The sequence below is a fragment of the Tractidigestivibacter sp. genome, from assembly GCF_050946515.1.
Lineage (GTDB): Bacteria > Actinomycetota > Coriobacteriia > Coriobacteriales > Atopobiaceae > Tractidigestivibacter.
This window is the reverse complement of record NZ_JBMNUX010000006.1, coordinates 1-57,671: the sequence shown is the minus strand read 5'-3', so window position 1 is coordinate 57,671 and position 57,671 is coordinate 1. Positions and strand designations below refer to the sequence as shown.

Here is a 57,671-nt window from a genome sequence, read left to right as displayed (position 1 = left end):
CGGCCACGCCTCGCTTCCCGAGGGCACCGTCAACGCCATTGGCCTTCTGGCGCGCTATCTTCTTGATGCGGGCGTCTGCGGCGAGGGCGAGCGTCAGTTCCTAGAGCTCGAGCGCACGCTCACCGAGGACTATGACGGCACCACGCTTGGCGTCGCGAGCTCGGATGATAAGTTCGGACCGCTCACGCTGATTGCAGGGACGGTGCGCACCACAGGCAATCGCTTTGTTCAAACCATCGACTCGCGCTATCCCACCTCCACGACGGGCGACGCCATAGCGGACAAGCTCTCGAAGGTCGCCGAGTTGTACGGCGCCACGTTTGGCGACGTCAGCGACTCGGTGCCGTTCTACATCAGCCCCGACTCCCCCGAGATCTCGACGCTGCTCTCCACCTACAGCGAGTACACCGGCCGCCAGGCCAAGGCCATGTGCATCGGCGGCGGCACCTATGCGCGCCACTTCAAGCGCGCCTGCGCATTCGGCCCGCACGAGCCCGCCAATCCCGTTCCCTCCTGGGTTGGCATGGAGCACGGTCCCGACGAGGGCGTTGCCGAAGCAGACCTCAAGGTTGCCCTCAAGATCTACATCGTCTCAATTGCGCGCTTGATGCGCCTGAGCTTGGGAGAGTAGCGCCCAAAGGAGGCTCCATAGCACGCTTGCCGAAAAAGGCGCCTGCCCATGCCGTCGAGCAAGGGCAGGCGCCTGATTCGTGTCGAGCCATGTTGGAGGGTTACCCCGCTCATCGCTATTCGCCAGCAGCGCCAAGACCCTCCTCGGCCTCATCCTTGACGGGCTGCTTTCGAATCTTGAGCGACAGGTACAGGCACGCCCCATAGAACAAAAGGTCGGTGAGCGCGCTCGTCTTCAGGCTGCCAAAGCCGCCCACCGCGGCCACGTTGCCCAGAAGCTGCGCCACGCCCGAAGCAAGGCCAATCACCGAGGCAACAAGGAAGGGGCCGATCTTCTTGGGCTGGTTTGCTCCGCGCACGCCCAAAAGCCCCACGACTAGGTTGACGGCAGCAGACACAAGGCCGTTTGCAAGCGTGGGCACCGTAAGCTCGCCAGCCGTGCTCGTGACGTCAGCCATGGCAACCGAGGACGACGGGTCAAGCTGCGAAAGCGCATACCAAATGACAAGCGCCACCACGGCGTTAAGTGTTGCCGAGACGACAAGCACCTCAGAGAGGAGCTTCAGCGCGCGCTGCGCGCCAGTAAGCGTGTAGGAGAGGCCACGCATCCCCTCGTCGTGCTCCTTCTTCACGAGGTCGCCGAGCGAAGAGCAGACGACGACGTAGGTGACCGTGCTCAAAAGCACGATTGGGTTGAAAATCAGAATCGTTCCCGCGCCCCAGCTCCACACGATAACAACGAGCAGAACGAGGCCCACGAAATAGCAGAGAAACCGGTACGCCTCCACGCGACTCGCGTCTCTAGACGCGGCAAGACCCAGGCGCGCGGTGATTAAAAGAAGCACCGCCGACGAAAGCGTCACAAGGGAAAGGTCCAGGGGAGACCAGCCAGAAAGCTCGACCCCCGCAATGGCAAGGCGCTCCTCGGTGCCCGAGACGCCAAGCGTGACCACAGCAAAGAGCAGCAGGACGCCTGCGAGAAGAACCAGACCGCCGAGAATCGCCATCACGACTGAAACGTACTTCAAGGCCTCCTGCGCGGGCGTACGAGGGATAGACTGCGTGAGGTCCCCATCACTTGGGGTAACCTCGCGCTCGCCTTCTCGATTGTTGACCTCCGTTGTGTCTGCCTGAGCCATTCGACGAGCCTTACGCCAGCACGACGCCGCCCAGCCAGCCCCACCTTGGGGTGGAGGTGACGCCAAATTCGCTGATCCAAGAGCTGAGGCTCTGCGACTTGACGACGCCGCTCGCGCTGTGGCGCACGGTGCCGTTGCCCACGTAGATGCCAATGTGACCATAAAGAATGGCCGCGGCGCTATAGGGCTCAGTCGGCACGGCAACAATCATGCCCGTCTGGATTGCAGACTGGTCGGAGCTCGTGCAATATGCCCAATACATGTCGCACGCATTGCCCGAAAAGCTGCCGATGCCAGCATTTCTAAAGACGTTGGAAACCCATGCAGCGCAGTAGCCAGCCCCTACGGAAGGCGTGCTGTATGCAGCGCTCACCACGGCCGCCTGCGAGCCCGACGCGCCAGACTCAATAGACGGCGAAGAGGTGGTACCGCCGGACGACGTTGTCTCACGAACTTGGCGCGCGGCCTCCTGAGCGGCGAGAAGCTCGGCATTGCGCTGGGAGATGAGGTCTTGAACCTCGGAATTCAGCTGCTCGACCAGCTGCTCGGCCTCTGCCTGCTTTGACTGAACGTCGGCAAGCTGGCTTTGCTGGTCGGCCTTCAGGTTTTCAAGCTCAGTCTGCTGCGACTCGAGATCGCTCTTCTGGGTCTCGAGCTCCTGCTTTTCGTTCTCAAGCTCCTCCTGCTGAGCCTTCAGCTCTTCCTGCAATCCCTTGACGGTTTGAATCATCTCGTTGTCAGACTCCGTCAGGCGATCGAGGAAGGCGACGTTCGAGGTGAACTCCTCAAAGGTCGTGGACGACAGCAAGATGTCGATGACCCCAGCGTTGCCCGCCTTGAAGGCGGAGGACATGCGCTTGGCGAGCACCTCTTGATCCGCCTCGATCTCTTGCTGCTTCTCGTCGATCTGATCTTGCATGTCTTCGATGTCGGCCTGCTTCTGGTCGATGTCGGCCTGCAGCGAAGAGATCTGCGACGATACGGAGTCAATTTGGTCAGTGGTGTCAGAAAGCTGAGAAGAAATTGACTCTACCTCGCTTGTAATGCTGTCGAGCTCGGACTGAGCCGCATCCGCCTCAGCCTGGGCGGAGTCGATGTCGCTCTGTGAGGTTGCAAAGGCAGTCAGCGGCGTGGCCAAAGCGAAAAGCCCAGCTCCTGCGCCGCCCGCTATGAACCTGAACGCATCCCTACGAGTGATGGAACGACCGCTACCTGCGGCTTCGTATTCCTCCTCACCCTGATTTCTAGAACTGTTCTGCATCAGGCCTCCAGTGCGGTTAAGCTTCGATTCGTAGAGCTATGGTAACTGATTACGAGAAAAGGGCAACAAAATCCATTGGTCTGCCGCAACCTCTCTGAGAGGCGCTAGCGATTCTCGATTCTTGCAACGTTCTTTATGGTAATTGAAATGCTGCCATCGGTCTCGCGCGAAAACTCGATGTAGCCCGGACGGTCGGTAAGCTCTGACGGGAACGAGATCTCGACGCCCGTGTCGGTCTTGATGCGATGCATCTTTGTCAGCCGATTGGCCACCCCGCGCCGCATGGGCACCTCTTCGGGAAGCTGGCGCTGGCGGGCGCGCTCCTCGTAGCGCTCGGCCAGCTCGGGTCGGTCCTCAAAGACCTCACGCCCAACCTCCGCGGGGACGATGGCCTCGTCGGTATCCGCGCGCTTCGCGAGCGCCGCCTTTGCGCGCGAAATCTCTACAGCCGGAGTCAGCCCCGCCTCTTCCGCCACGTCCGCCACGATGTCAGTCACCTCGTTGACAACCTCGTGGCTCGAGGCGGTTTGGGTGCACTGCAAGAAGAGCTCGGGAATGATGAGCTTGCCCTCCCCTGCTACGCTGCGCTCCTTGTCGTGGAAGTCGATGACCATGGTCTCGGCGTCGATCACCACGTACGAGTCGACCTTCTGCGTGGGGCTTGGGAGCGTGGAGTCAACGCGCACGATCTCGTTTCCGTCCGCGTCTACCTCGTGGATGAAGGTCTGCTTGCGCGGCAGAAGCACCACGGCAAACTTGCGCGACCCCTCCCCCTCGAACGCTGCGTCAACGTCCTCGTCGCTCGTGTCCTTGCTGGCGCGCATGTCGCCCGTGTCGACAAAGTCGGCAACAAGGAGGTCGCACTGCTCAAGGTCCTCGGCACGGCGCAGCTCCTCCCAGAACCACTGCGCAATCTGCGTCGAGAAGTCAACGAAGGGGACCTGCCCCAACAGGTACTCCTTAAGCCCGCCCATAAAGTCGCTGTCGGGCGAGAACTCTCCGTGCTTGCTCTCGGCGTTGTTCAGCACGCGGCGCAGGCGCCGGGTGACATAGGAGTGGGCCTGGCGATTGTCCAGGTCGAGCTCGCGCTCCGAGAAGTACGTGGATCCGCTCTCGAAGTCAAACACGTGAAGAATCGCGTTGCTGATGCGAAGCATTGCTCACCGTCGCTTTCTCTTAGTTGCTGCGACGGAATGATAGCGCACGAGACCAAGAATGCGAGGCTGGCAACCAAAGACGAGAAGGGCGTCCCGGCAGGATGCCGGGACGCCCGCAGGCTTCGCTTGATTGTTATTGCTGACGCTTACTCGCCAAGCGCCTCGTGTCCGAAGGCATCCGCCGCAAGCATCGCATTGGCGAGCTTCTCGGGCGTGACCTCGAAGGGCATGTTGCCCATGGAGTCGTTGGGCGCGCAGGCGAGCTTGGCCACCTCGAGCACGCGGTCGTAGCTCTTGTCCTTGACGCCCAGCTGCTCGAACGTCACGGGAAGACCGACCTCCAGGCAGAAGTTGAGGACGTCGTTGAACTCGTCGGCATCCTCGAGCACGAGCTGTGTAAGGGTTCCGAACGCGACCTTCTCGCCGTGGTAGAACGCGTGGGTCTCGGGCATGGCGGTCATACCATTGTGAATGGCGTGGGCGCCAGCAAGACCGGCGGACTCAAAGCCCAGGCCGGAGAGCAGCGTGTTGGCCTCGATGATCTTCTCGACGGATTCGGTGCAAACGCCGGCCTCGAGGGCAATCTTGGCCTCCACTCCGTCAGTCATCAGCGTCTCGTAGCACAGGCGGGCCAGCGCCATGGCGGCACCCGTAACCTTGTCGCCAGCGCATGTGGTGGCGTCGGAGCGCTTGCATGCGCGGGCCTCGAAGTAAGTGGCAAGAGCGTCGCCCATGCCTGATACGGTCAGGCGCACCGGGCTCTTGCAGATAACCTCAGTGTCCATGAGCACGAGGTTCGGGTTCTGCTTGAAGTACTGATACTCCTTGAACTGACCTTCTGGGGTATAGACCACAGAAAGGGCGGAGCAGGGTGCATCCGTTGCGGCGATGGTGGGCACGATCAGAACGGGAGCGTCAACACTAGCTGCCACGGCCTTGGCAGTATCAAAGATCTTGCCGCCGCCAACGCCGATCACGACGTCAGTGCCAGCGTCCTTGTAGACGCCAACAAGGCGGTCAATCTCATCCTGCGAGCACTCGCCGTTGAACTTGTCATAGACTTTCTCGACTCCCGCGTCGGCAAAGCTGGCGTCGATGGTGTCGCCTGAGCGCTTGAGACCGCCGGCGGAGATGATGACCAGGGCCTTCTTGCCGTAATTCTTTGCATAGCCGCCAAGCTTGTGGAGCTCGCCGGGGCCCTGAACGTACTTGGACGGAGAGATGAAAATGCGCGCCACTGTTAGTCCTTTCATCGATGGAAATTGCCAAGCCTTAAAGTTTTTTCCCATCTCTATGACGTTTTATTAATGCCAATCAAGAATAATTACGTTCAAATAGGATTAACTTGACAGTCGCCGAACAAAAAAGCGGCGCCGACAAGAGTCGCTCTCTTGCCGGCGCAAACGAAGTGGCGCTGCACTAGTACGAAAGGTTATTTGCGCGTGACCCCCAAAAGCGGGTCGCCAATCTTGACAAGAGGAAGGCCCCCGACGGTGGTCCCGGAATTTGCGACAACGTCCACGCCGTCAAAGGCATCGTCATTGGAAACGACAACGACCACAATGTCATCGTAGCCAGCGGCCTTGATGGCCTCGGGGTCAAAGTGAACCAACGGATCGCCGGCCTTGACCTCGTCATTCTCCTCGACAAAGCGCGTGAAGCCTCGACCGTTCATGTTTACGGTGTCGATGCCAATATGGATCAAAACCTCGATGTCATCCGGAGTCGTAATGCCAATCGCATGGTTGGAGACCGAGGTGGAAGAAACCCTGCCAGAGACAGGAGAGTAAACCGTGGTTGAGCCGCCAGGCACAATGCCACAGCCAGAGCCGAGAAGACCGCTCGAGACAGCTTCGTCACGAACGTCAGCGAGCTTAACGAGAAGACCTGACACAGGTGCGTAGACGGTGTCTGCCGAAGTCTTGAAGCTTGCCTTCTTGGGCACGGGCGTGCCCTCATCCGAGTAGAACGTAGCGCGTATCCTGTCAATCAGTCCCATGAGCAATCCTCCGTAGAACAACTGCTGGACGATCATTGCCGCTATCGTCCATCCCCTATCCCCTAGGGCCGCCTAGCTGCAGCCCGCTCCCCCATCATACAGAAGACGGTGCGCAAATATTTGATGGATTGAATCGACATAGAACGGGCGGGCGACTGAAAACGGCAGACGTAAGCTGGGAGGAAAGCAAATGAATCCCCTTTGAGGGCCTTCAAGCAACGGAAACAAAAAAGGCGGGCGCCCGCTCGGGCGCCCGCCACTACTTAGAACTTTGGACTCTCCCCCTTAGAGGAGGTCGCTCCCTCGTGGGATGCGACGTAGGTTACAGGTCTGTCGCACGTCTGCGACGCTTCAAACGGAAGCTCGAACTCCGTTCTGTTGAGGTGTCCTTATCGTCCAACGTTTGAAGCAAACGGTGCCGGTTCATCGCCGACCATAAAACCGCCTGCCCGATTATTGCTAGCTGCCACGTGCAGCAAATACGCGGTGCCACCTGCTCGACCTTAGACTTGCGAGGGATGAGCTACCGCCTCCAGAGCGCCTTATGCATCCTCGGGCAGGCGCCGGGTAAAGCAATCGTCTATGCCCATCGGAATGCACCTCCTTGGTAGGTCGCCGGGTTTCTGGCGACGTTTTGTGTTGCTTTGTTTATAGCCGTTTTCGGGCGATTCAATCGCGCGATTTTTCCCAATACCGCGGATGGTAGGAAGTGGGCTGCAGGAGGGCGAAGTCGGTCAAGGAGTTCGTTTTGTGGGATAATTAGAAATTGGTGTGTTGTATCATTTCTGACCGATTTGCCACTCCTGCAGCCATCTACCCTATGCCGACTGGTTTGTTGTGCCAGTGGAGGTAGTGGATGAAGTGGACCCCATGGTGCTGGAGCCGCGGCCGCCCATGCCAGTTGGCGCGCTTCCCGTACCCTGACCTTGCGCGCCCATGCCTTGGCTCTGACCGCCCATGGTGCCGCTCACGTCGCTGTAAGACGTTCCGTCCAGGGTGACGGTTGTCTCCTCGGAGCCGTAGCGAATCGTGTAGGTGCCTCCAGAGACGATGTCCGGGCTGCTCAGCGTGATGCACTCGTACTGCTTTGCTACGGTCGCCGAGGCGATGACGTTGCCATCAGAGTCGAGCACCTCAATGGTATCGCCCGCGTTTCCGCTGGCAGAGATGGAGATAACGCCCTGCTCGCCTGTCGAGGTAACCGTTTCGAACATGCCCGAAGAGCCAGCTGCAATCAGGGTTCCGCCGGAAATGGTGGCCGATCCGCCATAGTCGATCGAGCCGTTGCCTGAATTGGTCGGCCCAGAGACAACTGTCGTGCCGCCAGAAATCTCGATGTCGCCATTGGAATCAAGGCCGTCGCCCGAGGCGTCAAGCGTCAGGGTGCCGCCCGAGATGGTGAGCTTGGCGGTTGAGTCATACTCCATTGCAGCGCCCATGCCGCCGGAGCTCGATGAGGTCGTGGTGTCAGGGTCGCCAGAAGCGTTGACGCCATCGTCGGAGGCTGTCGCGTCGATGGTTCCGCCGGTAATAGTGACATAGGAGCCTTCGAGCGCCTCGTTGCTCTGGGTCACGTCGATGGTGCCGCCATTGATTACGAGGCCGTACTCAGCATGCAGACCGTCGTCGGTCGCGGAGACGTTGATGGTTCCGCCATCGACTTCAAGGAACAGGCCCGCGTCAAAGCCATCGGAGGCCGCGGTCACGTTGATGGTTCCATCCGAGACATAGATGTAGCCGAGGCTGGTGTCCTCGTCGTTTGCGCAGTGGATGCCATCGGTGCCAGCGGTCAGGTTGAGCGTGCCGCCGCCGATTGCGACGGAGTCCTTCCCCTGGATTGCATGTCCGGCTGCGTCCACGTTGATCGTGCCGCCAACGATTACGAGCTCGTCCTTGCAGACGATGCCGTGTCCCGAGGCGCTTGTGACGTTGAGAGTGCCATCGCCGTTGATCGTAAGGTCGGATTTCGAGAAGACCGTTCCGTCGATGTTGTCGTCGTTAGTCGAGACAAACTCGCCTGTGGTGGAGAGGCTGTTCTCGGTGCCGTCGGCAAGCGTCAGGAAGACCTTGTCTGCAGTGGAGACGTAGATTGCCGCGGAGTCGCTGCTGGTAATAGACGCTCCCGCAAGGACGATCTGGACCTTCGCGTCATCTGCCGCAGCCACAACGATCTGCCCGTCAGAAAGCGAGCCCGTGATGACGTAGGTGCCCTCCTCGGTGATCGTGATAGTCGAGCCGTCAATGGTGACGCCCGAGCCAGACGCGCTTGATCCAGAGTCGGAAAGCGTAATCGTGGTCGCCGAGGACTCGTCGTAGCTTGCGTCAAGATCACGGTCAGAGTAGACGCTCGATGTGTCGAGCAAGCTGACGGCGTCGCCAGAGTCGCTTGTCGCCTGAGAGACGGACGTGTCGGAGCTTGTGGTGCTTGACGTGGTCGAGGTCGTAGCGGATGTGGTCGAGCCAGTGGTGGACGTGCATCCGATGAGAGGGGCTGTTATCACCGCCACTGCAAGGCCTGCGGCCACGCAGGCACGGGCGCGCCAGCCAACCGGTCTGGTGGAGAAGTGCTTGGGTGTTCTAGAGCTCATCGGTGACAACCTCCTGGTGGGTAAGGGCAACTTCAAGATTTCCGTTGCGAGCGCGAAGCTCGTCGATCATTGCTCGCTCGTCTGCGTCAGGCGCCATCCCAACGTTGTAGACAAGCCTGAAGAGGCTGCCCATGTTGACCGTCTTGACCGAGACAAGCTCGTAGTAGGTGGTGTAGCGTGCAAGGACTTCGTCAAAGGCTCCGTTGTAGTCGAGGTCCTCGGGAACGGTAATGCGGATAGAGCGGTCGGAAGGGCCGGATCGCCTTGCCGAAAGTCCAACCGACTGGAAGAGCAGGCAGGCTCCGCCGATGATGAGGGTCACGAGCACCGCCAGCCCCACATATCCCATTCCGGCAACAAGGCCGATGGCCATGGCGAGAAACACGTAGGCGATGTCACGGCCAGAGCCAGGGGCGCTCCTAAAGCGCACGAGGCTAAAGGCTCCTGCAACCGCGACGCCAGCGCCTAGGTTGCCGTTGACCATCGCAATTACGACGCACACGATTGCAGGGAGAACCGATAGCGCCAACGTGAAGGAGCGCGTATGGCGTGCCTTGTACGAATAGACCACCGCAAGCGCCAGGCCGAGCACAAGCGAGACGAGGATGCTTATGATGAGCGGAACGACCTCCACGCTGCCCGTGGTAGCGGTCGTCGAGAAGATTGAGGTGAGCATTGGGGTTCTTGTCCTTTCAGAGGTTGTGGCGCGCTGCTAGAAGTGGTGCCGACAGGCGCTATGGGGTGCAAGGGAATCGGCGCTAGGCGTTTCTCAGCGCATGGGCCGGAACATGGCGAGCGCGCAGAGAGACCGCGGGAGCGGAAGGGACGGTTTTGGTTCTTGCGGTCGGAACCGCTCCGCTTGCCGCTTCCGGGGCAAATCGAATTCCAAAGACCGTCTGAGTTTCTAGTCCGCGGAAGCCGCGTGGATAGCGACGCCTAAACGCAGTTCCGTACTTCGAGAAGGTCGTCTTGAAGAGGCGCTCATCAGTGAGAAACGTCACGAGCCAGAGAGGCATGGCCTTGCTCGTCTTGACCTCGAGGATGCTAAGGCCGTCAGGCAGGATGCGCTCTCCCTCGTCGGACGCCAGGCTCAGATGGTCCCAGCGGACGCGCACCGCTCGGTCAAAGGTCATGCGAAGGTCTCGATCGTTGGCGTCGTAGAAGGCCTCGCGGTCGTACGCCACGTACGCAGCAGGAGAAAGGCCTCCCAAGCGCTGGGCCGTCGCATAGATTTCCCGCTCGATCTGCGTCTTGGGCTCAAGCTCGCCCTGAACCAGAGCGATTGCAGAGTCCTGAGAGAGCGTGCAACGGCGCTTATAGACGATGCCGTTGCACTTCTTCTTCAGCTCCACGAATACGGGCATCTTCAAGGTCACAGGACGGTAGCTGCGCAAACGGGCCTTTTCCTTGTAGTAGGGATGCTCTTCGGAACGACGGGCAAGCTCGTAGGTGGGCGTGTCAAGATAGATGTTGCGGACTGTGGAAGGACCGTACGAGTCTCCTACCATGTGGCCTTGACATTCCATGAGGCTTTCCAGGCGCGCTCGCTGGTCGTCGTTTAGAAGGTATTTGCACTCTGTACGCTTAAAGACCATCTGGACCTGCGGCGTCTTCGTTGCGTCATTCTGCTCGGCCTTCATCATGAGAGCTCCTTTCAAGTGACTGATGGCACTCTACGGGAGCTCCCTAAATATTATCGAAAGGTAAGGCGACGGTAATTTTGCAAAGGCTGGCGGACGGCAGCAGCAACGACCCGTCAGCCAGAAAGGCGCTACGCCTGAGGCGCCTCGCCCGTCTCCAAAATGTGGTCGAGCGCCGCCTCATCCAATACTGGCACGCCGAGCTGCTGCGCCTTCGTGAGCTTTGACCCAGCTGCGGAGCCGGCCACGACGAAGCTCGTCTTTTTCGAAACGGATCCCGAGACCTTCGCGCCGAGCGCGCGGAGCGCGGCTCCAGCCTCGTCGCGCGTATGATTCTCGAGCGCTCCGGTCAAGACGAACGTGAGCCCAGCGAGCGTCTGCGGGCGCTCCTGCATGGCGCCTTGCTCTTCCATCACGACGCCCGCCTTGCGCAGGCGCTCCAGCACGGCGACGTTCTCGGGCACCGAGAAGAACTCCACAATTGAAGCGGCAATCTTTGGTCCCACGCCATCAACCTGTGCGATGTCCTCCTCGCTTGCGAGCATCAGGCGCTCCATCGAGCCGAACTGGGCAGCCAGGGCGCGCGCGACAGACTCGCCCACATGGCGGATTCCCAGGCCAAAGAGGACGCGGGCTAAGCCGCGCGAGCGCGACTCGTCTACCTGGTCCATAATCTTCTTCGCGATAGTGCGGCCAACCTTGATCGAATCGCCCTCTAGGTGGTCTTTCGTGCTCGTCTCGTAGGTGCGGCCTGTATCCACAGAGGCCAATGTGTCGACGTCCAGGCGGTCGTAGTAGTCGGCGACGTCACGGAGAAGCCCCTGCTCGACCATCCGGCTTACGATTTCGTCGCCCAAGCCATCAATGTCCATGGCCTTGCGGGTTCCCCAGTGGATTAGGCGCTCAGCAGCCTGTGCGGGGCAGTCAATCGAAACGCAGCGGTAGGCGACCTCGCCCTCCTCGCGCACGACGGGACTTCCGCAGCTAGGGCATTTTGTCGGCATCTCCCAAACGGGGCGCGCCTCGTGCTCTGCCTTCATTTCCCCCTCGGTGACGGGACCGACGACCTCGGGTATTACGTCTCCGGCCTTATGGACCACGATAGTGTCGCCCTCGCGGACGTCGCGGCGATGCACTTCGTCGATGTTGTGCAGCGTCGCTCGTGCGATCGTGGACCCCGCGACCTGCACCGGGTCAAACTCAGCAACAGGGGTCAGCACGCCGGTGCGACCGACCTGCACGCGAATCTCGCGCAAGATGGTGCGCTTTTCCTCGGGCGGAAACTTGAACGCGATTGACCAACGGGGTGCGCGCGCCGTGAAGCCAAGCGCCTCCTGGCTTGCGAAGGAGTCGACCTTCACGACGACGCCGTCGATGTCGTAGTCAAGGTCCGCGCGATGCGCCAAGGCGTCTGCGCAATAGGAGTGCACCTCTGCGGCGCTCGCACACCGACGCGCATGCGGGTTGACGGAGAAGCCGCAGTCCTTCAGCCAGGCAAGGAAGTCGTGCTGCTGGGCGACGGCGAGGGGGCTCTCGTCGGCGACGGCGTAGATGAAGGTCTCAAGATCGCGAGCGCCCGTCACCTTGGGGTCTTTCTGGCGCAGGCTTCCTGCGGCGGCGTTTCTGGGGTTTGCGAAGGGGGGCCGACCGGCCTCGTCGTTCTCCTCGTTCAGGCGCACAAAGCTATGGCGCGGCATGTAGACCTCGCCACGGACCTCGATAGAGTGGCCAAAGCCGCCATCCGCCACGCGCGCAAGGCCTGCTGGCGCCAACGTGCGGGGAATGTCCTTGATGGTCAGGACGTTTGCCGTAACGTCTTCTCCAGTCGTGCCGTCGCCGCGCGTTGCGGCGCGGACGAACTGCCCGTCTCGGTACGTGAGCGCGATGCCCAAGCCGTCAATCTTGAGCTCGCAGGTGTAGGCGATTGGGCTTTCGGCGGTGCCTCCGAGCGCCTCGTCAGTCCGCGCAAGCCAATCGTCGAGCTCGTCAAGGTTCATGGCGTCGTCTATGGAATACATCCGCTGGGCATGGCGGACGGGAGCAAACTGCTCGCTTACATAGCCGCCGACTCGCTGGGAGTAGCTGTCAGGCGTCACGAGCTCAGGATGCTCCGCTTCTATGGCGAGAAGCTCCTGCAGGTAGCGATCGAACTGAGCGTCCGTCATCTCGGGGTTGTCGAGCGCGTAGTACTGGTAGGCCGCGTGGTTGAGTATCTGATTGAGCTCGGCCGCTCGCTCGCGAGGCGTCTTTGCGGAAGAGGAGGCGGGAGCGGCTTGCTTTGACGCTTGGCCATCGTCTCCAAAGAGTGAGAGCTGCGCGTTGTCGTTGAATTCGTCTGCCATGTGACTCTCCTGCCTTAACCGCCAATTTCCTTGCCAAGACAGAGTACCACCCCGGCGCGACAAGACGATGCTGTCAAGATTTAGCCACTCGAGAAGGCGCGCCGGGATCGGAGAAGGACGCCTGGAGGCCCACCCTCGCGCGGGACCGCGGCGACCGATCGACATTCGCCGTTGTGTGGGACCGCGCCCCAACGTGTGGGACCGCGCCCCAGCCATCGTGTGGCTCTAAAGAGCGTTTGCGCAGGTCACAGGGCACGTCGTGTGGGGCACGCGCTCGTCTCGGGAAGGCGCTTTCTAATGTGTGGGGCCACCGAGAGAATCAAGCCGCCATCGTGTGGGCCTCGAGGACGTTTGCGCAGGAACGACCGAGCGTCGTGTGGGGAGAGAGGGGCTGCTCCCTGCTGGAGCCCCACACAACAGGACAAGCTCGCCTCGTGTAGGACCATCGTGCGGGATGTGCCAGAGATTGCGCAGGTCGAAAGACCTGTCGTGCGGGGCGGCCGGACGAGAAGCGCCACACGACAGAGAAGGCTCCCGTTAAAGCCCCGCATGAGGGCGCGCTGCAGCTTGACTCGCAAGAAAAAAAGCGGTCCCGGACAGTTCGGGACCGCTAAGAGCTTGGCGCGCCAGCTGAGCCAGCAGACTTTCGGCTTTCAACCGATAGCGACCCGACTGGCTAGCGTCTAGCCTTCCAGCACGCGACGGCCAAGCTCGATGCAGCCAAGTACGCCTTGGTCGCCCTTGCAGCCTGCCTCGACCACGTAATGGTCGATGTCCTGGAGCTCAGGAAGGACAAGATAGCCGTTCAGATACTTCAGGAGCTTCTGGCGAACCAGCGGGAAGAGCTGAGTCTGCTTCATGACGCCGCCGCCCATGATGATCTTTTGCGGAGAGTAGCAGAGCACGAAGTCGGTAAGCCCCTGCGCCAGGTAGTCGCTCTCAAGCTCCCAGACCTCGGGCTTGTCGGCAAGCTCAAAGCCCTTGGCTCCCCAGCGATGCTCGATGGAGGGACCCGCCGCCAGGCCCTCAAGGCAGGCATCGTGGTACGGGCAGACGCAATTGCCCTCGTCGCCGGGCCTGACCTGCAAGATCACGTGGCCAGCCTCGGGATGCAGCATGCCGTGGAGCAGCTTGCCGCCAATCATGGCGCCAATCCCAACGCCGGTGCCGACCGTGATGTAGATAACGGTGTCAAGCCCGCGCGCTGCGCCATAGGTGACCTCGCCCAAGCAGGCGACGTTAACGTCGGTGTCATAGCCGATGGGAACGTTCAGGCTCTTGAATGCGTCCAGGAAGTCAAAGTGGCGCCACGCGAGCTTAGGAGTCTCGAGAATCTGGCCGTAGGTCTTCGACTTGGGATTCACGTCGGTTGGGCCGAACGCTCCAATGCCCAGCGCATCGATGTTGCGAGAGGAAAACCAGTCGACCATCTTGTCAACGCAATCGTCTGGACCCTGGGTGGGTATCTCCTCGCGCTCCAGCACCCTTCCGTCGGGCGTGCCGACAGAAAGGACCATCTTGGTGCCACCAGCCTCAAGGGCTCCAATCCTTGCCATAGAACATCCCCCTTCCACGACCGCCACCGCGGCCACATCTTGCCCGTCGCGAACAAAGGATACGACACATCAAGACATATGGAATCGATAACACAAACGAGCGGTGCGGATAGAGGGGAAAGCGGCCTATTCAACCGAATCTGGCTCCACGGCGCTCCCCTCGTCGCCCTTCTCGGGATTGCTAGGATCCAATTCGGCCGAGCGGGCCTCTTCGGCCTCAGCGAACTTCTGCTTCATGGTCTTGTTCCCTCGCGTGAGCCTCTTGATGGTGAGCCCGTCAACCTTGTCGTTTGCGTAGCGAAGCTGGCGCTCAGACGACAGGAGCGCGTCTTTGACCTTCTGCATGTCGGAGATGGACTTGTCGATGCTCTTGATTGCCTCCTCGTACTTCTTACAGGCGGAGGCATAGTTTTTCCCAAAGCCGTCCTTGAAGGCGGTGAGCTTTTCCTCAAAATTTGTGACGTCGATGTTTTGCTGCCGCATGCTCGCGAGCTCGCGACGCGCCGAGACAGCATTCAAGCCTGCATTTCTCAGAAGCGAGATTAGCGGAATGAAGAACTGCGGGCGAATCACGTACATCTTGGGATAGAGATACGAGACGTCCACGATGCCGGCGTTGTAGAGCTCGCTTTCTGGCTCGAGCGTAGAGACGAGCACTGCATACTCGCAGTTCTTCTCGCGACGGTCCTTGTCGAGCTTCTTTAGGTGGTCCTCGTTCTTCTTGCGGTTGACTGAGTTGTCGTCCTCGTTTTTCATGTCGAACATAATAGAGACGATCTCGACGCCGTCGTCGTCGGTCTCGCGAAAGATGTAGTCGCCCTTCGTGCCGTTGACGACGTCGTTGTCCTTGTGGAATTCCGCCTTCGGGAAGGCCATCATGCGCACGCGATTGAACTCCGCTTCGCAGTGCTGCTCGAGCGTCTCTCCAATGAGCTTGACGGACAGGCGCGAACGCTGGTTCTTGATGCGCTCGAGCTCGTCGTCCTTGTCGCGCAGCAGCACGTCCTTCGCGTTCAGCTTCTCAGTGTACTCGCGGCGCAAGTCCGCCGCCGTGCGCTCGCCCTCGGACTTTGCCTGGTCGACCTGGCTCTTAAGTGCAACGACCTGCTGCGAGAGCTCTGAGGTGGCCTGGATGACGGCCTGCTCGCGCTCGCTTTTAGACACCCGCTCCTGGGACTTGAGCTGCTCGTTCAGCCCAGCGATCTTGGCGCCAAGCTGAGCGATCTGCTTGTTGAGTGCCTGCTCAGAGGCGGCCTTTTCGGCATCTGCCTTTGCCCGCACGTTTTGGATGTTTGCTTGGAGCTGGGCAATCTCGGCATCGCGCTTAGAAATCTCCTTGGCCGCGTCGGTCTTTGCCTTGGCAAGCTCCTCCTGGGCAGCAGCTGTCGCCTTTGCCGAGGCTTCTGAGACGGCAGAGCTCCTGCTTTGCTCCATGAGCTTCTCGCGCTCTTCGACCTCGCGCTTGAACTCCTGGTCGCGCACCTGCTTGATGATCTCCGCCCAGCCGGACTCGTCCACCTGAAAGACCTTGCCGCAGTGCGGGCACCTAATCTCTCTCATCTGGCCTCCTCAGAAAGCCTGCTGCTTGTTCTTCACTAGCCTACACGCCCGGCCGGACACAAATTGCCGAGGACCGCGGGCGGACTTCTCCCCATTGGGTCCCGATGCTCCCACAAGCACGCAAAGCGCGAGAAATAAAGGGAGAGGCCCTGTTGAGGCCTCTCCCACAATGGCGGAAAAGCTATCGATTATTGCTTGCTGTCACAGGCCCTTAGCAGACCCAGCCCTCGGTTCCTACGTAGACAAGCTGGTCCGAGTCGGCGCTTGCCACGGCAGAGGTGCTGCTGTCGGAGCTGCTGGACGAGCCGGTGTTGCTGTAGTCGTTCTGCATGCGCTCCTGAATCCACTGCTCGAACTGGCTGTTTGTGTCTAGCCCGTTGGTAGAGTTGGTGCTGTCGGTAGTGCTGTTGTCCGAGACTGTCGAGGAGTTTTGTTGCTCTTGCAGCGCCTCGTCAGAGCCCAGCGTCACCTCGAAGTCCATCTGTTGGTCGCCGCGCATCACCGTAACGGTTATTGTGTCGCCGATGTCGTGCGAACGAACCTCCAAGATCATTCCGCTTGCAGAGGTGATCTCCTCGCCGTCGACGGCGATGACGATGTCGCCGGCCTCGATTCCTGCCTCGTCGGCGGGGCTGCCCTCGGTGACGGCCGTGACGTAGGCGCCCTGGTTCACGGACAGGTTGTTGTAGCGGGCGTTAGTTGCGTTCACGGTCTGCATCGTGAGTCCAATGTAGGCGTGGGTGACCGTCTCGCCATTGATGATCTGCTGCGCAATGTTGACCGCATAGTTGCCCGGGATGGCGAAGCCGATGCCCGCGAAGCTCTCGGTGTCAGAGGAGTAGAGCGTGCAGATGCCCACGAGCTGCCCCTGGTCGTTCACGAGCGCGCCGCCGGAGTTGCCGGGGTTGATGGCCGCGTCAACCTGAATCAGGTTGGCATAGATGGTCTCGCCCGAGCTGGACTCGAGCATCGTGTTGCGGTAGAGCGCAGAGACGACGCCGGTCGAGACGGACTGGTCAAGTCCGAAGGGGCTGCCGATGGTCATGACCCAAGAGCCAACGTTGAGCTCGTCAGAGTCGCCGACCTCGATGGGGGTCACGGAGTCGCCCTGGAGGTCCGCCTTGATGACCGCGATGTCAGAAGAGCTGTCGGAACCCACCACGGATGCCGAGTAGCTCTTGCCGCTGATCGTGACCGAGATGTCGGTGGCTCCGTCAATCACGTGGTAGTTGGTGATGATGTCGCCGTCGGTGTCGAGAATGACGCCGGAGCCGAGGCCTTCGCCCTCATCGGTGGTCACGTAGACGGAGACGACGGAGTCCATCGCCTTGGCAGCGACAGCCTCGGCGGTGGAGGCGTCCTCGTCGCTCGTCGTGATGTTGATGGTGCCGTTGTCCGACGTAGAGCTGCTGCTTGAGCTCGAGGAGGACGAGCCGAACTTTATCACGCCGGTCCCCATCAGCACGAGCACCAACACGACAGCGCCGCACACGCCGCCAAGAACGCCAAAGAGCGCAGAGCGGCCGTTGCCGCCCAGCCCCTTGTGCCCCTTATGGCCCTTGCCGCCATCGCCGCCGTTGCCGTTGCCGCCACCTGCAACTACGGGAGCGTCGGGAGACACGGCAGTCTGCTGCTGCGTAGGGTCAGCGGCTTGGTAGTACGTCTGGTCCGAATCCGTCCCTGTGCCGCTTGCGTCGTTGGAATATACGTATCCATGCTGCGGAGAGTAGGCAGCACCGCGCTGCCCTAGCCCAGAGTAGTCATACGGCTGCTGGGAATCGGAGTCCAACGGATTTTGAGGACCTTGCCCCTGCTGACCTTGCCCCTGCTGGTTCTGACCAGATCCATTCCCCTCGCCAGAACCCCAAGAACCCTGGTTCTGCTCTGGATAATCTGCCATGGGCCCATCACGCTCCTTTCGGACGGCACGGCGGCCATCCACCATTGCTGTTGGTGACTGTACCCAGATACAGTGCGAAGTCAAAGCACGCCGGCGGCTTCGTCACATTCGAGGAACAACTCTTTTGGATTGCTGAAAATGCGCGCATCCATGCCGCCAATCAGCGAGAAGAACCCGCCACTAAAAGCGGCGGGTCCATGCGTACGGCCTAGATGCGGAAGAGGTATCCCACGCCACGAATGGTAACGATGTGGGAAGCCACCTGAGGTCCAACCTTGGAGCGCACGCGCCTGATATGAACGTCGACAGTACGAGTGCCGCCGCAGTACTCAAAGCCCCAAACTCGGTGCAGCAGCGTCTCGCGCGAATAGGCGCGCGAGGGGTGCGTTGCCAAAAAGCTCAGCAGCGAGTACTCCATAAGCGTGAGGTCGACGGGCTTCTCGTTGATATAGACCTGATACGTCGCGAGGTTGATAGTCATGTTGTCAACCGTCACGATGTCAGCCGGCGCGCTCTCCTCACCAGGCCACAGCAAAAGCGAGCAGCGGACGCCCAGCTCTTCGATGCCGGCCGTCGAAAGAATGAAGTCGTTTCTCCCCTGCGTAGGCATATGCAGCGTCGAAAGCTTATCAGGATCAACGACGACGAGCGTCGAGATAAAGCCGTTGTCCCCCACAAAGGAGTCGACCGCATTCAGCGTGTCCTGGGAAAGACCTGCGGGATCAAGGATGACAAGGTCAAACTCATGACCGGAGGAAACTGCTTGTGAGAAGGTCTCTTCATTGGCGAGAGCGATTGAGACGTCAATCGCGTGCGAGAGCTCGCGCATGTGGTTATGGAGTCGCGTGGTGCCCGATACGAGCAGGATATTCTTATGATGCACCTCGACACCTCCAAAGCGGTAGATATTTCAACGAGTAGGGTAGCATAGGGACAGCCTCTAAGAGCCGTGCACCGGAATAAACCAGCCGCCCACCACGAAAAAGTAGCAGGCAGCTGGATTCTTCTCCATAAAAAATCTTTTTCCGAAACAGAAAAACTATTTGATAGAACCGAGGAACTCCGCGGTGCGCTGGTTCTCGGGATGGTCAAAGACCTTCTCGGGCTTGCCCTGCTCAACCACCACCCCGCCTTCCATAAAGACGACGCGGTCGGCCACGTCGCGCGCAAAGCCCATCTCGTGGGTCACGACGATCATGGTCATGCCGGAATTCTCCGCGAGGTCGCGCATGACGTCGAGGACGCCGCGGACAAGCTCGGGGTCAAGGGCAGAGGTGGGCTCGTCGAACAAGATGATGTTTGGGTGCATGGCCACAGCGCGGGCGATGGCGACGCGCTGCTGCTGGCCGCCGGAAAGTTGGGGCGGCTTGAAGTCGGCACGGTCGGCAAGTCCGACGGCAGCGAGCTGCTTTAGGGCCTCGGCCTCGGCTTCCTCCTTGCTCTTCTTGAGGACCTTCGTCTGGCCAATCATGACGTTTTCCTTGGCCGTCAGATGCGGGAAGAGGTTGAACGACTGGAAGACCATGCCCACCTCGCGGCGGAGCTTGTTGACATCCGTCTTGTTCTTGCCGGTGATCTCCTGGTCCTCAATAAGGATGTGGCCGGCCGTAGGGGTCTCGAGCAAGTTGATGCAGCGCAGCATCGTCGACTTGCCAGAGCCGGACGGCCCCAGCACAACGACGACCTCGCCCGGCCAGACGTCGATGTTGACGTCCTTCAGAACAAGCGTGTCGTCAAACGACTTGTTGAGGTGCTCGATGCGCACGATGGGGTGCTCGCCCTCGACGAAGTTGTGCTTGGTGAGCTCGCGGTCGGTCTCAAAGGCGCGACGGGCGGCCTCCTCGGAATCCAAGGCGTCGGGAACGATGACGCGCTGCTCAGACTTCTTGTTGCGCTTAGAGGGCATCAGAGGTACCTCCCAGATGGCTCATGTTCGGACGGAAGGGAGCGAGAAGGGCGTTGAGGGTGTTCTCGAGCTTCTCGTCCTGCTTGGCGTCCTCAGACTCGAAGCGGGCCTCGCTGGACGCTGAGGTCACGGAGTTGGAAGCGTCCTTCTCCACAGGCTCTTCGCCGCTCGTGGCATGACGCTTTGGCCTGGGACCGCCACCGCGCTCGGCGCGGGCGATGTTGTTCTCGACGATGCCGACGACCTTGATGAGCGGCAGCGTGACGATCAGGTAGTAGATGGCCGCGGCCACGTACGGGGTGATGTTGCCCGTGGTGGTGGTCAGGTTCTTGGAGAACATCATGAGCTCCATGACGCCAACCGAGGAGAGCAGCGAGGTGTCCTTGTAGGAGGTGATGAAGTCGCTGGTGACGGTAGGAATCACGCGGCGCACGGTCTGAGGAAGGATGACCGAGGTCATGGTCTGGAAGCTATTCATGCCCAAGGAAGCGGCGGCCTCGTACTGGCCGCGCGGAATCGACTGGATGCCGGCGCGGAAGATTTCCGCCAGATAGGCCGAGGAGTTGATGGCCATGACGATGACGCCCAGCACGTTGTTGTCGATGTTGATGCCGATCATCGGCAGGCCGAAGAACATGATGTAGATCTGCAGGAACAGCGGCGTGCCGCGAAGGATGTTGATGTAGATGATTGCGATGGCACGCAAGACCTTATGGCGGCTGATCTTGAGCATGGCGAACGCAAGTCCAAGGATGATGGCAAACGGGTATGCGCAGAGCACGATGCCTAGGCAGACGAGCCAGCCGGGGAACAGCGAGGCGAACGAGGTCACCAAGAGCTGCGGGCGCAGGAACATGCCAAGGAATGGCACAGAGTTCCATGCGGCGACCCACTCTTGCTGGTCAAGCCAGCTCACGATCGACTGGAGCGGCGTATTGGCGATGATCGTGATTGACGGGGATGCCTCGAGGTCGTGTGTCTGACCGTCTGAGGTGGTGTAGGTGCCCGTCACCTGGTAGTCGCCGCCCGCAGTCGGGAAGGTCATGTCGGTGATCTCAAGACGGACGAGCGAGCCCGAGGGGATGGCCTCGTCGAAGGTGATGACGACGGAGTTGCCGTTGGAAGTGGCAGTGCCCGAGATGCTGGTGCGGTCAAGGCCGTCAAGCACCGTGATTCGCGTCGTCGAGCCATCAAAAGAAGCGTCGTCGGGAAGCGACAGGGTCACGGAGGTGACCTCTTCGTCGTCGCCGACGGTGCCTTCCCAGGTTAGGCGCGTGTCGATGCCGCCGATAACGCCGTCGCCGCCGTCCTCGTTCGGTCGGGCGGTGGCCTTGTTCGTAGTCATTGCGAAGGCGGCCGTCGGAAGTGCGACCATCAGCGCAAGGACCAGCGCGCAGCAAACCGCAACGAGCAGGGAGCGCTGCCCCTTGCCCCTACGAATCTCGTGTCTGCCTGAACGATGCATTGCATATTCCCTTCTGAACGTGGGGCCCCTAAGGACCCCACGCGCCGTACCATGATGCACCCGTGCCGGAAGGCTACAAGCGTATAGCCTGCTAGAGCTCGGTGCCGAACCAGGTCTGCTGAAGCTCGGCCATGGTTCCATCGTCATTCATGTCCTGAAGAGCCTGGTTGATGGCCTTCGTGAGGTTGGGGTTGTCTTTCGAGATGGCGATGCCGTACTGCTCGCCCGTTGGGATCTCCTCGGCAATCTCGAGGTCGGTGAAGGACTGGCTGATGAGGTTGGAGGAGACCGGCAGGTCAATCACAAACGCGTTGTACAGACCGGTCTCGACGCCTGCCATGGCAGCAGCGACGTCCTGTAGCGAGACCTTCTGCGCATTGGGGAGGTTCTCGGAGATCCACTCGTCGCCAGTTGTGCCGGCCTGGCAAGCGATGGTTTTTGAGGCGTCGTTCAAGGTCTCCTCGGTCTCGGTGCTGCCGGCCTGGACGACGATGGACTGGTTGGAGTCCATATAGGGGTCAGAAAAGTCAATCTCCTGCTTGCGCTCGTCGTTGATCGTGATGCCGGAGCAGGCGACGTCGGCCTTGCCGCCCTGCTTGATCGTGGGGACAAGGGTGTCGAAGGCCTGGCTCGGCAGCCACGTGGAGGTAAGGCCCATGTGGTCGGCGATGGCGGCCATGAGGTCAATGTCAAAGCCCTTGGGCTCGCCGGTTTGGTCGTCCATGTACTCGAACGGCGTGAAGCCCATCTCGGCGATGCAGGTGATGGTGCCCTCGGTGACCAGCGTATAGCTATCGTCGGTTGCTTCCTGCGAGCTGGAGCTTGAGTCGCTCGACGTTGAGTCAGAGCTGCTTGAATCGGAGGAGCTGCCGCAACCGGCAAGAACGGCGCTCCCCGCGATTGCCCCAGCGGCATAGATAAACTGACGCCTGCTCATGAAGCTCTTCATAATGTGTTCCCTTTCTTCCATTCCCGCTCCCAACGGGCATTGTGGCAAACAGACGAAGACGCTTTCTGATGCTTAGATATCGGCACCGAACCACTTTTCCTTGAGGCTAGAGAGCGTGCCATCGGAGTCAAGCTCGGCGAGGGCATCATTGATGGCTGCCGTGAGGTTGGGGTTGTCCTTCGAGACGACGATGCCGTACTGCTCGCCGGTCGGGATCTCGAGCGCAACCTTGCAGTCGGTGTAGGAGTTGTTGACCAGGTACTGCATAACGGGAAGGTCAGCGACGGCCGCGACGTAAAGGCCAGACGAGACGCCAGTCAGCGCAACAACGGGGTCGTCAAGGGAAACAAGCGTTGCGTTAGGCAGGTTTTCCTGGACCCAAGACTCGCCGGTAGTGCCTGACTGAGCGGCAATCTTGATGTCCTCAGAGTTCAGCTGCTCTTGATCCTCAAAGTCGTAGTCCGCCTTGGTGACAAGACCCTGGTTGGAATCAAGGTAGGGATCGGTGAAGTCAATCTCTTCCTTGCGCTCGTCGGTAATCGTGAAGTTGGAGACACCCACGTCAGCGGTACCGCCCTGCTTGACGGTAGGGATAATGGTGTCGAACTTCATGGGCGAGAGATACTCGCTAGTAAGACCGAGCTTTTCGCCGATGGCCTGCATGAGCTCTACCTCGAAGCCCGCAGGCTCATTGGTGTCGGTATCGACATAGTCAAGCGGCGGGTTCGCAAGGTCCGAGGCAACGGTAAGCGTGCCAGCCTTCACGAGGGTATAGCTGTCGGAGCCAGAAGAAGCGTCCGAAGCGTCAGTTGAGCTTGAGGACGACGAGCTGCCGCAGCCAGCAAGCGCTGCCGATCCCACTGCGGCAAACGCGCACGCGATGAAGTCACGGCGCGAAAGTGACACGAGCTTTTTCATGGTGCTCTTCTTTCTATGACGTGAGGGGAACATTACGGCCTTGATACCACCCCTCCGCTGGTCAAGAAGTTTGGCCTAACGAATAGCAAATTGACCTTGTCTTGAGCTTTCTTAACAAGAATGATAAAAAGATGCATGCCACAGAATTGAACTAATGCTGTATAAATTAGAACTAAATAGCGTATTTCCGTATATATTTTTTGAAAAATGCCTAGTTAGTTGAATCAGCATTCATTATTTCGCATATGTTTCAAGTTCCAATCATGCGCATCACCCGCAAAGATTCTCCGCTATAGCGATGATTCCGTCGATTCTTATGCAAAGCTACTTGGAGCGACCATCGTCCAATTCACAACTCAGCAGGAGCGAATGGGGACTTGACTCAGGTACAAAGCTATAGCCGCGCCAAACTCGCCTTAGTGCAGACTCTGAGCGTTGTTTTGCACCGAACCTTCGCTAGTGCAGGCCCTCAGCGATCCATCTTAGGCTCCTGGGCTGTGCTGCAAAATTGAGCATCCCCATCTAGCAGGCAAAGCTCTGGGATGGAATTGCTGCGTTCTTTGGAAGGCCTCAGGTAGGGCCTGCACTAAGGCGAGTTCGGTGCAGAAACACGAGGAAAGTCTGCACTAAGGCGAGTTCGGTGCAATCGGAAACAATAAGAGGGGCGCATGGCTTGCCATGCGCCCCTCTTTCAAAGCGAAGTGGTATTTTCGCGCTAAACGCCGCCGTAATAATGCACGCGCTCCCAGTCGGTGACCGTGGTGCAGAACTCCTCCCACTCCTGGCGCTTGTACTTGACCAGGTAGTTGAAGATGTGGTCGCCAAGGGTCTCACGCATGAGCTCAGACTGCTCAAAGCGCTCGATAGCCTCTCCAAGGGTGCGAGGCAGGCGTTCGACGCCCTTTGCGGCAAGCTCTTGCTCGCTGAGATTGAAGGTGTCGCTCGTAGACTCTTCCGGCATTGGCAGCTCGTCCTCGATGCCCTTAAGACCAGCAGCGAGCGTCGCCGCAAGCAGAAGGTACGGGTTGGACGTGCTGTCGGGATTGCGCAGCTCGATGCGGGTAGCTACGTGCTTTCCAGGCTTATGCGTAGGCACGCGAACCAGCGCGGAGCGGTTCTTGCGACCCCACGTGGCATAGTTGGGAACCTCGCCCGATGTGATGAAACGCTTATACGAGTTAACCGTGGGGTTCGAAACCAGCATGTACTCAGGCGCATACTTCAAAAGACCAGCCACGAAGTGCTGCGCCAGCTCGGAAAGATGCGCGGGATGGTCGCTCTTGGGCGCCCAGAACAAGTTCTCCCCGTCGTGATCGAAAAGCGACATATAGAGGAAGAGCGCGGAGCCAGGAGCGTCGGAAAGCGGCTTTGGCATGAACGACGCAAACAGCCCGTTGGCAGCCGCCTGCTGCTTGATGACCAGTCGGGACGACATGATGTTGTCCGCGCAGCTCACGGCCTCGGTGTAGCGAAGCTCGATCACGTTCTGAGACGGACCGCCTCCATGGAAGGAGTACTGTACGGGAATCGACATCTTCTCGAGCGTCAGCGTGGTCTGTCGGCGCAGGTCATTGGCAACGTCGCTGGGCGTCAGGTCAAAGTAGCTTGCCTTGTCAAGGGGCACGGGGTCGAGGTCGTTGTCAAAGTAGAAATACTCAATCTTGGGACCAACGTTGAAAACGTACCCCATGCTGTCAGCACGCTCAAAAACGCGCTCGAGGCAGCCACGCGGGTCCCCCTCAAAAGGCTCGCGCGACGGAGTGCGGATGTCGCAGAACACGCGGGCAACGCCGCTCTCGCGCGGACGCCAAGGAAGCAGCTGGAACGTCTCGGCATCGGGGAACGCGAGCATGTCAGACTCTTCCATGCGGGCAAAGCCGTCAATGGACGAGCCGTCGAAGCCGATGCCTTCCTCGAATGCCTCCTCCAGCTCCTCAGGAGAAATAGCAAACGACTTAAGGGTGCCCAGCACGTCAGTGAACCAAAGCCTCACGAACCGGATGTCGCGCTCCTCAACCGTACGGAGCACAAAGTCAATATCCTTCTCGCTACTCATCAAGTCTCCCCCCAAATAAGCGGGCACGGGACCGGAACATACAGAGATACAATCCCACAAGCGTGTTACAGACCTGTTTCACTCTACTCAGTGGATGGAGAAGCGGCGAACTTACGCCAAAACGCGACCAAACCCCGAAGACTCCGACAAATTCCGGAAGGGCTCGCGGCTACTTATCCTCGTTTAGCCCTTGCTGCGAAAGCGCTTGGTCGGCACGGCGAACCATATCGTCGGCGACACGACACCGGCCTCCGGTGTAGCGCGCCGAGCATCCCGTTTCTCCGCAGCTAGAGCAGCCATTTTCCCGAGAGTGCACAAGCGAACGAACGCAGAAGCCAGCCGCCAGAGCGACCGCTGCGATAATCACAACGTCAATAAAACTCATGCCCGCCCTCCCTTGCTTGGAGACGTCGTCAGCTTTGTAAAGTTAGCTCAAGGCAACTATACCCAATTGAGTCATACTATATGTGACCGTGCGCAGGAAGCGCACACATTGTCCGAGAGAAGAAGGGACGCAGATGAGCACTGACCAGAACATGCACCTCGTCATCATTCGCCACGGCGAGTCCGAGTGGAACAAGCTCAACCTCTTCACCGGTTGGACCGACGTCGACCTCACCGACACCGGCCGTGCTGAGGCGGCTGCAGGCGGCAAGGCTCTGAAGGAGCAGGGCTATGACTTTGACGTTTGCTACACCTCTATGCTCAAGCGCGCCATCCACACGCTGAACATCGTCCTTGACCAGATGGACCGCAACTGGCTGCCCGTCTACAAGACTTGGCGCCTGAACGAGCGTCACTACGGCGCGCTGCAGGGCCTCAACAAGGCCAAGGCCGCTGAGGAGCACGGTGAGGAGCAGGTCCTCATCTGGCGTCGTTCCTTCGACGTCCAGCCGCCTGCGCTGACCCCCGGCGACGAGCGCGACCCGCATGTCCAGGACATGTTCCGCGACGTCCCCAAGGAGGACCTGCCTTACACTGAGTGCCTGAAGGACACCATCGCCCGCGCATGGCCGTACTTTGAGCAGGAGATCAAGCCCCAGATGGAGGCCGGCAAGCGCGTCCTCATCGCTGCCCACGGCAACTCCCTGCGCGCCCTCGTCATGCAGTTTGAGCACCTCACGCCCGAGGAGATCCTGAAGGTCAACATCCCGACCGGCGTTCCTTGCTCCTACACCTTCGACAAGGACTGGAACATCGTCGACAAGCACTACATTGGCGACCCCGAGACCATCGAGAAGAAGATCAACGCAGTCGCCAACCAGGGCAAGGCCAAGAAGTAAACATCTCTCCCCTGCTTGCTGCGAAGGGCCCCGGGCATGAGCTCGGGGCCCTTTCTTGTATGCCAGCAATCCGTGTCGGCGAGCGCCTACAGGATGTCTGCGCTCACAGGGCCGGAGATTCGCTTGATGCAAGAAACGCTCACGTTAGGATGAGCCTCAGAGAACTTTTCGCCGGCATGGTCTGCCGGAGAGCCGCCCGAGGTGCAGAAGAGCGCGACGCGCTTGCCCGACAGCACGGACTCCTCAGCGTCCGCAAAGGTGTCAATCACGCGCGGCGCGATGCCGTACCAGATGGGAAAGCCGATGTAGACGTCCTTGTAAGCAGAAAGGTCAGGCAGCACGCCCGCAAGAGCTGGCCTTGAGGCGCGGTCGGCGGCCTCCTGCATTGAGCGGCACTTGTCGTTGTGCCAGTCAAGGTCGTCGTCAGTGTAGGGCTCGGCAGCCTCGATGCTGAAGAGGTCCGCGCCCGTCACGCGCGCGAGGTCCTCCGCGGCAGCCTTGGTATGGCCGGAATACGAGAAGTACGCAATCAGCTTGTCAGTCATTGCAGTCTCTTTTCCCTTGTGCATAAGAAGCGTCCGGACATCCTGCTTCCCATGTTTGGTACCCACATGGAGATGATTGCCACAATTGCAACGCTTAAAACAATTGCGTACAATCGATTTGCGAGATTCAATTGTACGCAATCGATTATCCCGAGAAGGGGGCGAGCGCCATGGCAGCTGCCCAACCACCCAACAAATACGACCCGCTGCTTCTTGACAACCAGCTCTGCTTTCCGCTCTATGCCGCAGCGAAGGAGATCGTGCGGCGCTACACGCCGCTTCTGGAGCCGCTTGACCTTACCTACACCCAGTACCTCTGCATGATGGTGCTCTGGGAGGAGGGCCACGCGACCGTGCATCACCTTGGAGCGCGTCTCTACCTTGACTCCGGAACGCTCACCCCTCTTCTGCGAAAGCTCGAGAAGAAGGGCTACGTCACAAGGACGCGCAGCAAGGCCGATGCGCGCAAGGTCAACGTGTCCTTGACCGAGAAGGGCCGGGCGCTGCGCGAGCAAGCACTCAGCGTGCCGAGGTCGATGGCAGGCTGCATTGACATCTCAGGCGAGGAGGCAGCCGAGCTCAAGCGGCTCCTCGCAAAGGCTCTTGGACCCTGCAACAGGAAGGATGATGCACGGTGAGCGATACGTCCAACACCACGCTCGCAAACGACACGACCACAAGCGACCGCGAGAAGAGAATCGTTCGCACGAGCGTGCTCGGCATTGTGACAAACGTCCTTCTCGCCGCCTTCAAGGCTCTGGTGGGCATCGCAGCAAGCTCGATTGCCATCACGCTCGACGCGGTCAACAACCTCTCTGACGCGCTTTCGTCCGTGATCACCATCGTGGGCACGAAGCTCGCCGGAAAGGCCCCCGACAAGAAGCACCCGCTTGGCTACGGGCGAGTCGAGTACCTCACCGCGACCATCATTTCCGTTATCGTCCTGTACGCTGGCATCACCTCGGCGGTCGAGTCGGTGCAGAAGATCGTCTCCCCCGAGGTGCCGGACTACTCCGCCGCAACCCTCATCGTCGTAGCCGCCGGCGTCATCGCGAAGGTGCTTCTCGGCAGGCACGTAAGCGCCGTCGGCAAGCAGACGGGCTCTGACGCGCTGGTGGCGTCAGGCTCCGACGCGCTCTCAGACGCCATCCTTTCGTCCTCGACGCTCGCAGCCGCGCTCGTCTACCTTGCCTGCGGCGTCTCGCTCGAGGCATGGGTCGGCGCCGTGATCTCGGCGTTCATCATCAAGGCTGGCCTTGAGCTTCTCTCAGAGACCTTGAGCCAGATATTGGGCGAGCGCATCACCCCAGAACTTGCCGAGCGCGTGAAGGACCTGGTTCGCCAGGAGGACGGGGTGCTTGGGGCCTACGACCTGATCTTAAGCAGCTATGGGCCCGAGCGCCTTGTGGGGTCCGTGCACGTCGAGGTGCCCGACACCACGAACGCCGAGCAAATCGATGCGCTGACCAGGCGCATCCAGCAGCGCGTCTTTTCCCAGACCGGCGGAAAGGTGATCATCGCGACAGTCGGCATCTACTCGAGAAACTCCAACCCCGAGGTCTCGGGCGTGCGCAACCGCGTGGCGCGCATCGTGATGTCGCACGACTACGTTCTGCAGCTTCACGGCTTCCATCTGGACGAGGAGCGAAAGGCGATGACCTTCGACGTGATCATCGCCTTCGAGGCGCCCAACCGCCAGGCAGAGTTCGAGCAGATCTTGGGCGAGGTCCGCGCCGAGTTTCCCTCCTACCGCGTGCAGGCGACGCTTGACGCGGACATCAGCGACTAGCGCCCGAATGCGAGCTCGTGCGGATGCCGGGCAGATTCCGTGATTCTCGGTAATTGTTGTTTGGCTAGTGGCAATAATACAGGCAAGCCCGCACGAGCGGGCATACGCGAGAGATTGGACTGACTATGAGCGTCTACGACTTTAGCGTCAAAAACCGCGACGGCAGCACCACGAGTCTGAAGGACTATGCAGGCAAGGTCCTGCTCATTGTGAACACCGCGACTGGCTGCGGCTTTACGCCTACCTACGAGGACCTCGAGCGCATCTACAAGACCTATCGTGACAAGGGCTTCGAGATCCTTGACTTCCCGTGCAACCAGTTTTTGGGACAGGCTCCTGGCACCGACGAGGAGATCCACAGCTTCTGCACCCTGAAGTTTGGCACCGAGTTTCCGCAGTTCAAAAAGATCGATGTCAACGGGCCTGACGCCGATCCCCTGTTCGTCTACCTGAAGGAGCAGCAGGGCTTTACAGGTCTGGGAGACAACGACTCCGCTGAGTTTATGGCTCCCTATGTTGCCAAGGTTGACCCCAACTGGGAGAACGACGACGACATCAAGTGGAACTTCACGAAGTTCCTCGTTGACCGCAAGGGCAATGTCGTCGCACGCTTTGAGCCCACGGTTGGCCTGGAGCCCGTTGAGGCTGCCATCAAGGACCTGCTCTAGGTCGCCCAACGGCAAGTCACTATAGCGACGGCTGGCTGCGCATGCCCTGCGCGACCAGCCGTTTCCAAAGGGTTACAAAGCTGGCCCTGCGCGCTGCCAACAGATAGAAAAGAAAGTGCCGTCGATGCTCATAGGGGGACATCGACGGCACTCGTTTTTTGCCCCACACGAACGGGGAGAGGGTCCGCTCGCGGTGGCGTGGGTAAACGTGACGCTTGCAGGAGGCTAGACCGCTGCCTCCTCGGTAAGGCTGTCGAGGATGTGGCCGTCCTTCTCGTCCCACTTTGGCATGGGCTTGAAGAGCTGGTAGAGCATTGCCGCAAGCAGCACGAACGCGACGACGGTCCAGAAGCCAAAGCTGCCAAAGACGATGAGCTCGTAGAACTGGTTGATCAGAAGGCCGATGACCCAGCCGAAGCCGCACTCATAGCCAATGGCAAACCAGAACCACTTGGGGTCGTCCATCTGGCGACGGATGGTGCCCATGGCCGCAAAGCACGGCGCGCAGAGCATGTTGAAGGCCACAAACGCGCACATGGCACCGACGTGAAGCGTCCCGGCGATCGTGAACATGTTCGCAAAGCCCATCCACATGCTTACGGAGTTCTCGGTTGCGTCTCCCAGGCCGTAGAGCACGCCGAAGGTGGAGACCAAATTCTCCTTCGCGATGAGGGCGGCGAAGGTAGAGGCGGTCGCCTGCCAGCTGCCAAAGCCAAGCGGAACGAACAGGAAGCTCAGCGCGCTGCCAAGGCCGGCGAGCAGCGAGTAGTCCATGTAGTCGTCGCCAGCGCCCTCCATGCTCTGCAGGAAGCCAAACGAGCCGCTGCCGCCTTCCCAGCCAGCGATGCCAAAGTTGGAGAGGACCCAGATGCCGACGGCAGCAGCGAAGATGATCGTGCTGGCCTTCTTGACGTAGGCGGAGACGCGCTCCCACACGTGCAGCGCCCAGCTCTTGATGGAGGGGAAGTGATAGTCAGGAAGCTCCATCACAAACGGTACGGGCTCGCCCGCGAAGGGCCTCGTCTTCTTCAGCATCACGGCGGAGATGATGATGGCGACGATGCCCATGAAGTAGAACATCGGGGCAACCCACCAGGCGCCGTTGTCGGTGCCCACGAGCACCCCCATCACGAGGGCGATGATCGGCAGCTTGGCCGAGCACGGAATCATGGTGGTGAGCATAGCGGTCATGCGGCGATCGCGCTCGTTCTCGATGGTCTTGGTGGCGAGCACTCCCGGCACGCCGCAGCCAGAGGAGACGATCATCGGGATGAACGACTTGCCGGACAGGCCGAAGCGGCGGAAGACGCGGTCCATGACGAAGGCCACGCGGCTCATGTACCCGCAGTCCTCGAGGAAGCAGAGCAGCACGAACAGGACGAAGATCTGCGGGATGAAGCCGAGGACGGAGCCGACGCCACCGACGACGCCGTCGACCACGAGCGAGACGACCACGTCAGAGGCGCCCGCCTCGGTGAGCCAGCCGGTCACCGCGTTGGGTATGGAGTCGACAAATCCCTCGTAGTCGTGCGGGTCGGGCTCGGGGCTGTCGAGGGCGTCTTCGAAGTCGGAGAGGGTGACGGTCGAGAGGACCTGCAGCTCCTGGTTTTCGGCGAGCACGGGGTTGCCGTCGGCGTCGAGCGTGGCGATGACCTCGCCGTCGGTGTCAAGATAGTTGCCATCCTCGTCGGTCACGGGCACGTTTGTCGCGACGACGCCCGCCTCCTCGGCCGCAGTCTCGAAGTCTGCGATGGTCTGCTCGTCGGCAGCGGTGGGCTCTTCGGCATCGATGGCCTCCTGCACCCCCTCGGTGTCGACTCCCGCCTCCTCGGCGGCAGCAAGATAGCCCGAGATGGCGTCTCCCGTGTGCTCGTCGGCCCAGGTCTCTTCGGCCTGCTCGTAGGCGGCCTGACCGTCGGCGCTCATGAACCAGCCGTCAGAGAACAGGTTGTCGTTCACCCAGTCGGTGGCAGCGGTGCCGACGGTTCCGATGGCAACCCAGTAGACGAAGACCATCACGGCGATGAAGATTGGAAGGCCAAGGATGCGGTTTGTGACCACGCGGTCGATCTTCTCTGAGGTGGTGAGCTTGCCCTTTGCCTTCACGACGCACTCGTCCATGACTGTGGCTATCCACTCGTAGCGCTCCGAGGTGATGATTGACTCGGCGTCGTCGTCGCGGTCCTTCTCCACCTTCTCGACGAGCTTCTCCATGGCGGCAAGCTCGTCCTTGGGAAGCTTGAGCGCATCGAGGGCCTCGGAGTCGCGCTCGAAGACCTTGATGGAGTACCAGCGCACCAAGTTGGGGCTGCATTTTCCGGAAAGCTGCTCGGCAATCGCGGAGAGGACGTCCTCGACCTCAGGCGAGAAGCACCTGACGCCCGTGGCCGGCGCCCCCTTCTCTGCGGCCTTTCGCGCGACGTCTACCAGCTCGTCCAAGTTCTTGGAGCGCAGCGCGGAGACCTCCACCACAGGCACGCCAAGCCTCTTCGAGAGCTTCTTCGCGTCAATCTTCATGCCGCGCTGCTCAAGCAGGTCAATCATGTTGAGGCCGACGACAACGGGACGGCCCGCCTCAAGCACCTGCGTGGTCAGGTAGAGGTTGCGCTCGATGTTGGTCACGTCCACAAGGTCGATGATCGCGTCGGGCTGCCCGGAGACGATGAAGTCGCGCGAGACGACCTCCTCGGGCGAGTACGGGGAAAGCGAGTAGACGCCGGGAAGGTCAGTGAAGGTGACGCTCTTGTCCGCCTTCCACGTGGCCTCCTTTTTCTCGACCGTCACGCCTGGCCAGTTGCCGACGTAGCCGTTGGAGCCGGTAAGCTCGTTGAACAGCGTCGTCTTCCCGCAGTTGGGGTTGCCCGCAAGGGCGATGTCAATTCGTTCTGCCATTCCTTGCCTTTCTGGGGCCCTTCCGTAATGCCACTGGCATGGTGCCATTAGTTAGAAAGGGCTAACTTATCCTTGAAAAAAATGGGGCTGTCCGAGCCTCCCTTGGAAGGGCGCCCCTATGCCACCTGCACTTCAACGCAGCTGGCCTCGTCCTTGCGAAGCGAGAGCTCGTAGCCGCGCACCGTGATCTCGATGGGGTCGCCGAGCGGCGCCACCTTGCGCACGTAGATGCTCGTGCCCTTGGTGATCCCCATGTCCATGATGCGGCGCTTGATTGCGCCGGTGCCAGAAAGCCTTGTGACCGTGCAGCTATCCCCCACCTTGACGTCCTTCAGACTTGCCATGCGTCTCCTCTCAAACATCCGCGGAGCCCACGTCCGCGGCGGCTTATAAACAAATGAAGCATCTCCCACGAGCGCAGATGCGCTAGCACGTATAGATGTGCATGGCCAGGGCCCTTCCAAGCGCGAACGTGGAGCCCTTGACGCTTATCAGGACGTCTCCGTTCACGCGAGAGACGACCTTGACCGAGGCGCCTTCGACAAAGCCCATCTCAGCAAGGTGCTGCTTGAGAGCTGGCCTGCCGCTTACCCTCACGACGCTGACTTCTTCTCCCCGACCCACCATTGCCAGGGGCAGCTGGGCCGTTGACATCTCCTTGACCGCCTCCACGAGCATCACATCCTCAAAAGTTAGCCTTTTCGTACTCAAAAGTAGTATAAGGATAACTTTTTTAATGTGAAGAGAGAATTTTCCTAGGCTTACTTTTTTGTCAAAAAAGCCCCGCGCGCGTTGGGGCGTGCGGGACCAAAGAAAGGGCACTCTGTGCAGACGCCAAGCGGCGCCGACAGGATGCCTCACCCCGTGTTCTGAAGGCCGGCGGCAACTCCTGACACGGTGCAAAGGATCAGGTAGGTGTACTTCTCGCGATCTTCAGGGCTGAGGTCCTGGCCATGGTCGCGAAGCGCTGCCAGGGCACGTGCCTGCGTCATCGAGAGCACGTTCACAAACGGCAGGCGCATGCGGATGACCGGCCCTAGCACGCGGCGGTTCTCGAGCGGCCAGTCGTTGCCGGTAATGGCGAGCACCCACTTCATGGTGAGCGCCATCTCCGAGAGGACCTTCTGGCTCAGGTCCTTTCGGTCCCCCATCCCCAGATACATCTTTGCGATGCGCGCGTCGGTCTTGGAGAGCGACATCTCGATGTTGTCGATGAACGTCGTGAAGAGCGGCCACTCGGCGTAGGCCTCGCGCAGGCGCGGCAGGTTGTCGAACTTTTCGCAGGCGCTCCCAAGGCCATACCACGCCGCCAGGTTGATCCTTGCCTGGGACCACGAGAAGATCCAGGGAATCGTGCGCAGGTCGTCAAGCGACTTGGCTCCCAGGCCTCGCTTGGCAGGGCGGCTGCCGATGGGCATGAGCCCAATCTCGGTAAGCGGGGTCACCGTGGAGAACCATTCGGCAAAGCCGTCGGTGTGGAGAAGGTCGAGATAGCTCTCGCGGCTTGCGCTGTCGAGAGCGCTTGCCACATCGGCGTACTTCTCGGTGGAGGTGGTATTGACGTACTCGATCGAGGGGGCGGACTGCATGAGCGTGGCGCCAGCCACGGACTCGACATGACGGCGCGCAAGCGTGGGGTCCCCATAGCGGGCGAAGATGACCTCGCCCTGCTCGGTGAGCTTGAAGCAGCAGTTGACCGAACCCTTTGGCTGCGAGAGCACGGCGCGGTTTGCGGGGCCTCCCCCTCGGCCGACGGCGCCTCCGCGACCGTGCATCAGCACGAGGTCGATGTCATTGTCCTCCGCCCACTGGGCAATCTCGGCCTGGGCCTTGTGAAGCACGAGCGTGGCCGAGGTGGGACCGGCGTCCTTGGACGAGTCTGAGTAGCCCAGCATGACCTCAAGGCGACGGTTGGTCTGGTCAAGGCGGCGCTGGACGTCGGGGATGCGAATGATCTTGTCGAGCGTCGAGACGGCGTTCTCAAGGTCCTCGACCTGCTCGAACAGCGGAATCACGTCAAGCGTGGGCACGTCTGCCTCGTGCGCGAAGGCGAGGCGCGCCAGCTCGTAGACGTCGGCAACGTTCTGGGCGCTCTGCGTGAACGAGATGATGTAGCGACGGGCAGCGTTCACGCCGTTTCTCTTCTGGATCCAGCCTATGGCGCGGAAGGTGTCGAGCACCTCGCGGGTCATGGGGTCAAGCTCGCCGCGCTCTCCCCAGCGACCGTGCTCGCGAATGTCAGCGAGCGCGCGGGTGTGCACGAGCGAATGCTGGCGAAACTCCATCTCAACAAGGTGGAACCCGAAGGTCTGGGCCTGCCAGATGAGCTTCTGGACCGGACCATAGGCCGTGCGCACGGCTCCGGCGGCCGCCAGGGAATGCTGCACGATCTTGAGGTCGTTGATGTACTCGTCAGCAGAGTTGTACATGAGGTCTGCCGTGCGGGTGATGGTCGCCTCGAGGCGCTTGGACATCACGATCATGGCCGCGCGGTGGGTCTCTGAGGCCGAGATGCCCGCAGCTTTCGACGTGAGCGCCTCGCTCATCTCCACCTGATGGTTCCACAGGTTCACGAGCTGCTCGGACGGCTTGGTGAACTCGGTGTCCAAGGTGAGGTTGCGGCCCACGAAGTAGGTGCGGTCGGCGAGGGACTGCAGCACATGGACGCGGTACTTCTCGGCAACCTTGCGGCTCACCTTTGCGGTCACGTTGGGGTTGCCGTCGCGGTCGGAGCCGATCCAGCTTCCGGGATGGAAGAACGCCGGGCAGACGGGAGGCACCGTGCCGGCCTTGTCGCCAAGCTCCCAATCGTCGAAGCGGCGGTAGACCTCGGGGACCATGTCGAAGAGCGTGTTGTCAAAGATGTCAATGACGGTGTCGGCCTCCTCGACGGGGGTCGGCTTCTTGTGGGCGATGGGAGACGTGCGCATCATGGCGTCGATTTCCTGCAGCATCCTGCGCTCGTTCTCCTTGAGCGCGGCGCCGCCCAGGCGCGACCGCTCGTCGAGGAGCTCGGAGATGCGGCGGATCTTGCCCTCGATTGCCTTGCGGCGGGCCTCGGTGGGATGCGCCGTGAAGACCGGGCGGAACTCCAGGCGCTTGAGCTGGGCGTTCGCACGACCGCGCCCGCACTCCTCCACCAGCTGGTGATAGGCCACCGTGATGTCGTTGATGGGGTCTTCGGCCTCGCTCACCGGCACGGCCATCTCGCGCTTGCGCAGGGAGTTCACGCGGTAGTTCTCCTCGCAGATGTTGGCAAGGTGGAAGAAGACCGTGAACGCGCGCGTCAGCATGATGGCGCGCTCGATGGGGAGCCCATCGATGATGGCGACTGCCGACTCGAATGCGGCGTCCGCGTCTTTGTCGGCCGCGCGAGCCTCGCCGCCTTCGGCCTGACCGTCAGCGCAGGCGTCGGCGTCGGCATAGGTCACCTGGATTGCATAGCCCAATAGCTCGTCAAAGGTGTGCCGAAGGTCAGGGTCGTACTCCTTCAGCACCTTTCTTACCAAGCGCAAGAACAGCGTCAGGTTCTCGCGAAGCTCGTCGGGAACATTGACCGTGGCTAGCGCGGCGCGCGCCTCAACCTCTTCTTGGTTCAGGCTCGAAGCTGCACCGGGGCCGTTCTGGATGTCCGACACGAATTCCTCCCTTGCCTACCGGTCCCGCCGGTAAGATCGCGTACAGTGCGGCATGTCTCTGCATGCAGCCTAACCATACCGTGGGATATTGAACCGCACAGCATCCCCCAAATAGCGAAACGCAACCGACACGTGAGCTGAAAGATGATGCCAATCGACCGTGACGGGCACGCGGTCTTGCTGCAATGGAACGCCCATGGACCCCACGGCATGCGCCGCCCGGGCGCGATACAATGGCACGAGCCATGAGAGCCAAGGCTCGTCGCGCCAAGGCCATCGACCATGAAGGGCATCATGTTCAACAAAAGCAAGAAACGCAGCTCAGAGGCACCACGAAAGCGCGAGCGTGCAAACGCGCAGGCTCGACGGGGAAAAAGCAGGCGCTCGTCGGGCGTCCTAGAGGGAAATCGCGCCAAGCAGAAGTCCGAGGGGTTTTTCCGCAGAACAGTCAACAACTGGTGGAACCGCCTTTTGACGGCGGTCTTCTCGGGCAAGGTCTCGGAGCAGTCCGAGCAGTACCTCTCGCACCAGACGACGCGCGACTATGTCTGCAACTCCATCGGCCAGGCATGCTGGGGCGGATTCTTCCCCCTGCTTACCATCGTGACGACGCAGCTCGTGGGCGCAGAGAACGCCGGCATCTTCTCGATGGCCATGGTCATTGGCACCGTCCTGCTCTTCTTTGGCAACTACGGCGTCCGCACCTACCAGGTGTCCGACATCGACGAGATGGAGTCATTCTACGACTACCAGGTAAACCGCATCATCACCTGCGTCGCCATGCTCATTGTGGGCTGGCTGTACTGCATGATTCGCGGCTACGACTCGCAGATGACTGCCATCGTCATGTGGGTGCTGGGCTTTCGCTTCTTTGACGCGCTCGGCGACGTCTACGAGGGGCGCCTGCAGCAAAAGGACAAGCTCTATCTGGCGGGTCTTTCCCAGGCCGTGCGCTGCGCGCTGGCATTTGTCGCCTTCACGGTGCTGCTGCTGATCACGCACGACCTGGCCGTGTCCTCGTTTGCCATGACTATCGGAGCGGCGGCGTCGTTTTTCCTGCTCACCCTTCCGCTTGCTCTCATGGAGACGGACAAGTCGCTGCCCTTCTCCGTCCGTGGCGTGAAGGAGATCTTTGTCAATTGCTTCCCGCTCTTTCTGGCGGCGTTTCTCTACAACCTGGTCGACTCCATGCCAAAGTTTGCCATCGAGGGCGTGCTGAGCTACGACAACCAGCTCTACTACAACGCCATGTACTTCCCCGCGCACGCAATCCTAATGGTGGCTGCCATGGTCTACAAGCCGCAGCTCCTGCGCCTGGCGAGCATCTGGGACGACCCGCAGAAGCACAAGCGCTTTGACCTGATCATCCTTGCAATGATTGGCGTCATCGCGATCATTACGCTTTTGATGGGCCTGGTGATGGCGTGGATTGGCATCCCCATCATGAGCTTCCTCTATGGCCTTGACTTCGAGCAGTTCAGACCACTTGTCTACGTGATGGTAGTGAACGGCGGAATGTGCGCCGGCATCGACTTCCTCTACCAGATCATCACCGTCCTGCGCGAGCAGAAGGTTGTCTCGCGCATCTACCTGATCACGTTTGCGTTCTCGATCCCGGTCCTTTACCTGTTGGTGAGCTTCTCCGGCCTGTCCGGCGCGGTCGTCGGCGCCGTGGTCGTGATGGGCATCCTTTTGGTGCTTCTGCTCTCCGAGTACTTCATGATCAGAAAGCGCCTCGAGCGCTACTAGGGGCGCTAAGAGCAACACCGCGCGAGAAGAAGACCGGCCGCATCGGAACCATCCGATGCGGCCGGCTTTTCTTTCTCGGCTTTGGTGGCGGGCGCACGTTGCGCTTGAGGGGCGCCCGGCGTCTCTTACAGGCCCAGCTTCTTCTTCATCTCGGCGAGCTCTGCGTCGACGTCGGCCTCGGTGCCGGAGTTGTACTTGGTCACGAGGTCGTCGGAGTCGTCGCCCTCGTTGAGCTCGGCCTCGGCCATCGCGGAGTCGAACTTCTTGTTGACCTTGTCCTCGTAGCGCTCGAAGTCAGAGATCGACGAGTTGGCCTTGTCGATGCCCGCGGTCATGTCGTTGATGTGCTCCTGGGTCTTGGCGACAGCGGCCTTTGCCTTGATGGCGTCGCTTCTGGCCTCGAGCTCCTCGATGTCGGAGACGAGCTTGTCGTGCATCTGGCGCATCTTCGTGGCGTTGGCATGGGCAACGTCTGCTGCCTGCTGAAGAGATGCCAGGCTCGCGGTGTAGGTCTGCTTCTTCACGAGGATCTTGCGAGCGTCGTCCTCGTGACCAGACTTCAGGGCGTTCTCGGCAGCGGTCTCGCAGTCCTTGATGTTCTGCTGGCACTCGTCCACCTTGCGCTGGGCGGCCTTGTCGTCGGCCATGACGCCCGCGGTCTCCTTCTTGACCTCGGCGAGCTCCTCGCGCAGCTCGCGAAGGTTCTGGTCGATCATCTTCTCGGGGTCCTCGACCTTATCGAGAAGTGCGTTGATGTTTGCGCTCATGATCGAGTTGAACCTGCTCAGAATGCTTGCCATGATGTTGAGCCTCCTTTGCCGCGGACCATGTCCGCCGGCATCGCCTTGCACCCCGCGTTATCGCGCAGCGCAGCCAACCGTTCAGGGCGCGTCGCGCCCGCCGTGCCTATAGGTACTTGCTTACCGTCTCGTCGTCGCGCGCCGAGTTGGACGAGCCCCCTCCGCCGCTTCCGTCTTCCTTGTCGCTCAGATCATCGAGAGGCGTGTTCAGGATGTCCTGCGTCTCTTTTGCACGCTCTGCCTCTGCCTTGCGCTTTGTCTTGATGAGCCAGATAACGAGAAGGACCGCAACGATCACGGCAACCACGATCACCACCGTAAGGATCATCTGTTGGGTGGTAGTCGTGACGGACATGATGGAATCCGCCGTGCCGTCGTAGACCTTCGCGAGCATGTCCTCGGTGCTCAGGTCGCTTGTCCAGTAGCGGTCGATGTAGCCCCAGAAGATGCTGATGGCCTCCGAGTCCATGACCGCCGTGGCGCTCGAGCCGCAGGCATAGGCCATATATCCGACCGACTTCTCGGAATCCGGTATCGACGAGTTCTCGTCCTCGTTGGCGAAGTAGACGAAGAGAAATCCGTTGTCGGTGCCGATGTTCTCGTCGTACCAGTCGATCGCGTACTGCTCCTTCTCCTCGTCTGTCGTGAGCGAGGAGTCATACGACTTGAAGTAGACGTAGGGCTGCACGCCTGTCTTGTCATAGAAGTTCTTGAGGTTGCTCTCCGCCTCGCTCAGATCTGTTACGTAGCCCAGCTCGTCGGTCACGCAGTCGTAGTCAAACGCGGCAACGTCCGTGAGCTTCTCGCGCGAGACAGTGGACGCCGGAATCGACGAAGTGTCTTCGGAGCTCGCCGAGCTGACGCTGTCCTGGGCTCCAAAGATTGGCACGAAGAGGATCGCGAGCAGCACGAGAATGACGATGAAGAGCGCAAAGCTCCGAATGCCTCCGAAGAAGCCCCCTCCCCCGCCTCCGTAGAAGCCGCCCCTGCGAGGACCGCCCATATAGCCGGGACCGCCCACGTAGGTGCGTCGGGGCGGCATGTAGCCAGGTCCGCCCATGCGAGGACCTCCACCCGGGCCGCGGTCGCCGGGACCGCGACCTCCTGGGCCTCGCGAGCCGCCGCCCATGCCAGCGCGGCCGCCTCCCATGCCAGCACGGCCGCCGCCACCAAAGCTGTGGCCGCCGCCCGAGGTGCCGTGGCTATGGCCGCCTCCGCTCGCACCTCCGCCGCTTGAGCCTCCGCCGCCGGCACGTCCCATATGTCACCAGTCCCTTCGAAAGCCTTAGGATTTGAGCTCGTACCCAGCCGGGCCAAGCACATGGAGAAGGGCGATTGCCCTAGGCAAATGCGCGATCAAGGTAGGCAATGATGTCATCGGACTCGTAAAGCGCCTTGCCGTCGATGAAGAGGCAGGGAACCTGGCGCTTTCCGCCGTTCTCAATCAGGTAGTCGTTGTCCTCAGCGCTCTCGGTGATGTTGTGGATGGGCACGCTGATGCCGCGCTCGTCCATAAAGTTTTGAACCTTCCGACAGTATGGGCAACCGGTCATTACGTAGAGCTCAAGCTTATTTTCAGACATGGTAAGCCCCCTTCTTGTGTTATTTGATTGCTACTCTACCCGTAGACGAGCGTCGCGATGGCGCCGCAGAGCCACTTTTTCGCAGGCGGGTTGTCCCACGACAGCGTTTTGCCCCCCAAGAACCGCGCCGCAAGCCACGCAACAGGCGCGGAGCCCCACACAACGAGCTGCTGCCAAGTTGTGCGAGTTCTGCGGCATCAGAAGTCGCTCGACTAGGCAGCACGGGCATCAGAGGTCGTGCAGGTTGGCGGTTGGCGGGACCAGGCATCAGAAGCTGCAGAACCTGGTGCCGGGGTCCCTCTCCGTTGTGTGGGACCGTCCGGCTGCAAAGTGAGGACCTTTGAGACGTCTGCCCTGTTGAGCGGACTCGTTGTGTGGGACCGCGCGCAGAGGTCCCCCGTAGTGTGGGAGTCCGTCTCGTCAACCGAAAGAAATCCCCACACTACGGAGGCTGCGACCTGCGCATACGCCAAGCGGACCCGCACTATGTTCCTTTGCATGCCCAATGGCCCCCACACAATGGGAGAGGATACGAGGATGAGAGGAGGCCGAAGTCGCAAGAGGGCGGCTTCGAAGCTTCGAGCTAACGAGAAGGGCCCTCCGCCCTGGCAGAAAGCCAAAAGCGGAGGGCCCGCACGCAGAGACCTTCGAGCTGAGCCTTACAGCAGCCTCAACGAGACGTCCTTCAGCTGGGCGCCCGTGACCTCGGACGGAGCGCCGCTCATGAGGTCGGAGCCGCTTGAGGTCTTGGGGAACGCCATGACCTCGCGGATGGAGTCAGCGCCCGCAAGCAGCATGCACACGCGGTCAAGGCCGAGCGCAAAGCCGCCCATCGGGGGCGCGCCAAAGCGCAGGGCCTCCATGAGGAAGCCAAACTGCTCCTCCGCACGCTCCTCGGTGAAGCCGAGCTTCTCGAGGATCTTCATCTGCAGGTCGGCATTGTGGATACGCATGCCGCCGCCACCGGCCTCGAAGCCGTCCATGACGAAGTCGTAGGTCCAAGAGCCAACGGAGAGCGGGTCGGAGTCAAGGCGGTCGATGTCAGCCTCGATGGGCTGCGTGAAGGGCTGGTGCTCGGCCGCATAGGCCTTGCGGTCCTCGTCCCAGTGGAAGAGCGGGAAGTTGACCACCCAGAGGAAGTCGTGGCCCTCGCGCTTGACCTCGAGCGCGTCGGCCATGTGGTTGCGCATGCCGCCCAGAATCTCGTCGGCCTGAAGGCGCTCTGCCACGGCGAACATCACGAGGTCGCCTGGTTCGACGTCCATCTCGGAGCGCAGCGCGGCCATCTCTTCGTCCGAGAAGAACTTGACGATAGGGCTCGTGACCGAGCCGTCCTCGCGGAAGGCGATGTAGGCGAGACCCTTGGCGCCAAAGGTGGCGGCCACGTCGGCAAGGCGGTCGATCTTGGCGCGCGGCCACTTGCCTGCGCCCTTGGCGTTGATGGCCTTCACGAAGAGCTTGTCGTCTGCAGCGGCGCTGGCGAAGAGCTTGAACTTGGAGTTGGCGAAGATCGACGTGACGTCGTGGAGCTCCATGCCAAAGCGGGTGTCGGGCTTGTCGGAGCCATAGGTGTCCATGGCGTCCCAGTAGTTGATGCGACGCAGGGGCAGCTCCATCTTGACGCCCATAGCAGAGAAGGCATCCGCCAAGACCTCCTCGAGCTCGCCCATCACGTCGTCCTCGTCGACAAAGCTCATCTCGATGTCCACCTGCGTGAACTCGGGCTGGCGGTCGGCGCGCAGGTCCTCGTCGCGGAAGCACTTGGCAACCTGGTAGTAGCGCTCGACGCCACCGACCATAAGCAGCTGCTTCAAGAGCTGCGGCGACTGGGGCAGCGCGTAGAAGTGGCCCGGCTGCGTGCGGCTGGGCACCAAGAAGTCGCGGGCGCCCTCCGGCGTGGACTTGAAGAGCGACGGCGTCTCGACCTCCATGAAGTCGCGCTTGTGCAGGGCCTCGCGAATGGCGAAGGTGAAGTCAGAGCGCATCTTGAGGTTGGCCATCATCTTGGGACGGCGCAGGTCAAGGTAGCGATAGCGAAGGCGCACGTCCTCGGAGGTGTCGACGCGGTCCTCGATCTGGAAGGGCGGCGTCTTGGAGGTGTTCAGCACCACGATCTCGGAGACGAGAACCTCCACCTCGCCGGTGTCGAGCTTCTCGTTTGCCTGACCCTCGGGGCGCTCGCGCACGGTGCCGGTGACCTTGATCGGCCACTCGGAGCGGATGTTCTCGGCCGTGTGGAAGGCCGTGCCGCCGGAATGCTCGGGGTCGAAGGAGATCTGCGTCACGCCGTCGCGGTCTCGCAGGTCGACAAAGATGAGGCCACCGTGATCGCGGCGGTGCCACACCCAGCCCGTGAGCGTAACCTCCTCGCCGATGTTCTCGGGACGCAGCTCTCCGCAGGTGCGGGTGTGCATGGTGTGTGAGTCCAAGTTTCTGTCCTTTCGTCTCTGCCACCCCGTGCCGTGACGGGCGGCTTCACAGCAGACGGCGACGCTGCGTAGACGGCGTATCGTCGCACGTAGGCGCGATTGTACTACGCACAGGCCTCGTAAGGGACCGCGGCAGAAACCGTTAACCTACCTAACACGAAAGCAATAGCTATTCCGGGCGATGGCGGGAAAGTGGCGCAAGAGAGCGACGCCGCGCAAGCCACGCGCTACAGGTCCACCCAGAGCTCGCACTTCTCGCTGTCATAGGCATCGCCGAGGACTTCCTCGCAGTACGCCTGGATCTGGTCCGGCGTGTAGTCGGGGAACTTGCTCGTCTCGGCGAGCTCGTCGGTGTAGTCAGACAGGAAGTACGTGGTCTCGTTGTCGGGATCGATGTGCGAGACGATCGGCTTCAGCCCGTAGCCGGAGACGCGGCAGGTGCCATCCTCGCTGCGCTCGAGGCGCACCTCGGCAAGGCCGCCCACCATGTTCTCCTCGTTGGCCATGCCGCTGATGAAGTTTCCTACCGACCAGAAGCACACCATCTGGTTGCCGTTGTCGTCTTCAAGCACCTCGACGGGCTGGAGCATGTGAGGATGGTTGCCCAGCACCACGTCCACGCCGCACTCGAGGAAAACCTGCGCCCACTGGGTCTGCTCGTCGTCTGGCTCCGACATGCCCTCGGTGCCCCAGTGCGGGCACACGATCACGATGTCTGCCAGCTGGTTCGCGCGCTCGCAGTCCTGCCGCACGCGGTCCTCGTCCAGCATCGCCACGGCGCCTTCGGTGTCGCTGTAATCACCGAGCCCATAGGTGTAGTTCAAGATGGCGACCTTGAGCCCGTCCTTCTCGTAGACGTAGATGTCGTCAAGCGAGCCGGGGTCGTCGGAAAGCACGTCGATGCAGCCCAAGACCGTGACGTCCGGGTGCTTGGTGCGCCAGAACTCGAGCTCGGAATGAAGCCCCTCGTAGCCCATGTCCAACGTATGGTTCGAAGCGTGCAGGATCACGTTGAAGCCGGCGGCAGCCTCGGCGTCGCCCACCTCTTGCGGCCCGTTGAAGGCGGGATAGCCAGAAAGCCCCAGCTCCGTGCCGCCAAGGACGGTCTCTTGGTCGCACATGGCGATGTCGGCGGCCGAGACCTGGTCCGAGACGTTCGCAAAGAGGTTGGTGAAGTCGTAGGTTCCGTCCTCCTGCTCGCCCGAGGTGTAGACGGAAGGGTGAAGCAGCACGTCCCCCACCATGCAGACGTCGACCTGCGTGGCAGTCGAGGCCGTCGAGGCCGCTGCGCCCGAGCTGTCGCCCGACGTCGTCTGGCTGTCGCCCTCCGAACCCCAAGACAGCGAGAAGAGAGACGGTCCCACAAAAACGTATGCTCCTATGAGAAACGCGACCACCGCCACGATGAGCGCTATCGCGACGAGGATGTTGTGGGTCTTCTCGCGCTTGCGGATCGCCTCGGGGTCAAGGCCGACTCTGCCCGGGGTGCTTGCGGGCAGATAGCCAACGTCGTAGTGGTACATTCCGTTGGGGTCCTGGCGGTGAACGCTCGAGTGGACGCGCTTCGAGTTGAAAATGGCGCGCTTCTCCTGCTCTGTCTGAGGTCGCGCGTGCGGCGTAAGCGGATCTTCCCCCATATGCTTCGCGTCGTCGCCCACCGTTAGGTGCACCCCCCTGTCTCGTGCCCTGGCTGGACCTTAGCGATTGCGTGTTGCTGTCAAGGCCCTTCGACATGCCAGAGGCGTTGAGTGTATGCTCTACGATTGCTCAACACAGTTGTCCTAGTTCCTGTTGATACTTTACTTGAGATATGCGCTGGATGCGGCCGTCACTTGACCGCAGGCGCCGTATTTTGTCTGGAGTGAGCTGCAATGGCATACACAACGGCCATATTCGATCTCGATGGAACGCTTCTGAACACCCTCAACGACCTCTATACGTCTGTCAACCACGCGCTTAAGGTCTACGGCCTTCCCGAGCGCAGCTTGGCAGACGTACGCATGTTCACGGGCAACGGCATTGCTCGCCTCATTCACCTATCGCTTCCCGAGGGCACGTCTCCCGAGCTTGAGGCGCAGGTCTTCGATGAGTTCAAGCGCTACTATGACGCGCACAAGCTTGACACCACGCGCCCCTACACAGGCATGTCTGAGGTGATTGGAGACCTCAGGCATGTGGGCGTCAGCTGTGCCGTCGCCTCGAACAAGGCCGACTTCGCCGTTCAGGGAATCATTGATCGCTACTTCCCGGGCACCTTTGACTACGTGACAGGCGAGCGCGAGGGAGTGCCCAGAAAGCCCAATCGCGCCATGATTGACGCGATTCTAGCGACCCTGGGCAGGAGCCAAGAGGGCCTTGTGTACGTGGGGGACTCTGAGGTGGACATCGAGACCGCCAAGAACTGCGGCTGCGACTGCATCATCTGCTCGTGGGGCTTTCGCGACAGGGACTGGCTTTTGGAACATGGCGCCACGACGATCGTTGACACGCCGGCACAGCTGGAACGCCAGATTCTGGCGTAGGGCACCGGACGCGGCGAGTGGGCGGCGCCAGGCGCAGGGGAGCATAAAAGTTGATTCATAACCCCTTCGTGCCCGAAAAGGGAGCCTGCTCACAGAATTAAGAGAATGCTAGCACGAATGCCGGCAGGTTTTTCTCAGCCAGCTTGATATGCTGCAATTTATTTAAAGAAGCTATCGCTTGCCGAAGATGGGCAGCCGCTTTCAAAACGAACGTCTAAAAACATGCCTCGCGGGCTATAGTCTGTACAAGGCAGGCTTGGCCGGTCGACGAAAGGACATGCCATGGGAAAGAAAGCCGCTGAGGCACTTGATATCAGTTACGACGAGCTGGCGGACTACCTCCACGCCAACCACTCGGTGTACATGAAGGTAGGCTCCAACGTCTACTACCTCACCGATGTGAACTACGAGGCTTGGCGCGCGCAGGATACGTCCCGCCGCAACTCAAAGAACCACTTTGTTGACTGCAGCGAGCTTGTCCCGACGGTCGACGAGTTTTTGATGCTTCCGTTTGTCAACGGCAAGACCATCAAGGACGTCTTTGACGACGCGACCTTCTACGCCTCCAAGAAGGGCGAGAAGGACTAGCCAGCACGTACGCAGGGCTTTCTCTTGAAAACGAGCGGCTTCCCCTTTTGGGAGGTCGCTTTTTGCGTGCGCTTCGGCGCCCCTCCAGCGCGCCGCCCCTCCAGCGCGCCGCCCCTCCAGCGCGCCGCCCCTCCGCTTCGGCGCCCCTCCGCTTCGGCGCCCCTCCAGCGCGCCGCCCCTCCATTGTGCGGGGCACACGATGAGTTGACCTCTCTTGTAGTGTGGGACTCGAAAGCGTTTTCGCAGGTAGCAAGGCTCGTTGTGTGGGTCCGGGTGCCTGGCGAGAAGGATGCTCTTCATTGTGTGGGACCTCATTGCTGCACGGGACAGTATAGTGTGGGACCAGATGGCGTTTCCGCAGTTGGCGCATGCCGAAGTGTGGGGCTATTCGGTCGAGAGCGTCGACAAGTCCCACACAATAGGAACCCCTCTCCCGAGGACCTGCCGAGCCCCCACAACGCGAAGGCTCATCTGGAGAAATGAGCTCAGATCCCACAAGATGAGGCACCTAGATGAGACATCGCCCCGCACAATGGAATCGTCGCCATTCTCGGAATCATCGTATGGGTCTCAACCCGTCCGAAGCTCCCGAGCGGATTCCCAGCCCCGCATTTCGAGCCCCGTCTCTGAGCCCTTCGCCGAGCCTCTCCCATTGTGTGGGCTCGCCCTTAATTGACACGCCACTTTGTGTGGGGCTCAGCGGCGTTTCCGCAGGTCTCTGGTCGCATCGTGTGGGTACGCGCGCCTGGCGAGAAGGGCGACCCCCATTGTGTGGGATCCACTTTTTGGAATGCCCCTCGTTGTGTGGGGATTGGCGGAGTTTCCGCAGTTGGCGCATGCCGAAGTGTGGGGCCTCTCGCACAAGCCCACCGGCGAGTCCCACACAATGGAAGCCCCACCTCTGACGAGCCGACGCGTGCCGCACAACACGAAGGATTATCTGGGGAAACGCAAGCGACCCCCACACGATAGGGAGCCTCAATTGCAAGCGACCCCCACACGATAGGAAGCGCTCCTCTTACGGAGGCTATCGTGTGGGGGTCGGAGAAGTTTTCCCTGTTGCAGCTGGCTATCGTGTGGGGCGTGCCATTCCATACGCCGCGCGTAGCCGGGGACTCGCCACCCGGGGCGCGTTACTCGGTCGGCTTCTTGGGCCGCTGCGCCTCCATGGTCTCCTCGACCTCGACGTCCTTCTCGACGTCCTCGGAGAGGGCGTGGATCAGCACGCGGTAAGAGTTGTCGGTGGCGTTCTTGTGGGGCGAGCGCTGCGAGTAGCGCTTGACCGCCGCCGCAGACTTGTTGATGGCCTGAAGCGTTCCTGCGCCAGCGACGCAGCCGCCCGGGCACGCCATGCCCTCGAGCAGGTAGCCGTTGTACTTGCCCTTGACGGCCGCCTTCATCATCTTGCGGCAGTCCTCAAGGCCCTCCGCGTTGGTGACGGGCACCTCGCGGTCGGGATAGCGACGATGGATGGCATTCACAACGGCGCTCGCCACGCCACCAGCGACGGCAAACCCGCGGCCGTCAGCGGAGGCGACGTCGAAGTCGCTCTTGTTGTCGTCGTGCAGCGCCAGGTAGTCGATGTCCTTTGCCTGCATCATGCCGGCCATCTCCTCGAAGGTCAGCACGAAGTCGACCTCGCTTCGAATCGACTTGCGCATGGCCTCGAGCTTCTTGGCGGCGCAAGGCCCCACGAAGACGATCTTGGCGTTGGGGTGCTGCGTACGAATCATGCGCGCCGTCAGCGTCATCGGCGTAAGCGCCATGGAGATGCACTTGGCATAGTCGGGGAACTCCCGCTTTGCCATGACCGACCAGGCCGGGCAGCACGAGGTGCCCATGAACGGCAGCTTGTCGGGAACCTCGGCAAGGTAGTCCTCGGCCTCCTGGACGGTGCAGAGGTCGGCGCCCAGCGCCACCTCCTCGACGCCAGAGAATCCCAGCTGGCGGAAGGCCTCGCGAAGCTTGCCCACGTTGCCCTTGCCGCCAAACTGGCCGACGAAGGCCGGCGCCACGGCCGCAATGACCTCGTCGCCCGCATTGATGGCCTGAATCACCTGGTAGATCTGGCTCTTGTCGGCGATGGCGCCGAACGGGCAGTTGATCAGGCACTGGCCGCACGAGACGCACTTCTCGTAGTCGATCTCGGCGCGACCATGCTCGTCGGAGCCGATGGCGTGCATGCCACAGGCAGAGGAGCACGGGCGCTGCTTGTGGGCAATGGCATGATAGGGGCAGACCCTGAAGCACTGGCCGCAGTGGACGCACTTGTCCTGGTCGATGTAGGCCTTCTTGTCCACGAAGGTGATGGCGCCCTTGGGGCAAATCTCGCGGCAGGGGTGCGCGAGGCAGCCTTGGCACATGTTGGTCACGCGGTAGACGTTGTCCTCGCACGCGTTGCAGGCGAACTTGATCACGTTGATCAGCGGCGGCTGGTAGTAGGTCTCGGGCTTGGCCGCGGCGGCAAGGCCGTCAGAGAGCTGCTCTGGGCGGTCGACGCCTTGAAGGGGCAGGCCAAGCGTAAGGCGAATGCGCTCGCTGACGATGGCGCGCTCGAGAAAGACGCTCTCGCGGTAGGTGGCAACATCGCCGGGAATGATCTTATAAGGAAGCTCGTCGAGCTTTCGAGCCTGGTCATCTCCGCCTTCATAGGCAATCTTCGCCACCTCGCAGAAGACGCGACGACGAATATCGGTCAGGTTGGTGTACACGCCACGCATTGTGTCAGCCAAGACTGTTCCTCTCCCTTGTGGCAACTGGCGGGATGCCAAAGGCAAGCCGTCCTGTCAAATGACAGTATCGCCTATCCTTGCTGCAACTGCACGTGCCAGCTTTCGAACCGTTTTGGAAATTCCGTACAAATTTTTATGGGCTCGCCGGTCAGGGGGTGCAAGAAGCTCTCCTCATAGGCGTGAAGCATGAGCCCGCGAGAATCACGTGCGCCCCCGTACAGCGTGTCTCCCAAAATTGGGTGCCCGGCAGCTGCCAGGTGGACGCGAATCTGATGCCGCCTTCCCGTTCCCAGCTCAACAAGGAGAAGCGACTTTCCGCTCTTTCGGGCAAGCGTCTTGACGCGCGTGACAGCTGGCTTTCCTTGCCCGGGGCGGCAAACGCGCATGCGCGACGAGTCGTGGCGGTCGCGGCCGATGGGCTCGTCTATCGTCAGCTGGTCTTCCTTGAAAGAGCCCGTGACCTCGGCAAGGTAGCGCTTCTTCATGCCGTGACCAGAGACCAAAGCGTCAAGGGCGGGCTGAAATTCCTCGGTCAGCGAGAAGAGCACGAGCCCCGTCGTAGGTACGTCCAGTCGCTGGACGGCTTGCGGATGCGCGCTTGCCCCTTCAGCTGCCAGAGCTGCGCAAACGGCATCGGTGAGCGTGCTTGCCCCCGTTCCGTCGCCATGCACGAGCTGCCCCGCCGGCTTGTCCGCCGCAAGAAAGATAGGGTCGCGATAGACAATCTTTGCCGGCGCCACGTGCGGCGCGGGCGCGCTTTGGCTGGTTGCTGCAAGCGCGATCACAACGCCGTCGCCAGCAGAAAGCCGCGCTGCCGCCAAAAGGGGCTCGCCGCTAGCAAGCGAAAGCTCGTGCCTTGCAAAGGCGGCGGCAGCGGAATGGCGAGACATGCCCAGCGAAAGGGCAAGCTCTTGAGCGGAGCAAGGCGCTGCCACGGTGCAGCGAACTTCTCGCCCTGAAAGCGTTACGTCTGATGCCAAAGCTGGCATGTCCGGCATCGATTGCCCTCCCCTCTTGGCGCCTTACCTCGTTACAGAACTAATGATATAGCCTGCCGCCGCCAAGCCGGCAATTGGCAGGCTTGCCCTTATGCGCTGACGCGCGAGCCGTCCGAGAATTGCTCGGAAAGCACGTGGTAGAAGGCGGAAATCATGGACCAGGTATGCTCCGACTCCCTCCAAGCGACGGAGAGCGGGTAGCTCATTTGCGGTCCCAGCCTGATCACGCGCATGCCGGACGCCTCCGGGTCGGCAAAGCTTGTCGCGACAAGCTCCGAAGGCACAAAGCAAGCGCCGACGCCGCGAAGCGCCAGCGCCATGAGTGTCTCGGAGTTCGTCGACATCACGCGCACGTTTGGCTTGATGCCAGCGCGAGCGAGGGCGCGCCTTGAGAACTCGCCAGAGACGTCCTTCTCGCCCATCATCAAGAAGGGGCAGTCAGCAAGCGGAAAGAGGTCGCAATCGCCTTCCACTTGCAAGACAACTGCCTCTGCTTGGTCGCCATACAGCCGGTCGAGAAGGGCTTGCGAAACAAGCAGGACCACTTGCTCCCGGAAGAGCTCATGCACAACAAGACCAGGCGTTTCTCGGTCAACTGTAGCCACGATCATGTCCAAGCGGCCTTCTCCCAGCACCTCGGAAAGCTCGTCGTTCTCGCCCTCAAAAAGAGAGATCGAGATTCCCGGATGCGCCCGCTGAAACATGGCGATGGCGCGGGGCATGATGATGTGGCCGCGCGTGGCCGTGACGCCAACGCGAAGCCGGCCGGACTCGTTTTTGGCAATGTCGCGCAGCTCTTGGCCCATGGCTCGCCGGTCCGCCGCAATCTTTATTGCATAAGAAAGGAACTGCTCGCCGGCATAGGTCAGCCGCAAAGGGACGCTTCGCTCCAGAAGCCTTACGCCTAGCTCGCGCTCGGCCGAGGCGATGTTTGCCGAGACGGTCTGCTGGCTCACGTGCAAGCGCTCGGCCGCCTTCGTGAAGCTTCGCTCGTCTGCGACGGCAATGAAGTAATCGATGGTCTGGAAGTTCACAGAGGCTCCTCAAACGCTTGGCTAGAAGGGTCAAAGAGAGCGGCGCTGCGGGCTTGCACCGCCTTGTACCTCCCTCTTTATATCACAGCTAGATTTTGTAATTGCAACTAATAAATACAGTTGGACTTTGATTCAAACAGCTTTTAGCCTAGCTGTCGAAAGGCGAGGCCGGGCTCGCTGAGAATCGAACGAAGGAGCGGGAAGGCACATGGAAGGAATGGCAACGCTTGGGGCTTTTGCCTTGATGCTTGTTGCGGGAACGGCACTTGGGGCGCCGCTTCCGGCAATCCTTCTGGCTGGGCTTGCGCTCTTTGTTGCGCATGGCTTGAGGCAAGGCATCTCCGCCGAAGAGCTTGCCCGCGCCGCCTGGAGCACCTTGAGGCCGATCGGGTCCATGCTCTTTCTCTTTGCCGTGGTTGGCGCCTTGACCGCAGCTTGGAGAGCGTCCGGCACCATCCCGGCAATCGTCAGCTGGAGCTCGCAGCTCATTGCCCCCGGCACCGAGGTCATAGCCGCCTTCCTCATGTGCTGCCTCATGTCGATGCTCATGGGCACCGCCTTTGGAACGGCAGCAACCATGGGCGTCATCTGCATGACCATCGCCCATGCTTCCGGCGCAAATGAGCTGCTGGTAGGAGGCGCAATTCTCTCTGGCTGCTACTTTGGCGACCGCTGCTCGCCCATGTCCACAAGCGCCAGTCTGGTAAGCGAGCTCACCAAGACCAGCCTCTTTGAGAACGTCCGCCGCATGCTGAAGACAGGAGCCATCCCCTTCTTGCTTGCTTGCGCCGCTTACCTTGGCCTTGGCATCGCGCTAAGCGGGCATGGCTCCGTCCCTAACATCTCAGGTATGCTTGGTCACGCCTTCTCGCTTACTGCCGTGGCTGCGCTTCCTGCCGTGATTGTCATTGTTCTTTCGCTTGCCAAGGTGAGCGTCGTTCGGACCATGCTTGTCAGCCTTGCTTGCTCTTGCGTCATTTGCGTTGGAGTCCAAGGCGTTGACCCGGCGCAGCTTCCGCAGATCCTTCTTATGGGCTACCAAGCGGCAGACCCGCAGATTGCCGGCATGGTGAATGGCGGAGGCGTCATCTCGATGGTCAACGTGATGCTGGTAGTGGCCATTTCCTCTTGCTACGCAGGCGTCTTCGAGCGCACCGGACTTCTCGACCGAGCCGTCGACGTCGTGAACGAGCTTTCCCAGCGCTCCACTCCCTTTGTCGGCGTTCTTGCGACAAGTGCCATCTCTTGCATGGTCGCTTGCAACCAGACGCTTGCCATCATGCTGACAAAGACGCTTTGCGAGAAGACCGAGAAGACCGGGTCGGCCCTTGCCCTCGACCTTGAGAACAGCGTCGTCATCATGTCCCCGCTGGTCCCTTGGTCCGTCTCGAACGTTGCCGTCCTTGCCTCCGTCGGAGCGCCTAGCATAAGCCTTGTAGCTGCGGCTTTCTGCTATCTCCTGCCGCTTTGGACGCTGGGTCTTTCCATGTGGGTCCACCGCAGCCCCAACTTCTCAAAGACTCCGCAAGCCCGTCTTCTAGGGCTGACGCCGGCTGACAACGCAAGAAGCTACAACCCGGCAGCGACCACGCAGCTGGCAAAGGCGGCGTAGGCGAAAGCGCGCAGCGCCTGCAAGGAACCTTCACAAGTCCCGAGACCTTACGGCTTCAAAGCGACCGCCTCTCTAAAAGCCGTTCAATCTCGGCCACATTTAAGGTCCGTTGACCAAAACTGATGAGAACCTCAACGTGCGATGGCGCACGAACGCATCACCAAACCGGAGGATCTCATGACTGAACCCAGCTCAAACGCACCAAAGGCACCAGGCCCAAAAGACAGCTCCCAAGAGAAGACAAGCGCGGCGACAAAGCCGCTTCCCGTTACGGCAGGCTCTTCTCGCGAAAAAGGCAAGAACGAGAAGCCCGCAGACGAGCTTGACCATCAGCTTTCCGAGCAAGAGATCGAGGACCGCATTGCTGCCGAGAGCTTGGAGCGAAATCGCAAGAAGCGCCGCAAGAGGCGCATTGTAGGCATTTGCGTCGCAGCCGCCGTCGTGCTGCTTGCCCTTATCTTTGTCATCTTCCCTTCCATGACGCAACCGTCTGACGGCGGCGACTACACGCAGCAGACCGTCTCTGTCATGCGCGAAGACTTCAAGAATGCCGTCACCGCTTCCGGAAACGTGCAGCCCGTCTCGTCCGTTGTCGTAACGCCCGAGGTAGATGGCATCATCTCGGAGGTCAACGTTGCGGAGGGCTCCGTCGTCACCGAAGGCGACGTCCTTCTTACCATCAAGAACGACTCGCTGGACAAGAGCGTGCGCGAGGCAAAGACGGCGCTGGACAGCGCCAACAAGGACGTAAGCCAAGCTTGGGACTCCTATAACGCAACTGTCACCGCGTACAACGCTGGCGAGGTCGACTACAACGCGACGGTTGACGCCGCAAACGCCGTCGACTCTGCCAACGCGACGCTTCAAAGCGCACAAGAAAGCTACGACGAAGCCGTCGCCACCGCTGACAAGAGGACCGTTCGCGCCCCCGCCTCGGGAAGCGTCATCGTGATGAACGCCGTGAGCGGCGCTTCCACCACGTCCACCAGCACAAGCGGCCAGCCGCTCATCCAGATTGCCGATGTCTCGCAAATGACCGTAAAGGTGCAGGTAAACGAAGTCGACATCCCCAAGATTGCCGTTGGGCAGAAGGCCACCGTGACCTTCTCGGCACTTCCTGACGTCACCTCCGAGGCAGAAGTCACGCGCATCGCGACGGTTTCTTCAGGAAGCGGGTCGGGTGACTCAATGTCTTACGGAGGGTCCGGCTCTTCCGTGACGTACGACGTTGAACTTTTGATACCGCAGCCGCCCGAGGGACTTAAGCCTGGCATGACTGCCAACGTCGAGATTGCGCTTCAAGACGTCCCCAATGCGCTGACGATTCCCAGCTCTTGCATTGCCACTGATGCCGACGGCGCAACGTATGTCATGCGCGCCGTCTACGACGAGCAAGGCGTCAGCTTTGAGAGGGTCGACGTCACCGTTGTTGCATCCGACAACTCCACCAGCGCCGTGGAAGGCGAGCTTCAAGAAGGCGACGAGGTTGCCCTCTCGCCTGACGAGGCAGGCGGCGGCGACGTCGTCGCATACGAGACCAGCAGCACAGACGATGCGGCAAGCACAACGGCGGAGGGCTAGCCATGTCTGCCGTCATCGACGCCAAAGGAATTTGGCGCATATATGAAACTGGGTCCGTGCGGACGCCGGTCCTGAAAGGCGTCTCACTTTGCATCCAGCGCGGTGAGTTCGTTGCCGTCATGGGCCCTTCTGGCTCGGGCAAGTCGACGCTCATGAACATCTTGGGCTGCTTGGACAAGCCGACTGCCGGAACGTATCTATTGGAGGGGCTTGACGTCTCGACGCTTTCGGACGACGACCTCGCCCTTATCCGAGCCACCCGCATCGGCTTCGTCTTCCAGTCGTTCAACTTGCTTCCCCGAGCGACGGTCTTGAGAAACGTGATGCTGCCGCTTCTGTATACCGACGTTCCCGTGCGCGAGCGAGAGCCGCGCGCTTGGCGAGCGCTTCTCTCCGCCGGGCTGGACGAGAGCCTTTTCTCGCACCGCTCGAACGAGCTTTCCGGCGGCCAAATGCAGCGCGTTGCCATTGCTCGCGCCTTGGTGAACGACCCTGCCATCATCTTTGCGGACGAGCCGACCGGAAACCTTGACAGCGCCACGGGCGAGATGGTCATGAAGACGTTCAGGCATCTTCAGCAAGCAGGAAAGACCATCGTGCTCATCACGCATGACCCCGAGGTTGCCGCTTGGGCAGACCGAACGGTGCACATTCGTGACGGCCATCTTCTGACCGACGAGCAAGAGCGCGCCCTTGAGGCGGCTAGCGTGGCAAAGGCCGAGGAGGCGATCTCATGAGGGCACGCGACCTTCTCGCTGAAACGGGGACGGCAATCTCTGCCAACAGGGGCAGGAGCTTTCTCACCATCTTGGGAATCGTCATAGGCATTGCCGCCGTCATCTCGCTGACTTCCGTCATCGACGGCGTCCAAGCGCTTCTCGTTGACCAGCTTGGCCTTAACCGCTCAAGGCTTGTGAACATCTATGTCACGAAGCCAGACGGAACCCAGCTTACCGAAAGCGACGTGGACCGCATGTCGCGCGACCTTTCCAGCGACTACGAGCTCATAACGTATTACAGCTACTACTTTCCGACCGTCGAGGGCGGAAACAGCAACGCCTCGGTCGTGGGGTGCAAGCCCGAATACTTCCAGGTCATGGGCTTAAGCGCGCAGACAGGCACGCTTTTTGACAATGGGGACGAGGCGAGAAGCTCTTGCGTTGCGGTGCTCGACCAAAATGCCGTCAGGGAGTTCTTTGGCTCTGACGACGCAAACGTCTTGGGCAAGTCAATCAAGATCGGAAACGACAGCTACACGATTTTGGGAACCATGGAGTCCTCAAGCGCCTTTGGCGGCACCTCAACCATTTGGATTCCTTACTCCACGGCAAAGGCCCGCGTCGGAGGAGACTCTGGATTGAGCGTTGTCGGCTTTGCACGCGAGGGCTCCGACATGTACCAAGTTGCCGACAGCACGGAAAGCTACCTCAGAAGCGTCTATGCCATCACGACGACCCAAGATGACATGGAAAGCGAATCGTATGACGGAAGCGGCGGATACGTGGACGTCTACACGATGCAATCGCTGATTGACCAGTTCTCCTCGACGATGGCCGTGTTCCGCATGATGGCCGTTGCCGTTGCCGGCGTCTCGCTTCTTGTTGGCGGCATCGGAATCATGAACATGATGCTGACCAACGTGACGGAGCGCATCCGCGAGATTGGCTTGCGCAAGGCCTTAGGGGCGAGAAGTTCAGACATCGTGGCGCAATTCCTTCTTGAGGCCGTGGTGCTTTGCTTGATTGGCGGCGTCTTTGGAATGGCGCTGGGATACGTGGCGGGATGGGTCATCACGCTTGTTGCCGGACCCATGATTGGCGTGGAAGGGCTTGTGCCGGTTCTGAGCTTGAGGTCCGCGCTTCTGGCCTGCGCCATCTGCCTTGCCATCGCGATGATCTTTGGCTGGTATCCCGCAAGGCGAGCGGCAAAGCTTGACCCGGTGGAGTCGCTTAGGTACCAGTAAGGGACGGCGGCGGCGCAGCGGGCCGAAGCGGCGCGGCACAAAGCGAGTTCAAACAAAGGGGAGGTCGCACTGGGCTGTGCGGCCTCCCCTCTTCTTTCGTCTGCGCGAGCGCGCTTACTTCCGGCTCTTTGCCATGAGCTCCGGCATCTGGGCGAGAAGTTCGTCCAACGTGACGCTGGTCTGCTCGTGCGTGGACATGTCACGCAGCGTGACGGTGCCCGAGGCGACCTCGTCGGCGCCAATCACGACGCAATACGGAGCGTGCAGCTTGTCGGCCTGCTTGAACTGGCTCTTGAGCGAGCGGCCCTGGTAGTCGGACTCGGTGCGGATGCCGGCGTTTCGAAGCGCAAGCGTGGCCTGGAAGACAGCGTCGCGCTGCTCGGGGGACGCCGCGGCAACATAGACGCAGCTAGGCTCGGCCGTCTCAAGCGAGCCGCCTTGCGCGGCAAGGGCAAGGGCAATGCGCTCGAAGCCGACGGCAAAGCCGATGCCGGGCGTGGGCTTTCCGCCCTCGAGCTCCATAAGGCCGTCGTAGCGACCGCCGCCGCCGATGGCGCCGACGCCGCCGTCCAGAGCCTCAACCTCGAAGACGGTGCGGGTGTAGTAGTCAAGGCCGCGGACCAAGGTGGGGTCCTCGACGTAGGCAACGCCGGCCTCGTCCAGGTAGCGCTTAACGGCGGCGTAGTGCTCGGCGCACTCGTCGCAAAGGTTGTCGGTCACAAGAGGAGCGTCCTTCATGACCTCGCGGCAATGATCATTTTTGCAATCAAAGCTACGAAGCGGGTTGATCTCCGCGCGCTCAAGGCAGTCCTCGCACATCTCGTCCTTGTGGTCGTAGATGAACTGGCGGACCTTCTCGCGATAGGCGGGACGGCAATTGGCGTCGCCCATCGAGTTGATGGAAAGGCGCAGCTTGGAGGGGTCAAAGCCGAGGCGCTTGTAGAACTCCATCAGCATGATGATGCACTCGGCGTCGGCCGCGGGGTCGGGAGCGCCAAGCCACTCGACGCCCACCTGGTGGAACTGGCGAAGGCGACCCTTCTGCGGACGCTCGCCACGGAACATCGCCTCGGCGTACCAAAGCTTTGCGGGAGCCGCGCCTTGTGGCACGAAGTTGTTCTCCACGGCGGCGCGGACGACGCCTGCCGTTCCCTCGGGACGCATGGCCATGCGCTGCTTGGGCTTCAAGTGGCTCTCGGAGCCGGACTCGAAGAGGCCGTCGAGAAGTGCGCCGGAGAAGACGCGGAACATCTCCTTGCGAACGACGTCGGTGGACTCGCCGATGCCGTGGACGAAGGTGTCTACCTGCTCGATTGCGGGGGTCTCAATCATGTCGAAGCCGTAAGCGCCAAAAAGGTCGCGAGCGACGTCTTGCATGTGCTGCCAAGCACGCATGTAACCTCCGTAGAGGTCCTCCGTGCCCTGAATCTTCTGTGCCATGGGTAAATTTCCCCTCTCGTGCGTTCATGTGCATTCGGTATTCTCGCACAAGTCGGCCGCCCGAGGATGGCCGTGCCAGGTTCTGCGACTTTTGCGTACGCAAAACTCGCGCAAGTTGACAGCCCCGACCGGCGCTCAGGGCGACTGATCCCATCGTGTGGGGCTCTCTCTGAGCGACGGCGACTATTGTGTGGGAGTCGGCGGCGTTTCCGCAGGTAGTCCTTCTCGTTGTGTGGGGCTTCTCGGGCTGAAGCGGACCCGCGACCCATTGTGTGGGACCGGCGAGAAGGGCGGGCGCCCGTCGTGTGGGGCTCAAAGACGTTTGCCCAGTTGGCCGCCACTATTGTGTGGGAATTGGGCGGCCCGTCCCATCGCGTGTCCCACACAACACGGGCGCCGACCGCCCCGCCCCGGAAACCCCCACACGACAGCAACGACGACCTGCGCAAACGCCGAGAAGCCCCACACGATGGCGCGCTCCATCCTGCGCGAAGTCCCACACAATGGCTTCCTGCCAAGTTATGCGAGTTTTGCAGCCGCAAAAGTCGCGCAAGTTGGCAATAGTGCTGCAGAACTCGCGCAAGGTGGCAGGAAGGTGCCGCAAATGTCGCGCAAGTTGGCACGGCGTCAAGTTAAGCGACTTCTGCGGCATCAGAACTCGCATAAGGTGGCAGCTCGAGAAGGGCGTGGCAAGTTGTGGGGGGGTTGGGGGGGCGCCACACAACCACCAAGCGCAAAAAGCTGGACCACAACAAAACA

General features: G+C 60.8%; 45 protein-coding genes (1 of these 45 running past the window's edge). 12 read left to right on the top strand and 33 right to left on the bottom strand.

Features of this window, described 5'->3' with window-relative positions; translation table 11 throughout:
• Positions 1-631, top strand: partial view of a Sapep family Mn(2+)-dependent dipeptidase gene (locus ACOYJL_RS05180; RefSeq protein ID WP_433569159.1) — the end only. The gene continues 800 nt to the left of window position 1, outside the view; 631 of the gene's 1,431 nt are visible here — the last part of the coding sequence; its start codon lies off the left edge, out of view; its stop codon occupies positions 629-631.
• A 115-nt stretch (positions 632-746) separates the two neighbouring features.
• On the opposite strand, the gene ACOYJL_RS05175 is transcribed toward ACOYJL_RS05180, so the two are convergent.
• From ACOYJL_RS05175 to ACOYJL_RS05085, 19 genes are all read right to left on the bottom strand, one after another.
• Positions 747-1,769 carry a hypothetical protein gene (locus ACOYJL_RS05175; RefSeq protein ID WP_433569158.1) on the bottom strand — a complete coding sequence of 341 codons (1,023 nt, stop codon included), beginning with the start codon at positions 1,767-1,769 and terminating at the stop codon, positions 747-749.
• A 10-nt stretch (positions 1,770-1,779) separates the two neighbouring features.
• Entirely contained in the window at positions 1,780-3,030 is a 1,251-nt protein-coding gene (locus ACOYJL_RS05170; protein ID WP_433569157.1) for a PcsB-like coiled-coil domain-containing protein, read from the bottom strand.
• A gap of 104 nt (positions 3,031-3,134) precedes the next feature.
• Complete coding sequence (locus ACOYJL_RS05165; protein WP_433569156.1) at positions 3,135-4,187, bottom strand: nucleoid-associated protein; 1,053 nt, start codon at positions 4,185-4,187, stop codon at positions 3,135-3,137.
• Positions 4,188-4,333: 146 nt separating this feature from the next.
• Positions 4,334-5,425, bottom strand: a complete 1,092-nt coding sequence (locus tag ACOYJL_RS05160) for a glycerol dehydrogenase (RefSeq protein WP_433569155.1) — start codon at positions 5,423-5,425, stop codon at positions 4,334-4,336.
• Positions 5,426-5,619: 194 nt separating this feature from the next.
• On the bottom strand, positions 5,620-6,186 hold the full coding sequence (locus tag ACOYJL_RS05155) for a PTS sugar transporter subunit IIA (RefSeq protein ID WP_433569154.1): 567 nt from the start codon (positions 6,184-6,186) through the stop codon (positions 5,620-5,622).
• Between the two features lie 818 nt (positions 6,187-7,004).
• Positions 7,005-8,774, bottom strand: coding sequence for a carbohydrate-binding domain-containing protein (locus tag ACOYJL_RS05150; protein ID WP_433569153.1), 1,770 nt, complete (start codon positions 8,772-8,774; stop codon positions 7,005-7,007).
• A complete protein-coding gene (locus ACOYJL_RS05145) occupies positions 8,764-9,450 on the bottom strand; it encodes a DUF4956 domain-containing protein (protein ID WP_433569152.1) in 687 nt (228 codons plus the stop codon). Before ACOYJL_RS05145 ends, ACOYJL_RS05150 begins: the two co-directional genes overlap by 11 nt.
• A gap of 82 nt (positions 9,451-9,532) precedes the next feature.
• Positions 9,533-10,417: a VTC domain-containing protein gene (locus ACOYJL_RS05140; protein ID WP_433569151.1), complete on the bottom strand. Its 885-nt coding sequence runs from the start codon at positions 10,415-10,417 to the stop codon at positions 9,533-9,535.
• Positions 10,418-10,545: 128 nt separating this feature from the next.
• Positions 10,546-12,756: an NAD-dependent DNA ligase LigA gene (gene ligA / locus ACOYJL_RS05135; protein ID WP_433569150.1), complete on the bottom strand. Its 2,211-nt coding sequence runs from the start codon at positions 12,754-12,756 to the stop codon at positions 10,546-10,548.
• Between the two features lie 683 nt (positions 12,757-13,439).
• Positions 13,440-14,312 carry an ROK family protein gene (locus tag ACOYJL_RS05130; protein WP_433569149.1) on the bottom strand — a complete coding sequence of 291 codons (873 nt, stop codon included), beginning with the start codon at positions 14,310-14,312 and terminating at the stop codon, positions 13,440-13,442.
• Positions 14,313-14,438: 126 nt separating this feature from the next.
• The gene (locus ACOYJL_RS05125; protein ID WP_433569148.1) at positions 14,439-15,872 is read right to left on the bottom strand and encodes a DUF2130 domain-containing protein; all 1,434 of its coding nucleotides are present in this window, start codon (positions 15,870-15,872) and stop codon (positions 14,439-14,441) included.
• 211 nt (positions 15,873-16,083) lie between these two features.
• On the bottom strand, positions 16,084-17,772 hold the full coding sequence (locus tag ACOYJL_RS05120) for a S1C family serine protease (protein ID WP_433569147.1): 1,689 nt from the start codon (positions 17,770-17,772) through the stop codon (positions 16,084-16,086).
• Between the two features lie 208 nt (positions 17,773-17,980).
• A complete protein-coding gene (locus ACOYJL_RS05115) occupies positions 17,981-18,655 on the bottom strand; it encodes a winged helix-turn-helix domain-containing protein (RefSeq protein WP_433569146.1) in 675 nt (224 codons plus the stop codon).
• A 156-nt stretch (positions 18,656-18,811) separates the two neighbouring features.
• Entirely contained in the window at positions 18,812-19,678 is an 867-nt protein-coding gene (locus ACOYJL_RS05110) for an amino acid ABC transporter ATP-binding protein (RefSeq protein ID WP_433569145.1), read from the bottom strand.
• Positions 19,668-21,143: an amino acid ABC transporter permease gene (locus tag ACOYJL_RS05105; protein ID WP_433569144.1), complete on the bottom strand. Its 1,476-nt coding sequence runs from the start codon at positions 21,141-21,143 to the stop codon at positions 19,668-19,670. Before ACOYJL_RS05105 ends, ACOYJL_RS05110 begins: the two co-directional genes overlap by 11 nt.
• 91 nt (positions 21,144-21,234) lie before the next feature.
• Positions 21,235-22,113: an amino acid ABC transporter substrate-binding protein gene (locus tag ACOYJL_RS05100; protein ID WP_433569143.1), complete on the bottom strand. Its 879-nt coding sequence runs from the start codon at positions 22,111-22,113 to the stop codon at positions 21,235-21,237.
• Positions 22,114-22,164: 51 nt separating this feature from the next.
• A complete protein-coding gene (locus ACOYJL_RS05095; RefSeq protein WP_433569142.1) occupies positions 22,165-23,010 on the bottom strand; it encodes an ABC transporter substrate-binding protein in 846 nt (281 codons plus the stop codon).
• Positions 23,011-23,725: 715 nt separating this feature from the next.
• On the bottom strand, positions 23,726-25,066 hold the full coding sequence (locus tag ACOYJL_RS05090; protein WP_433569141.1) for a glutamine synthetase family protein: 1,341 nt from the start codon (positions 25,064-25,066) through the stop codon (positions 23,726-23,728).
• 169 nt (positions 25,067-25,235) lie between these two features.
• A complete protein-coding gene (locus ACOYJL_RS05085) occupies positions 25,236-25,451 on the bottom strand; it encodes a FeoB-associated Cys-rich membrane protein (protein ID WP_433569140.1) in 216 nt (71 codons plus the stop codon).
• 133 nt (positions 25,452-25,584) lie between these two features.
• Here ACOYJL_RS05085 and gpmA point away from each other — a divergent pair, with 133 nt between their 5' ends.
• Complete coding sequence (gpmA, locus tag ACOYJL_RS05080; RefSeq protein ID WP_433569139.1) at positions 25,585-26,349, top strand: 2,3-diphosphoglycerate-dependent phosphoglycerate mutase; 765 nt, start codon at positions 25,585-25,587, stop codon at positions 26,347-26,349.
• An 86-nt stretch (positions 26,350-26,435) separates the two neighbouring features.
• On the opposite strand, the gene ACOYJL_RS05075 is transcribed toward gpmA, so the two are convergent.
• Entirely contained in the window at positions 26,436-26,894 is a 459-nt protein-coding gene (locus ACOYJL_RS05075) for a flavodoxin (protein WP_433569138.1), read from the bottom strand.
• Between the two features lie 170 nt (positions 26,895-27,064).
• Here ACOYJL_RS05075 and ACOYJL_RS05070 point away from each other — a divergent pair, with 170 nt between their 5' ends.
• The 3 genes from ACOYJL_RS05070 to ACOYJL_RS05060 all read left to right on the top strand — a co-directional run bounded on the left by ACOYJL_RS05070 (position 27,065) and on the right by ACOYJL_RS05060 (position 29,351).
• The gene (locus tag ACOYJL_RS05070) at positions 27,065-27,532 is read left to right on the top strand and encodes a MarR family winged helix-turn-helix transcriptional regulator (protein WP_433569137.1); all 468 of its coding nucleotides are present in this window, start codon (positions 27,065-27,067) and stop codon (positions 27,530-27,532) included.
• Complete coding sequence (locus tag ACOYJL_RS05065; RefSeq protein ID WP_433569136.1) at positions 27,529-28,683, top strand: cation diffusion facilitator family transporter; 1,155 nt, start codon at positions 27,529-27,531, stop codon at positions 28,681-28,683. The genes ACOYJL_RS05070 and ACOYJL_RS05065 overlap by 4 nt, the downstream gene beginning before the upstream one ends.
• Before the next feature lie 125 nt (positions 28,684-28,808).
• Positions 28,809-29,351, top strand: a complete 543-nt coding sequence (locus ACOYJL_RS05060) for a glutathione peroxidase (protein WP_433569135.1) — start codon at positions 28,809-28,811, stop codon at positions 29,349-29,351.
• A gap of 225 nt (positions 29,352-29,576) precedes the next feature.
• Here the strand turns inward: ACOYJL_RS05060 and feoB are convergent, their stop codons facing one another.
• From feoB to ACOYJL_RS05040, 4 genes are all read right to left on the bottom strand, one after another.
• Positions 29,577-32,243, bottom strand: coding sequence for a ferrous iron transporter B (feoB, locus tag ACOYJL_RS05055; protein ID WP_433569134.1), 2,667 nt, complete (start codon positions 32,241-32,243; stop codon positions 29,577-29,579).
• A gap of 116 nt (positions 32,244-32,359) precedes the next feature.
• On the bottom strand, positions 32,360-32,587 hold the full coding sequence (locus tag ACOYJL_RS05050; protein WP_433569133.1) for a FeoA family protein: 228 nt from the start codon (positions 32,585-32,587) through the stop codon (positions 32,360-32,362).
• A gap of 82 nt (positions 32,588-32,669) precedes the next feature.
• Positions 32,670-32,921 (bottom strand): FeoA family protein, encoded by a 252-nt coding sequence (locus ACOYJL_RS05045; RefSeq protein ID WP_433569222.1) that lies wholly within the window; start codon positions 32,919-32,921, stop codon positions 32,670-32,672.
• A 179-nt stretch (positions 32,922-33,100) separates the two neighbouring features.
• A complete protein-coding gene (locus ACOYJL_RS05040; protein WP_433569132.1) occupies positions 33,101-35,881 on the bottom strand; it encodes a phosphoenolpyruvate carboxylase in 2,781 nt (926 codons plus the stop codon).
• 294 nt (positions 35,882-36,175) lie between these two features.
• Between ACOYJL_RS05040 and ACOYJL_RS05035 the strand changes: the two genes are divergently transcribed.
• Positions 36,176-37,630, top strand: coding sequence for a lipopolysaccharide biosynthesis protein (locus ACOYJL_RS05035; RefSeq protein WP_433569131.1), 1,455 nt, complete (start codon positions 36,176-36,178; stop codon positions 37,628-37,630).
• A gap of 125 nt (positions 37,631-37,755) precedes the next feature.
• Here the strand turns inward: ACOYJL_RS05035 and ACOYJL_RS05030 are convergent, their stop codons facing one another.
• The 5 genes from ACOYJL_RS05030 to ACOYJL_RS05010 form a co-directional block, all read right to left on the bottom strand.
• Complete coding sequence (locus ACOYJL_RS05030; RefSeq protein ID WP_433569130.1) at positions 37,756-38,430, bottom strand: PspA/IM30 family protein; 675 nt, start codon at positions 38,428-38,430, stop codon at positions 37,756-37,758.
• A 106-nt stretch (positions 38,431-38,536) separates the two neighbouring features.
• Complete coding sequence (locus ACOYJL_RS05025) at positions 38,537-39,691, bottom strand: hypothetical protein (protein WP_433569129.1); 1,155 nt, start codon at positions 39,689-39,691, stop codon at positions 38,537-38,539.
• Positions 39,692-39,770: 79 nt separating this feature from the next.
• Positions 39,771-40,013, bottom strand: coding sequence for a glutaredoxin family protein (locus tag ACOYJL_RS05020; RefSeq protein WP_433569128.1), 243 nt, complete (start codon positions 40,011-40,013; stop codon positions 39,771-39,773).
• Between the two features lie 659 nt (positions 40,014-40,672).
• On the bottom strand, positions 40,673-42,427 hold the full coding sequence (aspS, locus tag ACOYJL_RS05015; RefSeq protein ID WP_433569221.1) for an aspartate--tRNA ligase: 1,755 nt from the start codon (positions 42,425-42,427) through the stop codon (positions 40,673-40,675).
• 242 nt (positions 42,428-42,669) lie between these two features.
• Positions 42,670-44,100: a CapA family protein gene (locus ACOYJL_RS05010; protein ID WP_433569127.1), complete on the bottom strand. Its 1,431-nt coding sequence runs from the start codon at positions 44,098-44,100 to the stop codon at positions 42,670-42,672.
• A 213-nt stretch (positions 44,101-44,313) separates the two neighbouring features.
• Between ACOYJL_RS05010 and ACOYJL_RS05005 the strand changes: the two genes are divergently transcribed.
• The gene (locus tag ACOYJL_RS05005; protein ID WP_433569126.1) at positions 44,314-44,964 is read left to right on the top strand and encodes an HAD family hydrolase; all 651 of its coding nucleotides are present in this window, start codon (positions 44,314-44,316) and stop codon (positions 44,962-44,964) included.
• A 282-nt stretch (positions 44,965-45,246) separates the two neighbouring features.
• Positions 45,247-45,552: a CDP-alcohol phosphatidyltransferase gene (locus tag ACOYJL_RS05000; RefSeq protein ID WP_433569125.1), complete on the top strand. Its 306-nt coding sequence runs from the start codon at positions 45,247-45,249 to the stop codon at positions 45,550-45,552.
• Between the two features lie 1,133 nt (positions 45,553-46,685).
• Here ACOYJL_RS05000 and ACOYJL_RS04995 read toward each other — a convergent pair.
• The 3 genes from ACOYJL_RS04995 to ACOYJL_RS04985 all read right to left on the bottom strand — a co-directional run bounded on the left by ACOYJL_RS04995 (position 46,686) and on the right by ACOYJL_RS04985 (position 50,316).
• Entirely contained in the window at positions 46,686-48,284 is a 1,599-nt protein-coding gene (locus ACOYJL_RS04995) for a 4Fe-4S dicluster domain-containing protein (RefSeq protein WP_433569124.1), read from the bottom strand.
• A gap of 71 nt (positions 48,285-48,355) precedes the next feature.
• The gene (locus tag ACOYJL_RS04990; protein WP_433569123.1) at positions 48,356-49,282 is read right to left on the bottom strand and encodes an RluA family pseudouridine synthase; all 927 of its coding nucleotides are present in this window, start codon (positions 49,280-49,282) and stop codon (positions 48,356-48,358) included.
• An 89-nt stretch (positions 49,283-49,371) separates the two neighbouring features.
• Positions 49,372-50,316: a LysR family transcriptional regulator gene (locus ACOYJL_RS04985; RefSeq protein WP_433569122.1), complete on the bottom strand. Its 945-nt coding sequence runs from the start codon at positions 50,314-50,316 to the stop codon at positions 49,372-49,374.
• A 208-nt stretch (positions 50,317-50,524) separates the two neighbouring features.
• Between ACOYJL_RS04985 and ACOYJL_RS04980 the strand changes: the two genes are divergently transcribed.
• The 4 genes from ACOYJL_RS04980 to ACOYJL_RS04965 all read left to right on the top strand — a co-directional run bounded on the left by ACOYJL_RS04980 (position 50,525) and on the right by ACOYJL_RS04965 (position 55,472).
• A complete protein-coding gene (locus tag ACOYJL_RS04980; RefSeq protein WP_433569121.1) occupies positions 50,525-51,928 on the top strand; it encodes a Na+/H+ antiporter NhaC family protein in 1,404 nt (467 codons plus the stop codon).
• A gap of 177 nt (positions 51,929-52,105) precedes the next feature.
• A complete protein-coding gene (locus tag ACOYJL_RS04975) occupies positions 52,106-53,509 on the top strand; it encodes an efflux RND transporter periplasmic adaptor subunit (RefSeq protein ID WP_433569120.1) in 1,404 nt (467 codons plus the stop codon).
• Between the two features lie 2 nt (positions 53,510-53,511).
• The gene (locus ACOYJL_RS04970; RefSeq protein ID WP_433569119.1) at positions 53,512-54,246 is read left to right on the top strand and encodes an ABC transporter ATP-binding protein; all 735 of its coding nucleotides are present in this window, start codon (positions 53,512-53,514) and stop codon (positions 54,244-54,246) included.
• The gene (locus ACOYJL_RS04965) at positions 54,243-55,472 is read left to right on the top strand and encodes an ABC transporter permease (RefSeq protein ID WP_433569118.1); all 1,230 of its coding nucleotides are present in this window, start codon (positions 54,243-54,245) and stop codon (positions 55,470-55,472) included. The genes ACOYJL_RS04970 and ACOYJL_RS04965 overlap by 4 nt, the downstream gene beginning before the upstream one ends.
• Before the next feature lie 114 nt (positions 55,473-55,586).
• Here ACOYJL_RS04965 and hisS read toward each other — a convergent pair whose 3' ends face one another.
• Positions 55,587-56,912 carry a histidine--tRNA ligase gene (gene hisS, locus ACOYJL_RS04960; RefSeq protein ID WP_433569117.1) on the bottom strand — a complete coding sequence of 442 codons (1,326 nt, stop codon included), beginning with the start codon at positions 56,910-56,912 and terminating at the stop codon, positions 55,587-55,589.
• Positions 56,913-57,671: the final 759 nt, after the last annotated feature.

What these genes read in the sequence shown, in the direction of transcription:
- ACOYJL_RS05110 (WP_433569145.1), bottom strand. Translation starts at nt 19,678, where the DNA reads ATGCCCTCTAAGCGCAACAAGAAGTCTGAGCAGCGCGTCATCGTTCCC.
- ACOYJL_RS05020 (WP_433569128.1), bottom strand. Translation starts at nt 40,013, where the DNA reads ATGTCTGAAAATAAGCTTGAGCTCTACGTAATGACCGGTTGCCCATAC.
- ligA (WP_433569150.1), bottom strand. Translation starts at nt 12,756, where the DNA reads ATGGCAGACGAATTCAACGACAACGCGCAGCTCTCACTCTTTGGAGAC.
- ACOYJL_RS04980 (WP_433569121.1), top strand. Translation starts at nt 50,525, where the DNA reads ATGGAAGGAATGGCAACGCTTGGGGCTTTTGCCTTGATGCTTGTTGCG.
- aspS (WP_433569221.1), bottom strand. Translation starts at nt 42,427, where the DNA reads ATGCACACCCGCACCTGCGGAGAGCTGCGTCCCGAGAACATCGGCGAG.
- gpmA (WP_433569139.1), top strand. Translation starts at nt 25,585, where the DNA reads ATGAGCACTGACCAGAACATGCACCTCGTCATCATTCGCCACGGCGAG.
- ACOYJL_RS05175 (WP_433569158.1), bottom strand. Translation starts at nt 1,769, where the DNA reads ATGGCTCAGGCAGACACAACGGAGGTCAACAATCGAGAAGGCGAGCGC.
- ACOYJL_RS05095 (WP_433569142.1), bottom strand. Translation starts at nt 23,010, where the DNA reads ATGAAAAAGCTCGTGTCACTTTCGCGCCGTGACTTCATCGCGTGCGCG.
- ACOYJL_RS04990 (WP_433569123.1), bottom strand. Translation starts at nt 49,282, where the DNA reads ATGCCGGACATGCCAGCTTTGGCATCAGACGTAACGCTTTCAGGGCGA.
- ACOYJL_RS04970 (WP_433569119.1), top strand. Translation starts at nt 53,512, where the DNA reads ATGTCTGCCGTCATCGACGCCAAAGGAATTTGGCGCATATATGAAACT.
- ACOYJL_RS05075 (WP_433569138.1), bottom strand. Translation starts at nt 26,894, where the DNA reads ATGACTGACAAGCTGATTGCGTACTTCTCGTATTCCGGCCATACCAAG.
- ACOYJL_RS05025 (WP_433569129.1), bottom strand. Translation starts at nt 39,691, where the DNA reads ATGGGACGTGCCGGCGGCGGAGGCTCAAGCGGCGGAGGTGCGAGCGGA.
- hisS (WP_433569117.1), bottom strand. Translation starts at nt 56,912, where the DNA reads ATGGCACAGAAGATTCAGGGCACGGAGGACCTCTACGGAGGTTACATG.
- ACOYJL_RS05105 (WP_433569144.1), bottom strand. Translation starts at nt 21,143, where the DNA reads ATGCATCGTTCAGGCAGACACGAGATTCGTAGGGGCAAGGGGCAGCGC.
- ACOYJL_RS04965 (WP_433569118.1), top strand. Translation starts at nt 54,243, where the DNA reads ATGAGGGCACGCGACCTTCTCGCTGAAACGGGGACGGCAATCTCTGCC.
- ACOYJL_RS05045 (WP_433569222.1), bottom strand. Translation starts at nt 32,921, where the DNA reads ATGCTCGTGGAGGCGGTCAAGGAGATGTCAACGGCCCAGCTGCCCCTG.
- ACOYJL_RS05155 (WP_433569154.1), bottom strand. Translation starts at nt 6,186, where the DNA reads ATGGGACTGATTGACAGGATACGCGCTACGTTCTACTCGGATGAGGGC.
- feoB (WP_433569134.1), bottom strand. Translation starts at nt 32,243, where the DNA reads ATGGCAGAACGAATTGACATCGCCCTTGCGGGCAACCCCAACTGCGGG.
- ACOYJL_RS05030 (WP_433569130.1), bottom strand. Translation starts at nt 38,430, where the DNA reads ATGGCAAGCATTCTGAGCAGGTTCAACTCGATCATGAGCGCAAACATC.
- ACOYJL_RS05130 (WP_433569149.1), bottom strand. Translation starts at nt 14,312, where the DNA reads ATGGCAAGGATTGGAGCCCTTGAGGCTGGTGGCACCAAGATGGTCCTT.
- ACOYJL_RS05005 (WP_433569126.1), top strand. Translation starts at nt 44,314, where the DNA reads ATGGCATACACAACGGCCATATTCGATCTCGATGGAACGCTTCTGAAC.
- ACOYJL_RS05050 (WP_433569133.1), bottom strand. Translation starts at nt 32,587, where the DNA reads ATGGCAAGTCTGAAGGACGTCAAGGTGGGGGATAGCTGCACGGTCACA.
- ACOYJL_RS05140 (WP_433569151.1), bottom strand. Translation starts at nt 10,417, where the DNA reads ATGATGAAGGCCGAGCAGAATGACGCAACGAAGACGCCGCAGGTCCAG.
- ACOYJL_RS05060 (WP_433569135.1), top strand. Translation starts at nt 28,809, where the DNA reads ATGAGCGTCTACGACTTTAGCGTCAAAAACCGCGACGGCAGCACCACG.
- ACOYJL_RS05145 (WP_433569152.1), bottom strand. Translation starts at nt 9,450, where the DNA reads ATGCTCACCTCAATCTTCTCGACGACCGCTACCACGGGCAGCGTGGAG.
- ACOYJL_RS05090 (WP_433569141.1), bottom strand. Translation starts at nt 25,066, where the DNA reads ATGAGTAGCGAGAAGGATATTGACTTTGTGCTCCGTACGGTTGAGGAG.
- ACOYJL_RS05070 (WP_433569137.1), top strand. Translation starts at nt 27,065, where the DNA reads ATGGCAGCTGCCCAACCACCCAACAAATACGACCCGCTGCTTCTTGAC.
- ACOYJL_RS05150 (WP_433569153.1), bottom strand. Translation starts at nt 8,774, where the DNA reads ATGAGCTCTAGAACACCCAAGCACTTCTCCACCAGACCGGTTGGCTGG.
- ACOYJL_RS05100 (WP_433569143.1), bottom strand. Translation starts at nt 22,113, where the DNA reads ATGGAAGAAAGGGAACACATTATGAAGAGCTTCATGAGCAGGCGTCAG.
- ACOYJL_RS05085 (WP_433569140.1), bottom strand. Translation starts at nt 25,451, where the DNA reads ATGAGTTTTATTGACGTTGTGATTATCGCAGCGGTCGCTCTGGCGGCT.
- ACOYJL_RS05165 (WP_433569156.1), bottom strand. Translation starts at nt 4,187, where the DNA reads ATGCTTCGCATCAGCAACGCGATTCTTCACGTGTTTGACTTCGAGAGC.
- ACOYJL_RS05170 (WP_433569157.1), bottom strand. Translation starts at nt 3,030, where the DNA reads ATGCAGAACAGTTCTAGAAATCAGGGTGAGGAGGAATACGAAGCCGCA.
- ACOYJL_RS05125 (WP_433569148.1), bottom strand. Translation starts at nt 15,872, where the DNA reads ATGAGAGAGATTAGGTGCCCGCACTGCGGCAAGGTCTTTCAGGTGGAC.
- ACOYJL_RS05000 (WP_433569125.1), top strand. Translation starts at nt 45,247, where the DNA reads ATGGGAAAGAAAGCCGCTGAGGCACTTGATATCAGTTACGACGAGCTG.
- ACOYJL_RS04975 (WP_433569120.1), top strand. Translation starts at nt 52,106, where the DNA reads ATGACTGAACCCAGCTCAAACGCACCAAAGGCACCAGGCCCAAAAGAC.
- ACOYJL_RS05035 (WP_433569131.1), top strand. Translation starts at nt 36,176, where the DNA reads ATGTTCAACAAAAGCAAGAAACGCAGCTCAGAGGCACCACGAAAGCGC.
- ACOYJL_RS05120 (WP_433569147.1), bottom strand. Translation starts at nt 17,772, where the DNA reads ATGGCAGATTATCCAGAGCAGAACCAGGGTTCTTGGGGTTCTGGCGAG.